55 protein-coding genes (1 of these 55 cut by a window edge) are annotated in these 57671 nt (G+C 39.0%); 39 read left to right on the top strand and 16 right to left on the bottom strand.

Annotation, left to right across the window (positions count from 1 at the left end; translation table 11 throughout):
- The 9 genes from rpoN to CBF29_RS01260 all read left to right on the top strand — a co-directional run.
- A protein-coding gene (gene rpoN, locus CBF29_RS01300; RefSeq protein WP_126806457.1) for an RNA polymerase factor sigma-54 crosses the window boundary here: on the top strand, positions 1-1070 show its 3' portion. It extends 262 nt beyond the left edge of the window; only the last 1070 of its 1332 coding nucleotides appear in the window; the start codon falls outside the window, past its left edge; the stop codon is at positions 1068-1070.
- Positions 1071-1496: 426 nt separating this feature from the next.
- Positions 1497-2534, top strand: coding sequence for a sugar-binding transcriptional regulator (locus tag CBF29_RS01295; protein WP_126806542.1), 1038 nt, complete (start codon positions 1497-1499; stop codon positions 2532-2534).
- A gap of 41 nt (positions 2535-2575) precedes the next feature.
- A complete protein-coding gene (gene gap, locus CBF29_RS01290) occupies positions 2576-3574 on the top strand; it encodes a type I glyceraldehyde-3-phosphate dehydrogenase (RefSeq protein WP_126806455.1) in 999 nt (332 codons plus the stop codon).
- A gap of 84 nt (positions 3575-3658) precedes the next feature.
- Complete coding sequence (locus CBF29_RS01285) at positions 3659-4849, top strand: phosphoglycerate kinase (protein ID WP_126806453.1); 1191 nt, start codon at positions 3659-3661, stop codon at positions 4847-4849.
- 61 nt (positions 4850-4910) lie between these two features.
- Positions 4911-5666: a triose-phosphate isomerase gene (gene tpiA, locus CBF29_RS01280; protein ID WP_126806450.1), complete on the top strand. Its 756-nt coding sequence runs from the start codon at positions 4911-4913 to the stop codon at positions 5664-5666.
- Positions 5666-7192 carry a 2,3-bisphosphoglycerate-independent phosphoglycerate mutase gene (gpmI, locus tag CBF29_RS01275; RefSeq protein WP_126806448.1) on the top strand — a complete coding sequence of 509 codons (1527 nt, stop codon included), beginning with the start codon at positions 5666-5668 and terminating at the stop codon, positions 7190-7192. The genes tpiA and gpmI overlap by 1 nt, the downstream gene beginning before the upstream one ends.
- Positions 7193-7386: 194 nt before the next feature.
- Positions 7387-8685, top strand: coding sequence for a phosphopyruvate hydratase (eno, locus tag CBF29_RS01270; RefSeq protein WP_126806446.1), 1299 nt, complete (start codon positions 7387-7389; stop codon positions 8683-8685).
- 401 nt (positions 8686-9086) lie between these two features.
- Complete coding sequence (locus tag CBF29_RS01265; RefSeq protein ID WP_126806443.1) at positions 9087-11018, top strand: AAA family ATPase; 1932 nt, start codon at positions 9087-9089, stop codon at positions 11016-11018.
- A 16-nt stretch (positions 11019-11034) separates the two neighbouring features.
- On the top strand, positions 11035-11511 hold the full coding sequence (locus CBF29_RS01260; RefSeq protein WP_126806441.1) for a hypothetical protein: 477 nt from the start codon (positions 11035-11037) through the stop codon (positions 11509-11511).
- A 344-nt stretch (positions 11512-11855) separates the two neighbouring features.
- Here the strand turns inward: CBF29_RS01260 and CBF29_RS01255 are convergent, their stop codons facing one another.
- Positions 11856-12164, bottom strand: coding sequence for an MTH1187 family thiamine-binding protein (locus CBF29_RS01255; protein WP_126806438.1), 309 nt, complete (start codon positions 12162-12164; stop codon positions 11856-11858).
- A 209-nt stretch (positions 12165-12373) separates the two neighbouring features.
- Here CBF29_RS01255 and CBF29_RS01250 point away from each other — a divergent pair, with 209 nt between their 5' ends.
- The 9 genes from CBF29_RS01250 (at position 12374) to CBF29_RS01215 (ending at position 22203) form a co-directional block, all read left to right on the top strand.
- On the top strand, positions 12374-14185 hold the full coding sequence (locus CBF29_RS01250) for a sigma-54-dependent Fis family transcriptional regulator (RefSeq protein WP_126806436.1): 1812 nt from the start codon (positions 12374-12376) through the stop codon (positions 14183-14185).
- Positions 14186-14390: 205 nt separating this feature from the next.
- Positions 14391-15728 carry a dihydrolipoyl dehydrogenase gene (gene lpdA, locus CBF29_RS13830; protein WP_211334225.1) on the top strand — a complete coding sequence of 446 codons (1338 nt, stop codon included), beginning with the start codon at positions 14391-14393 and terminating at the stop codon, positions 15726-15728.
- A gap of 12 nt (positions 15729-15740) precedes the next feature.
- Complete coding sequence (locus tag CBF29_RS13825; protein ID WP_211334224.1) at positions 15741-16706, top strand: thiamine pyrophosphate-dependent dehydrogenase E1 component subunit alpha; 966 nt, start codon at positions 15741-15743, stop codon at positions 16704-16706.
- A 28-nt stretch (positions 16707-16734) separates the two neighbouring features.
- Positions 16735-17757 (top strand): alpha-ketoacid dehydrogenase subunit beta, encoded by a 1023-nt coding sequence (locus tag CBF29_RS01240; protein WP_126806434.1) that lies wholly within the window; start codon positions 16735-16737, stop codon positions 17755-17757.
- Between the two features lie 16 nt (positions 17758-17773).
- Positions 17774-18994: a dihydrolipoamide acetyltransferase family protein gene (locus CBF29_RS01235; protein WP_126806431.1), complete on the top strand. Its 1221-nt coding sequence runs from the start codon at positions 17774-17776 to the stop codon at positions 18992-18994.
- 265 nt (positions 18995-19259) lie between these two features.
- The gene (locus CBF29_RS01230; protein WP_126806429.1) at positions 19260-19784 is read left to right on the top strand and encodes a GNAT family N-acetyltransferase; all 525 of its coding nucleotides are present in this window, start codon (positions 19260-19262) and stop codon (positions 19782-19784) included.
- Between the two features lie 64 nt (positions 19785-19848).
- Entirely contained in the window at positions 19849-20199 is a 351-nt protein-coding gene (locus tag CBF29_RS01225) for a DUF2200 domain-containing protein (RefSeq protein ID WP_126806427.1), read from the top strand.
- Between the two features lie 220 nt (positions 20200-20419).
- The gene (locus tag CBF29_RS01220; RefSeq protein ID WP_126806424.1) at positions 20420-20950 is read left to right on the top strand and encodes a GNAT family N-acetyltransferase; all 531 of its coding nucleotides are present in this window, start codon (positions 20420-20422) and stop codon (positions 20948-20950) included.
- Positions 20951-21084: 134 nt separating this feature from the next.
- The gene (locus CBF29_RS01215; RefSeq protein ID WP_126806422.1) at positions 21085-22203 is read left to right on the top strand and encodes an RtcB family protein; all 1119 of its coding nucleotides are present in this window, start codon (positions 21085-21087) and stop codon (positions 22201-22203) included.
- On the opposite strand, the gene CBF29_RS01210 is transcribed toward CBF29_RS01215, so the two are convergent.
- Positions 22171-22368 (bottom strand): hypothetical protein, encoded by a 198-nt coding sequence (locus CBF29_RS01210; RefSeq protein WP_126806420.1) that lies wholly within the window; start codon positions 22366-22368, stop codon positions 22171-22173. The two genes, CBF29_RS01215 and CBF29_RS01210, sit on opposite strands and share 33 nt — an antisense overlap.
- Before the next feature lie 260 nt (positions 22369-22628).
- On the opposite strand from CBF29_RS01210, the gene acnA reads away from it, so the two are divergent.
- The 8 genes from acnA to CBF29_RS01170 all read left to right on the top strand — a co-directional run bounded on the left by acnA (position 22629) and on the right by CBF29_RS01170 (position 32114).
- Positions 22629-25328 carry an aconitate hydratase AcnA gene (gene acnA, locus CBF29_RS01205; protein ID WP_126806417.1) on the top strand — a complete coding sequence of 900 codons (2700 nt, stop codon included), beginning with the start codon at positions 22629-22631 and terminating at the stop codon, positions 25326-25328.
- A gap of 30 nt (positions 25329-25358) precedes the next feature.
- Positions 25359-26504: a citrate synthase gene (locus CBF29_RS01200; RefSeq protein ID WP_126806415.1), complete on the top strand. Its 1146-nt coding sequence runs from the start codon at positions 25359-25361 to the stop codon at positions 26502-26504.
- A 3-nt stretch (positions 26505-26507) separates the two neighbouring features.
- Positions 26508-27779 carry an NADP-dependent isocitrate dehydrogenase gene (gene icd, locus CBF29_RS01195; protein ID WP_126806413.1) on the top strand — a complete coding sequence of 424 codons (1272 nt, stop codon included), beginning with the start codon at positions 26508-26510 and terminating at the stop codon, positions 27777-27779.
- Positions 27780-28040: 261 nt separating this feature from the next.
- Positions 28041-28961: a phosphate/phosphite/phosphonate ABC transporter substrate-binding protein gene (locus CBF29_RS01190; protein WP_126806410.1), complete on the top strand. Its 921-nt coding sequence runs from the start codon at positions 28041-28043 to the stop codon at positions 28959-28961.
- Between the two features lies 1 nt (position 28962).
- Positions 28963-29778 carry a phosphonate ABC transporter ATP-binding protein gene (phnC, locus tag CBF29_RS01185; protein ID WP_126806408.1) on the top strand — a complete coding sequence of 272 codons (816 nt, stop codon included), beginning with the start codon at positions 28963-28965 and terminating at the stop codon, positions 29776-29778.
- Positions 29771-30571 carry a phosphonate ABC transporter, permease protein PhnE gene (gene phnE / locus CBF29_RS01180; RefSeq protein WP_245987222.1) on the top strand — a complete coding sequence of 267 codons (801 nt, stop codon included), beginning with the start codon at positions 29771-29773 and terminating at the stop codon, positions 30569-30571. The genes phnC and phnE overlap by 8 nt, the downstream gene beginning before the upstream one ends.
- A gap of 12 nt (positions 30572-30583) precedes the next feature.
- Positions 30584-31369 (top strand): PhnE/PtxC family ABC transporter permease, encoded by a 786-nt coding sequence (locus tag CBF29_RS01175; protein ID WP_126806406.1) that lies wholly within the window; start codon positions 30584-30586, stop codon positions 31367-31369.
- A gap of 34 nt (positions 31370-31403) precedes the next feature.
- The gene (locus CBF29_RS01170) at positions 31404-32114 is read left to right on the top strand and encodes a tyrosine-protein phosphatase (protein WP_126806404.1); all 711 of its coding nucleotides are present in this window, start codon (positions 31404-31406) and stop codon (positions 32112-32114) included.
- Positions 32115-32190: 76 nt separating this feature from the next.
- On the opposite strand, the gene CBF29_RS01165 is transcribed toward CBF29_RS01170, so the two are convergent.
- Together CBF29_RS01165 and CBF29_RS01160 are read right to left on the bottom strand one after the other, a co-directional pair.
- Positions 32191-32370, bottom strand: a complete 180-nt coding sequence (locus CBF29_RS01165) for a DUF6440 family protein (RefSeq protein ID WP_126806402.1) — start codon at positions 32368-32370, stop codon at positions 32191-32193.
- Between the two features lie 6 nt (positions 32371-32376).
- Positions 32377-32697: a hypothetical protein gene (locus CBF29_RS01160; RefSeq protein WP_126806399.1), complete on the bottom strand. Its 321-nt coding sequence runs from the start codon at positions 32695-32697 to the stop codon at positions 32377-32379.
- Between the two features lie 311 nt (positions 32698-33008).
- On the opposite strand from CBF29_RS01160, the gene CBF29_RS01155 reads away from it, so the two are divergent.
- From CBF29_RS01155 to CBF29_RS01135, 5 genes are read left to right on the top strand one after another with little or no spacing between them, the layout of a single operon-like run.
- Entirely contained in the window at positions 33009-33890 is an 882-nt protein-coding gene (locus CBF29_RS01155) for a hypothetical protein (protein WP_126806397.1), read from the top strand.
- A complete protein-coding gene (locus tag CBF29_RS01150; RefSeq protein WP_126806395.1) occupies positions 33878-34756 on the top strand; it encodes a DUF3307 domain-containing protein in 879 nt (292 codons plus the stop codon). The genes CBF29_RS01155 and CBF29_RS01150 overlap by 13 nt, the downstream gene beginning before the upstream one ends.
- Before the next feature lie 39 nt (positions 34757-34795).
- A complete protein-coding gene (locus CBF29_RS01145; RefSeq protein ID WP_126806393.1) occupies positions 34796-35581 on the top strand; it encodes a helix-turn-helix transcriptional regulator in 786 nt (261 codons plus the stop codon).
- Positions 35582-35622: 41 nt separating this feature from the next.
- Entirely contained in the window at positions 35623-36018 is a 396-nt protein-coding gene (locus CBF29_RS01140; protein WP_126806391.1) for a VOC family protein, read from the top strand.
- A gap of 2 nt (positions 36019-36020) precedes the next feature.
- Positions 36021-36449, top strand: coding sequence for an MmcQ/YjbR family DNA-binding protein (locus CBF29_RS01135; protein ID WP_245987221.1), 429 nt, complete (start codon positions 36021-36023; stop codon positions 36447-36449).
- 127 nt (positions 36450-36576) lie between these two features.
- Here CBF29_RS01135 and CBF29_RS01130 read toward each other — a convergent pair whose 3' ends face one another.
- Positions 36577-37968, bottom strand: a complete 1392-nt coding sequence (locus tag CBF29_RS01130; RefSeq protein WP_126806388.1) for a glycoside hydrolase family 1 protein — start codon at positions 37966-37968, stop codon at positions 36577-36579.
- A gap of 160 nt (positions 37969-38128) precedes the next feature.
- On the opposite strand from CBF29_RS01130, the gene celB reads away from it, so the two are divergent.
- Positions 38129-39400: a PTS cellobiose transporter subunit IIC gene (gene celB, locus CBF29_RS01125; protein ID WP_126806386.1), complete on the top strand. Its 1272-nt coding sequence runs from the start codon at positions 38129-38131 to the stop codon at positions 39398-39400.
- Between the two features lie 105 nt (positions 39401-39505).
- Complete coding sequence (locus tag CBF29_RS01120; RefSeq protein WP_126806384.1) at positions 39506-40213, top strand: GntR family transcriptional regulator; 708 nt, start codon at positions 39506-39508, stop codon at positions 40211-40213.
- An 85-nt stretch (positions 40214-40298) separates the two neighbouring features.
- On the opposite strand, the gene CBF29_RS01115 is transcribed toward CBF29_RS01120, so the two are convergent.
- From CBF29_RS01115 to CBF29_RS01075, 9 genes are all read right to left on the bottom strand, one after another.
- The gene (locus tag CBF29_RS01115; RefSeq protein ID WP_126806382.1) at positions 40299-41609 is read right to left on the bottom strand and encodes an alcohol acetyltransferase; all 1311 of its coding nucleotides are present in this window, start codon (positions 41607-41609) and stop codon (positions 40299-40301) included.
- A 45-nt stretch (positions 41610-41654) separates the two neighbouring features.
- Positions 41655-42332 carry a DUF6320 domain-containing protein gene (locus tag CBF29_RS01110; RefSeq protein WP_126806380.1) on the bottom strand — a complete coding sequence of 226 codons (678 nt, stop codon included), beginning with the start codon at positions 42330-42332 and terminating at the stop codon, positions 41655-41657.
- Between the two features lie 280 nt (positions 42333-42612).
- A complete protein-coding gene (gene fni, locus CBF29_RS01105) occupies positions 42613-43677 on the bottom strand; it encodes a type 2 isopentenyl-diphosphate Delta-isomerase (protein WP_126806378.1) in 1065 nt (354 codons plus the stop codon).
- Positions 43678-43688: 11 nt separating this feature from the next.
- Positions 43689-44777, bottom strand: a complete 1089-nt coding sequence (locus CBF29_RS01100) for a phosphomevalonate kinase (protein WP_126806376.1) — start codon at positions 44775-44777, stop codon at positions 43689-43691.
- Positions 44774-45775: a diphosphomevalonate decarboxylase gene (gene mvaD / locus CBF29_RS01095; RefSeq protein ID WP_126806374.1), complete on the bottom strand. Its 1002-nt coding sequence runs from the start codon at positions 45773-45775 to the stop codon at positions 44774-44776. Before mvaD ends, CBF29_RS01100 begins: the two co-directional genes overlap by 4 nt.
- On the bottom strand, positions 45768-46709 hold the full coding sequence (mvk, locus tag CBF29_RS01090; RefSeq protein ID WP_126806372.1) for a mevalonate kinase: 942 nt from the start codon (positions 46707-46709) through the stop codon (positions 45768-45770). The genes mvaD and mvk overlap by 8 nt, the downstream gene beginning before the upstream one ends.
- A 209-nt stretch (positions 46710-46918) precedes the next feature.
- Positions 46919-48250 (bottom strand): hydroxymethylglutaryl-CoA reductase, degradative, encoded by a 1332-nt coding sequence (locus CBF29_RS01085; protein WP_245987220.1) that lies wholly within the window; start codon positions 48248-48250, stop codon positions 46919-46921.
- A 12-nt stretch (positions 48251-48262) separates the two neighbouring features.
- Positions 48263-49429 (bottom strand): hydroxymethylglutaryl-CoA synthase, encoded by a 1167-nt coding sequence (locus CBF29_RS01080; RefSeq protein ID WP_126806534.1) that lies wholly within the window; start codon positions 49427-49429, stop codon positions 48263-48265.
- A 168-nt stretch (positions 49430-49597) separates the two neighbouring features.
- Positions 49598-50362, bottom strand: a complete 765-nt coding sequence (locus CBF29_RS01075; RefSeq protein ID WP_126806370.1) for a peptidylprolyl isomerase — start codon at positions 50360-50362, stop codon at positions 49598-49600.
- Positions 50363-50529: 167 nt separating this feature from the next.
- On the opposite strand from CBF29_RS01075, the gene CBF29_RS01070 reads away from it, so the two are divergent.
- On the top strand, positions 50530-51627 hold the full coding sequence (locus tag CBF29_RS01070) for a DUF871 domain-containing protein (RefSeq protein ID WP_126806368.1): 1098 nt from the start codon (positions 50530-50532) through the stop codon (positions 51625-51627).
- Positions 51628-51679: 52 nt separating this feature from the next.
- Here CBF29_RS01070 and CBF29_RS01065 read toward each other — a convergent pair whose 3' ends face one another.
- Positions 51680-52372, bottom strand: coding sequence for a hypothetical protein (locus CBF29_RS01065; RefSeq protein WP_126806366.1), 693 nt, complete (start codon positions 52370-52372; stop codon positions 51680-51682).
- Between the two features lie 148 nt (positions 52373-52520).
- Positions 52521-52973, bottom strand: coding sequence for a hypothetical protein (locus CBF29_RS01060; RefSeq protein WP_126806364.1), 453 nt, complete (start codon positions 52971-52973; stop codon positions 52521-52523).
- A 320-nt stretch (positions 52974-53293) separates the two neighbouring features.
- Here CBF29_RS01060 and obgE point away from each other — a divergent pair, with 320 nt between their 5' ends.
- The 5 genes from obgE (at position 53294) to CBF29_RS01035 (ending at position 57639) form a co-directional block, all read left to right on the top strand.
- Positions 53294-54604, top strand: a complete 1311-nt coding sequence (gene obgE, locus CBF29_RS01055) for a GTPase ObgE (protein WP_126806362.1) — start codon at positions 53294-53296, stop codon at positions 54602-54604.
- 75 nt (positions 54605-54679) lie between these two features.
- Entirely contained in the window at positions 54680-55624 is a 945-nt protein-coding gene (gene rnz / locus CBF29_RS01050) for a ribonuclease Z (RefSeq protein ID WP_126806360.1), read from the top strand.
- Positions 55621-56412 (top strand): SDR family NAD(P)-dependent oxidoreductase, encoded by a 792-nt coding sequence (locus tag CBF29_RS01045; protein ID WP_126806358.1) that lies wholly within the window; start codon positions 55621-55623, stop codon positions 56410-56412. The genes rnz and CBF29_RS01045 overlap by 4 nt, the downstream gene beginning before the upstream one ends.
- Positions 56413-56428: 16 nt before the next feature.
- Positions 56429-56836: a LapA family protein gene (locus tag CBF29_RS01040; protein WP_126806356.1), complete on the top strand. Its 408-nt coding sequence runs from the start codon at positions 56429-56431 to the stop codon at positions 56834-56836.
- Positions 56837-57342: 506 nt separating this feature from the next.
- Complete coding sequence (locus CBF29_RS01035) at positions 57343-57639, top strand: hypothetical protein (RefSeq protein WP_126806354.1); 297 nt, start codon at positions 57343-57345, stop codon at positions 57637-57639.
- Positions 57640-57671: the final 32 nt, after the last annotated feature.

The raw sequence follows: 57671 nt of genomic DNA, 5'->3' as shown, positions 1-57671 counted from the left end.
AAATATCATTATTTGAATATTTGATTGACCAGATTCATTTGAATTATCGCGACACTTATTTGCGTCAGCTGATTATTTTTTTAGTAGAATTTATTGATGTGAATGGTTATCTGTCAATTGACCTAGAAGATGCAGCGGCAAAGACCGGTGCAGATTTTATTCAAATGTTAGATGCTCTGACACTTTTGCAGCAGCTTGATCCTGCAGGTGTGGGCGCGAGAAATTTACAAGAGTGTTTGATGTTGCAGACGGAAAGAGACGAACGGGCACCAGAGTTAGCTTATATTGTTCTGGAAGAATGTTTTGAGCCTTTTGCTGACAGAAAGTGGAAAAAAATTGCTGACAAGTATGAGATTTCTCTATCTGAAGTTCAGGCAATTTACGATTACGTCCAAACACTGTCTCCTAATCCGGGTGCTGGCTATGGCGAATCTTTTGAACAACATATTTACCCTGATATCATTGTCAAAAGACAGCATGATGAGCTGGAAGTTTTATCTACTAGACGAGGGCAGCCGACCATTCGTTTTCAAGAGGAATATTTTAACCGGATGTCACAAACGGATGATCCGGAAGTAAAAAAATATTTAAAGGAAAAAAAAGGCGAGTTTAATTGGCTTCAGAAAAGTGTGCAGCAGCGCGGCAATACCATCTTGAGAATTGGAATAGAGATCGTCAAAAGACAAAGAGAATTCTTTTTTGATACGTCCCGTCCCTTAAAGCCAATGAAGTTAAAAGAGTTGGCCGAAACCTTAGATGTTCATGAGTCAACAGTCAGCAGAGCTGTGAATGGTAAGTATTTGGAGACGGATTTTGGTGTTTTCGAGTTAAGGTCTTTTTTCACTAATGCTGTCAATCCTGACGAAGGCGAAGATTCTATGTCTGCCAGTGATGTTCAGCAAAAAATAAAAAAGATTATCGCTAATGAAAATAAAAACAAACCGTTGTCTGACCAAAAAATCTTAGATTTGCTTAAAGAGGAAGGAATTGAAATTTCCCGCCGAACCGTAGCAAAATATCGTGATGTTTTGGGAATTCCTTCATCATCCAATCGTAAACGCTATGATTGATTTTTAATTGAGGAAAGAAAAAATTCCATTTCTTCCATAATAATACAAATTTTCCCAGCAATTCCATAAACTATGGAGTTGCTTTATTTTTTTAGGATAATTTTAATAATTGAGAACGTTTTTTATCTATCAGAAAAATAGTCCTAGTTAGTAATGAACACTTATTGATTCAAGGTCCGATAATTTTCTTAACATAATTAAAATTAACAGGTGTGTTATATTTTAACTTTGAAAGCCCATACTCTTGTTTTTGTTGGCAAAAATGGGCGCTTCTCTTGATTTTGCAAGGTAGAAATGCTATACTATTTTTAGATTTGGTAGTTAAATATTTAAATATATCGACTACCAAATTTTTTTAGTGATGATGGGTCGATAAACGACTGACTTGGACGTTTAAAGTCCAGCGAAGGAGAAGTGACAAAACGAGTGGATAATCAATTACGTTTGCTAGAAGCGATTGTTCCTGATGTTTTGGAGATTGTTCAAGAAAGATTTGATATCTTGAGACATATCCGATGGATGTCACCGATTGGTCGCAGGGCTTTATCTCAAAAACTAAATATTACGGAACGGGTTTTACGAACTGAAACAGATGTATTACGTAATTTAGGTTTAATCGAAACGTCTAAAAGCGGCATGACTTTGACTGAAGAGGGTATTCGGATTTTAGACAGCCTTGAACACATGATGTCTCAGTTGTCAGGAATGCAGCAGAAGGAAAAGAAATTAGCTGACTTCTTTGAAATTGAACGATGTATCATTGTTTCAGGAAACAGTGATGAAGATCCGAAAGTTTTGGTGGAATTCGGTGAGACTGTGACAGATGCTTTGAATACGTTGCTGCCTAAAGGTGAAAATATTATTGCAGTCATGGGCGGAACGACAATGGCGGGTGTGGCTGATAACATGCACTCATGGGCTTCCGAACAGCAAAACAATATTTTTGTACCGGCTCGTGGCGGTTTAGGAGAAGCGATGAACATTCAAGCTGATTCAGTTAGCGGCATGATGGCCGCACGAACAGGAGGACGGTCCCGTCCATTATATGTTCCTGAACGAGTCAGCAAGGAGACCTATGCATCTTTGCTTCAAGAACCTTCAGTTCAAGAAGTTTTAGCACTCATTGATCGGGCAACATGTGTGATTCATAGTATTGGCAGAGCCATGTACATGGCAGAGCGTCGTGGCATGTCTGAAGAAGAACTAGATATGTTAGCAGCAAATGGTGCTGTTGGCGAGTCCTTTGGTTATTTTTTTGATGCAGATGGGGAAATTGTCTATAAGATTCCTCGGATCGGATTGCAGTTGAAGGATCTGAAGAAGGTCCCGTTCGTCCTTGCAGTTACCGGAGGGAAAAGTAAAAGCCAAGCTATTCAATCGTATATGAAACATGCACCATGTCAGACGTGGTTAATCACTGACGAGGGTGCAGCAGAAGAGATTTTAAAAGGTAAAAACCTTTAAAATAAAAAATTTTTTTGATTTTCTAAAGGAGGAAATCCAGCATGACAGTAAAAGTAGGTATTAACGGATTTGGACGTATCGGACGTTTGGCATTTCGCCGCATTCAAGATGTAGAAGGTATCGAAGTTGTAGCAATTAACGACTTGACAGATGCAGCTACTCTTGCACATTTGTTAAAATATGATACAACACAAGGACGTTTTAACGGTGATGTTGAAGTTCATGATGGTTACTTTGATGTGAACGGCAAAAAAGTAACAGTTATGGCTAACAGAAACCCTGAAGAACTACCTTGGGGAGACTTAGGTGTAGAAATCGTTTTAGAATGTACTGGTTTCTTTACTTCCAAAGAAGGTGCTGAAAAACACTTGAAGGGCGGAGCAAAACGTGTCGTTATTTCTGCACCAGGCGGAAACGACGTGCCTACAGTTGTTTACAACACTAACCATGATATCTTGACTGGTAAGGAAACTGTTATCTCAGGTGCTTCATGTACTACAAACTGTTTAGCTCCAATGGCTAAAACTTTGCAAGACAAATTTGGTATTGTAGAAGGCTTGATGACAACTATCCACGCTTATACTGGAGACCAAAATACATTAGATGCACCGCATAAAGACTTGCGTCGTGCGCGTGCTGCAGCTGCTAACATTGTTCCAAACACAACTGGTGCTGCTAAAGCAATCGGTCTAGTTATTCCTGAATTAAACGGAAAATTAGATGGAGCTGCTCAACGTGTGCCTGTACCAACTGGTTCATTGACAGAGTTAATAACTGTTTTAGAAAAAGCTGTAACTGTTGACGAAGTAAACGCAGCAATGAAAGCTGACGCTAACGAGTCTTATGGTTATACAGAAGACCCAATCGTTTCTTCTGATATTGTCGGAATGGTTTACGGTTCATTGTTTGATGCAACTCAAACAAAAGTAATGACTGTTGGCGACAAACAATTAGTTAAGACAGTTGCTTGGTATGACAACGAAATGTCTTACACTGCACAATTAGTAAGAACTTTAGAATACTTTGCAAAATTAGGTTAATATGCTTAATAAAAAGCGGGGGAGCAGCGCGCTTCCTCGCTTTTCTCTATATGAAAGATGAATTAAGGGAGGCTATCAATTAAAATGGCTAAAAAGACTGTGAAAGATCTTGATTTAAAAGATAAAAAAGTTTTGATACGTGTTGATTTCAATGTGCCTTTGAAAGACGGCGTCATTACAGATGATAATCGTATTGTTGCGGCTCTGCCGACAATCAAATATGTCATTGAACAAGGTGGAAAAGCAATTTTGTTTTCTCACCTAGGACGCGTGAAAACAGAAGAAGATAAAGAAGGAAAATCTTTACGTCCAGTAGTAGACCGTTTAGCTGAATTGCTTGGAAAAGAAGTTGCTTTCATTCCAGAAACTCGTGGAGAAAAGTTAGAAGCAGCAATCAATGCTATGAAAGACGGCGAAATTCTTGTAGTAGAAAATACACGTTTCGAAGATATTGATGGCAAAAAAGAAAGCAAGAACGATCCTGAATTAGGTAAATATTGGGCTTCTTTAGGAGACGTTTTTGTGAATGATGCTTTCGGTACAGCTCACCGTGCTCATGCCTCTAACGTCGGCATTTCTTCTCACCTTGAATCAGCAGCCGGTTTCTTGATGGAAAAAGAAATCAAATTTATCGGTGGTGCTGTAGACGAACCAAAACGTCCGTTCGTGGCAATTTTGGGTGGGGCAAAAGTTTCAGATAAAATTGGAGTCATTGAGAATTTATTAGACAAAGCTGACAAAGTATTAGTCGGCGGCGGAATGACTTATACATTTTACGCAGCTAAAGGTATTGAAATCGGTAATTCTCTTGTAGAAGCTGACAAAATAGATTTAGCAAAATCACTAATCGAAAAAGCAGGTGACAAGTTGGTCTTACCTGTGGATTCAGTGTGTGCTAAAGAGTTCAGCAATGATGTGGAAACATTTATTTCCGACGGCAGAACAATCCCTGAAGGCTCAATGGGATTGGATATTGGACCTGCAACGATTGAATTATTCACTAATGAACTTGCCGGTGCAAAAACGGTGGTTTGGAACGGACCAATGGGTGTGTTTGAAATGAGTAATTTTGCTAAAGGAACAATCGGTGTGTGCGAAGCAATCGCTAATTTAGAGGATGCCACAACGATTATCGGCGGTGGAGATTCTGCAGCAGCAGCGATTCAACTTGGATTTGCTGATAAATTCACACACATTTCTACTGGGGGCGGCGCTTCTCTAGAATATCTAGAAGGAAAAGCCTTGCCAGGTGTAGAAGCAATTTCAGAAAAATAGACAGATGTCACTTTCAGCATAATATCTGAATGACTATCATAATTATTAAGGAGTTACTAAAATGCGTAAACCTATCATTGCAGGAAACTGGAAAATGAATAAAACAGTTGGCGAAGCGTTAGCTTTTGCAGAAGCTGTAAAAACAAAGATACCTAGTAAAGATGCTGTGGACTCTGTCATTGGTTCCCCTGCATTATTTTTACATGGATTAAAAGAAGTAGTCAAAGGAACAGATGTGCAGCTATCAGCGCAAAACTGCTACTTTGAAAATGCCGGAGCTTTCACAGGTGAAAACTCACCAGCAGCGATCGCTGACTTAGGTGTAGAATATGTTATCATCGGACATTCCGAGCGTCGTGAATACTTCCACGAAACAGATGAAGATATCAACAAAAAAGCAAAGGCAATCATTGCTAACGGCATGACACCTATTTTCTGTTGTGGCGAATCTCTTGAAACCTACGAAGCTGGTAAAACGGCTGAATGGATTGAGGGACAAATCACAGCAGGTTTGGTTGATTTAACTGCTGAACAAGTAAGCGAAATGGTTATTGCTTATGAACCTATTTGGGCAATCGGGACTGGCAAATCTGCCGATGCTGCTATTGCTGATGAAATTTGCGGAGTGGTACGGGCAACAGTTGAAAAGCTGTATGGCAAATCAGTTGCTGACAAAGTTCGTATCCAATATGGCGGATCTGTGAAGCCAGAAAATATTGCTGAATATATGGCAAAAGAAAACGTTGATGGTGCTCTTGTTGGCGGTGCAAGCCTTGATGCTGAATCCTTCCTTGCTTTGTTGGAGGCTGTTAAATAATGAGTAAGTCACCAGTTGCGATTATTATTCTGGACGGTTTTGGTTTGCGTAATGAAACCGTTGGAAATGCTGTAGCACAAGCAAATAAACCAAATTACGATAAGTATTGGGAGGAATATCCTCATAGTACATTGAAAGCATCTGGTTTAGATGTTGGCCTACCTGAAGGTCAGATGGGAAATTCTGAAGTTGGTCATACAAACATTGGTGCCGGCCGTATCGTTTATCAAAGTTTGACTAGAATCGATAAAGCTATCTCTGATGGAGAATTTCAAACTAATGAAGGTATTTTATCTGCTATCGATCATGCGGTTGCTAAAGGCACAGCTCTACATTTGTTTGGACTGCTATCTGACGGTGGTGTACACAGTCACCAAAATCATTTATACGCCTTATTGGCACTAGCAAAAGATAAAGGAGTCAAGCAGACTTACGTTCATGCTTTTCTAGATGGACGAGACGTCCCTCCAACTTCTGGAGCCGACTTTATGAAACAATTAGTTGCAAAAATGGATGAGCTGAACTACGGTGAAGTAGCGACAGTTTCTGGTCGTTTTTATGCGATGGATCGGGACAGACGCTGGGAGCGTGTAGAAAAAGCTTATAATGCTCTAGTTAATGGGAAAGGTGTGAAGGCATCTGATCCGGTACAAGCGATTGAAGATTCATATGCTCAAGGGGTCAACGATGAGTTTGTGGTACCTGTTGTTATTGAGAAAGACGGCAAACCAGTTGCGACGGTTAAAGAAGACGATGCAGTCATTTTCTTCAATTTCCGTCCAGACCGTGCGATTCAACTATCCAATGCCTTTACTGATGAAGAGTGGGAACATTTTGACCGCACGAATCATCCACACGTTAAATTTGTGACGATGACATTGTATAATCCAAGTATCGTTGCACAGGTTGCTTATCCTCCAATCGAGTTGAAAAATGTTTTGGGAGAAGTATTGTCAAATGCTGACTTAAAGCAGTTGCGAATAGCTGAAACTGAAAAGTATCCCCATGTCACATTTTTCATGAACGGCGGACGCAATGAAGAGTTTCCTGGTGAAAGTCGTATTTTGATTGACTCGCCAAAAGTTGAGACGTATGATTTAAAACCAGAAATGAGTGCCTATGAAGTTACAGATGCTTTGGTGGCAGATATTGAAGCTGGTAAAAATGATGCTATCATCTTGAATTTTGCTAATCCAGACATGGTTGGACACTCCGGTATGCTGGAACCAACGATTAAAGCGATTGAAGCGGTAGATGAAAATCTTGGTCGTGTCGTAGATGCCATATTAGCCAAAGACGGGTATGCCGTTATTTTTGCAGATCACGGCAATTCAGAAACTATGTCTACACCTGAAGGCAATCCTCATACTGCCCATACGACTGTTCCTGTTCCGGTCATTGTGACTAAAAAGAATGTGGAGCTGCGTAACGATGGACGTCTAGCTGATATAGCTCCAACGATGCTTGACTTATTAGAAATCGAAAAACCTGCTGAAATGACAGGAGAATCTTTAATTAAAAAGTAATCTCTGTTTTTTAGTGGTATTCGTTGCAACTGGCAGTGAAACGAATTAGAATGTAATTATAGGGCTTTTAATCGGTAGCAATGACGAAAATTTTGATATTATTTTCTGAGATCGAGGCTCTATGCTGAATAAAAGAAATAACTATGGTAGAAATACCTAGCTATAAACACAACCTCAAAGGAGAGAATTTAATCATGTCAATTATTACAGATGTTTATGCTCGCGAAGTTCTTGACTCTCGTGGAAATCCAACAATTGAAGTAGAAGTTTACACAGAAAGCGGTGCTTTTGGTCGCGGAATGGTTCCTTCTGGCGCTTCAACTGGTGAATACGAAGCAGTTGAATTACGCGATGGAGACAAAGGTCGTTACCTAGGTAAAGGCGTGCAAAAAGCTGTTGATAATGTCAACAATATTATCGCAGAAGCTATCATTGGTTTTGACGTAAGAGATCAAATGGGCATTGACAAAGCGATGATTGAATTAGATGGTACACCAAATAAAGGAAAATTAGGTGCCAATGCAATTTTAGGTGTTTCTATTGCAGCAGCTCGTGCAGCAGCAGACTTCTTAGAAATTCCTTTATACCACTATTTGGGCGGGTTCAATACAAAAGTATTGCCAACACCAATGATGAACATCATCAATGGCGGATCTCACTCAGATGCACCAATCGCATTCCAAGAGTTCATGATCTTACCAGTAGGAGCACCAACATTTAAAGAAGCATTGCGTTGGGGAGCAGAAGTGTTCCATGCTTTGGCAAAAATCTTAAAAGGTCGCGGATTAGAAACTTCTGTAGGGGACGAAGGTGGCTTTGCTCCTCGTTTTGAAGGAACAGAAGATGGTGTTGAAACAATCCTTGAAGCTATCAAAGCAGCTGGACTAGAGCCAGGCAAAGATGTATTCTTAGGATTTGACTGTGCAGCTTCTGAGTTTTATGAAGACGGTGTTTACGACTATGCTAAATTTGAAGGCGAAGGCGCAGCAAAACGTTCTTCTTCTGAACAAGTAGATTACTTGGAAGAATTAGTCAACAAATACCCAATCATTACTATTGAAGATGGTATGGACGAAGATGACTGGGATGGCTGGAAAGAATTGACTGAGCGTCTTGGTACTAAAGTACAGTTAGTTGGGGACGACTTGCTTGTAACTAACACTGAAAAACTTTCTAAAGCGATTGATATGGGTGTAAGTAACTCTATCCTAATCAAAGTGAACCAAATCGGTACATTAACAGAAACATTTGAAGCAATCGAAATGGCTAAAGAAGCTGGCTATACAGCTGTTGTTTCTCACCGTTCTGGTGAAACAGAAGATTCAACTATTGCTGACATCGCAGTTGCTACAAATGCTGGCCAAATCAAGACAGGTTCTCTGTCAAGAACTGACCGCGTAGCTAAATACAACCAATTGTTGAGAATTGAAGACCAATTGGGTGAAGTAGCAGTTTACAAAGGCTTGCAAGCTTTCTATAACCTGAAGAAATAGGCTTTTGACAGTTAAAAACTGAGGATGTTTGTTTGAAGTTCAGTTAACTTAAATGTCTTTGCGTTTTATTAATGCCTTTCTGATATCATTTTTGATATCAGAAAGGCATTTTTGTAGTTCAATTATCTAAGATAGTTATTTTATAAAAATAGAAGAGCATTAAAAAAATACTGGAAATTAGACTGCGTCTTACCCAAAACTAGTTGACTGTTATCGATGGAAAACAAAAGAAAAAATAATAGTTGACAGATTTTTAAATATGATAAACATTTTCAGGTATCTTGAATAATAAATGACAGTATATATTCATATGTTTATAAATAACACTAGACTAATCTAGCTAGATAGTGTAATTTAATTAAAGAGGGTTATATTTTTAGTTGGAAAGAGGAGAGTATGATATGGCGGTTTATTTGGTGGGACCTGATGATAAAACAATATTTAGACGAAGGTCAACATGGGATTTAATGCCGGCTTTGGAAGCAGCCAACGATGGGGATATCATCGAGATTCAAGAAGGATTCTGTTTTACACCAGATTCGGGTGATGATGTCATTACAATAGAAAAAAACTTAACTATCCAAGGTAAGACACTTAATACAGAAAATGGTCTAGTTTTACCAACTATTGAAGCAGGTATATTTGTAAAAAATGAGGTCGAAGTTACCTTGAAAAATCTTTGTCTAAGGAGAACTCTTGATAAAAGAAATTGTTTGAACGTACAAAATCAAGCAACAGTTAATGGGAAAAACCTTGTGATAGAAAATACCGCAACAGATGGGGAAAATTATCCAATTGTTTATGTGGCTAAACAGTCAAATTTATCCTTCGATAATGTGAGAGTTGAAGAAAGTGCGATTAAAGATGGAGATCATAAAGTTTACATAGAAAATTCCAATTTTAAGGTAAATAATTCAGAAATAAATGCTCGAGTTTATGTGCACCACTCCCAAATCAACTGCAACAATACAATGGTAACCTATTTTGATAGTAATGCTTTATTCCTAAGAGAAAATTCATTTGCAAATATTAAATCATCAGAATTTATCGGAGGGAAAGTTACTAAAAAAACCAGCTATTCTTGTGTGATGTGCAGAAATTCTGAAATAACTCTAGACAATACTGTTATTTATCAGCCTAATTATAGTTCAGCATTGCATGGTATTGATTCAACCGTCAAAGTTTCTGAAGGAAAAATTGACTCAGCCAATTTTCTAGGGTGTGAAGTGACATCAGATAAAGGCGTGTTTGCTGAAAGTTTGTTTTTACAAAAAGAAACACAGTTTAAATCAAATACTTTCTCCATACTGGGGAAAAAAAATGGGAAAATTAATCTGTTTGCCGATGATAAATCCTCTGTTATTTCAGAGACAATCAATTTTGGCTTGTTAACGTCGCCGAATATCAAATTAGATCGGAACGTTGAATTTCAAGTGAAAAGGTTACATCAACTTGAATACGATCAAGGGCAAGAGAGTTTTGTTTTGGGAGAGGATGGCAATCCGATCATTGTATCCAGTGATTTAGAAATTGAATACTTTGGTGAAAAGTCTTCTTTTGAAAAATTGAATGATATGGTTGGGTTAAATAATGTGAAATCAGATGTCAAAGAGTTTATCGCTCTAGCTCAAATGAATAAAGCTCGTGAGAAGAAAGGGTTAGGAACCTCTGTATTAACATTGCATTCGTTATTTTTGGGTAACCCTGGGACTGGTAAAACAACAGTTGCTCGGATTATCGGCAATCTTTTGTATGAAAAAGGAATCATTTCTAAAAATTACTTTGCTGAAGTCTCACGATCAGATTTAGTTGGTCAATATATTGGACATACTGCAATAAAAACCCGTGAAGTTCTTGAGTCTGCTTTAGGCGGTGTCTTATTTATTGACGAAGCTTACACGCTGGCCAATGGCGGAGAAAAAGATTTTGGACTGGAAGCTATTAACGAAATACTTAAATTTATGGAGGATAATAGAGCAGACATTGTCATAATTTTTGCGGGATATACGGATAATATGAACAAGTTTCTTGAGATGAATGAAGGGTTGAAGAGCCGTATTCCGAATGTCTTTGATTTCCAGGATTACACGCCAGATGAACTCGTTATTATCGGATTAGCAGAACTTCATGAAAAAGAATATCAAGTAAATGAAGAGGACTATTCTGCCTTGGTTCAACATAATTTTGAATTGAGTAATGACTTTAGTAATGGTCGATGGGTCCGTAATCTTAACGAGCGTATTATTAGAAAGTTAGCTTTGAGACTTTTTGAAAATGAAAATGCCGATATGTCGGTCATAACTCAGGAAGATTTGTTAGCAGTGAAGTTATAAAAAAAGGAGAATGAAAATGTCAGAAGGAAAAAATTACGTGCAACCGCCTCATGAGGGAGGCTTTAATCCGATTAGTAAATTGAAAGAGATATATGCAAATTTACATCCAGATTACTGGAAAAGAAAACTGCCCCATTTATTGTTAGTCATCCCAGTTGTTTGGTTTATAGATAGTCTGATATTATTTGCGATGTTCCCTTATCAGGGTGGGGCCATGGGGCTGTTACTGATGCTATTATCATTGGGACTTCCTATTGTGAGTGCAATTTTCTATCCCTATTCTTTATATTGGTACAATGATAGTTTCATTGGCAGAATGTTAAATAATATGTTTCATTTAGGTGGTTTTTGGACAGTTGTACTTAGAATCATAATGACTGCGATTGGTGGGATTTTGATTGCTGGTATTTTTTCACCACTTATGGGCGTTTTGACATGGAAAAAATATAAAAAGAAAAATCTGATTATTGGAGAAGAAAAAGATTTTTTATAATTGTTGGTGTTTACTTGTTAAATTAAGCTGAATGATTCCTCTTTTTTGGAATATTGTTGATTGATAAGAGATAGGTTTACAGCTAAAATCAGTAATTTTAGAAAGATGTTAGAATTGTTGAAAAGTGAAGAAAAACAACTTTCAGTTCGAGTCATTATGTCTTCGAATAGAAAGTTGTTTTAGGTTGTAAAAAAATTATCGTTGGACTTCGCGCAATTTGATAATGATGGATAATAAAAGTATAACGTGCATCAAAACATTGGCATCAATAGAAGATGAGAAAATAATGCTTGCATTGTTTAGTTTTCTGAAGATAACCTGATTAGTTCGTCATTATAATAAACTTAATCTTCTTTTCCTTCCATCTTCTCCTGTAAACTTTTTATTTTTCTATCGATTAGATTTGTTTGTCCCGGTTTGATATCGGCTTTGAAAATAACTTCGGTTCGGATACCTTTTTCTGCAAGTTTAAATGTGGCTTCTTTTATCACTGCCATCACCTCATCCCAGTCTCCTTCAATTTCAGTAAACATCGAAGTCGTGCGATGGGGAAGACCTGAGTCCTCAATGACTTTGACTACTTCTGCTACATATTCTGACAGATGTTCTCCTTGTCCAAAGGGTGCAATAGCTACAGCAACGAGTGTATTCATAACAGTACCTCCTGATTGTATAAAAAAAAGCGACTTGTGTGCCTTTTCTTTTTGATTCCAATATAACATTGTCTGAAAAGAGTATCAATCCTGACAGTTGATTTATTATTAATAATAAAATCACTCTAATTAATGAGTTAATTTGTTTTTTTGTTTGTGAAATAATGGTATACTGAGATGAGAAATACAATGTAAAGGAGTGCAAAGGGATGCTGTCAGTCGAAAAAATGTGGGAAACGTACGTAAAATCAAGTGATACTGAGCAACTATCCTTACCGGAACTTATTTCTGAATCTTGGCAGTACTGTCTAAAAGAAAATGTAAACCCTTACCTTAATCGTGGTACCGAAGCTGTTTCACAAACTTCTTTGATAACACTTAAGAAAGACATGTCAATGTTGATTGATATTATAAAGTATGAATTAAGTCGGTTAAACGAATTTTTGCGTGTAAAAAAACCATTGTTCATTTTAACTGATAAAAATGGCGTAGTGATTTGGCGTGATGGGAACGATTCTACCCGCCACCAGGCTAATGACATTAATTTTACGGAAGGGAATGTCTGGACAGAAAAAGCAGTGGGAACGAATGCAATCGGCATTGCTTTGAGAACGATTGAAAGTGTGACAGTAGAAAAATTTGAACATTTCGCAAAAGCTTCTCATCCTTTTACTTGCAGTTCCACCCCAATTTTGGATCCCGAAGGTGAAGTTGTTGCCTGTTTAAATGTCTCCACGATGGAAGAAGTGTCTGATGCAAACTATACAATGTTAGCGATGCAAATGATTGCAAAAAATGTTCAGCAAACGCTGATGCTTAATTATTTTGAAAATAGAAAACAGGAATTACTTGATGCCATGAAAACCCCCTTTGTAAATGGTATCCTTTGCGATACTAAAATGAGAGTCGCTGGATTATCTAAAGATTTTGACAAAGAAGAAAGGCAATGGCTCGGGCAATCTGTAGATAGTCTGTTGGCGGAATGTCAGGGAGACTACAGGCAACGTTTGCTTATGAGAAATGAACAATTAATCGGGTACTATTTCCAATTTTCCCGTCAAAATAAACCAAATGACTATGTAACCTTTGGTATAGAATCTAAAAATCGTCAGTATCGAATTTTTTTAAACCAGTTAATCCGAGCTGCTGAGTCCGATTTACCAATTCATATTTACGGTGAAACAGGTAGCGGAAAGGAAGTCGCAGCAAAAACTGTTCACTTTAATAGTCGTCGGCGGAAAGGACAGTTGGTTTCTGTCAACTGTGGCTCATTGAGTGAGAGTTTATTAGAAAGTGAGCTTTTTGGTTATGTTGCTGGAGCCTTTACCGGAGCCCAGTCCAAGGGATACAAAGGAAAGATAGAGCAGGCGGATGGGGGGACTTTATTTTTAGATGAAGTGGACAGCATGTCTCCTCGGATGCAAGTAGCGCTGTTGAGAGCTTTGGAAGAGAAGAAAGTGACACCTTTAGGGAGTGAAAAAGAAATCCACTCAGATTTTAGGGTAGTCACAGCTAGCAATAGGGATTTGAAGCGGTTAGTTCAAGAAGGAAAATTCAGAGAAGATTTATTTTATCGTTTATATGTCGTTCCCTTGACTTTGCCCCCTCTTCGTAAGCGGCAAGAAGACCTTTATGAACTTGCAGAACATTTTTGTCTCGCTAAAAATTGGGAACCGGATTGGATGGATGAAGTAATTAATATAGCTAGAACCTACGAATGGGCCGGAAATATTCGGGAGTTTCAAAATTTTCTTGAAAGATTGTATGTTTTCTATCCTTTCAGTGCTCCACCCGAAAAAAAGGTGCATGAAATGATTCAAATTGGTACGGTGAAAAAGGAAATACCCGCAGAAGCATCTTCTGAGCCTTTGAACGAAAGGGACCGTATCACTCAGATGTTTAAAGAGACAAATTATCATTTGAGTCAAACAGCTGAACGCTTAGGTATGGCTAGGAGTACGCTATATAGAAAATTAGATAAATACCATATCGATGTAAATAAAAAAAGTGCTAGTTCCTAAGTAACAATTTAAAAATACACAGATGTAGGACATTTGGAGATTATTAATCTTCAAGTGTCCTATTTTTTTGTTTTGTTGCGACAAAATGAGACAAAATTGTCCCATGTCTTATTTTTAAAACAAAGAAAGCTGATAATGAAAGGGGTTTATTTTGGCACGTTAGTTGCTTATATATGATTGAAGAAAGATCAGGGAAGGTGATGATATGGGAAAATATGATTTGATTGTAATTGGTGCGGGTCCTGGCGGCTATGTTGCAGCAGTGGAAGCAGCAGAACTGGGGAAAAAGGTAGCAGTAATTGAACGTCAAAAAATAGGCGGCACTTGCTTGAATGTAGGATGCATTCCTTCAAAAGCCTACCTCAAACACGCAAGTTGGATGGAAGAATTAAAAGAAGCAAATCGGTTTGGTTTGGTGAACACATTAGATTTTGTAGATTACGGAAAACTTGTAGACCGCAAAAATCAAGTGGTTACACAATTGCAGCAAGGGATTCATTATTTGTTTAAACACCATAAGATAGATTATTTTGAAGGGGAAGCAAGTTTAAAAAGTCGTTACGAAGTACAAGTGAATGATAAGATTTTGACCACTGATTATATGTTGTTGGCAACTGGAAGCAGACCGTTCGTTCCACCAATCAAAGGACTTGAAACAACGGATTATTTGACGACAGAGACATTTTTCGATTTGCAGACTTTACCAAAAGAGTTAGTAATCATTGGCGGTGGGGTGATTGGTATTGAGTTAGCTTTTGCTATGGCACCTCTCGGCAGTCAAGTGACAGTCATTGAGGCGGCACCTAATATTTTGATGACCGAAGACAATCAGGCAAGAGATATTATCAAGAAACAGTTGAAAAAGATGGGCGTCATGATTTATGAAGGAGTAGAAATCAAAGAAGTCCAAGCTCATCAAGTAATCCTTGCACAAGAAAAAGTGAGCTTTGACAAACTTCTCGTGGTGACAGGTCGTCAGGCCAATCTAGAACTTGCAGGTCAATTAGGTTTAAGGCTAACGAATCAAAAAAAGTTTATTGACGTCAACGAGTATTATCAAACAAACAGTCCTAACGTGTACGCAGTTGGGGATATTATTGAAGGCTATATGCTGGCACATGCAGCAAGTAAGGAGGGAGTTAAAGCTGTTCGACATATGTTTGGCGACAAAGAATTGCCTCTAAGTAATGACGCTGTTCCTCGATGTGTCTATACTCATCCAGAAATCGCTAGTTTTGGGATGACTGCAGAGGAAGCGGAAATGTCTGGTCAAGAGGTGCTAATCGCTAGTGTCCCTTATAGTGCTAATGGTCGTGCCATTGCAGGGAACGAGACACTGGGATTCATTAAAATCATTGCGGATAAGAAATATCGGGAAATACTTGGAGCAGTCATCGTTGGTGCTAATGCGACTGAAATGATTCATACACTTTTAGCCATTAAGCAGGCGGAAGGGACAGTTTTTGAGTTGGAACAAATGACATTTGCTCACCCTACACTCTCAGAAATGATGGGTGAATTAGCGAATCAAATGATTGATTGAGGAGGAAAAAAAATGGAAACAATGACGAAGAAAAAAGCGGCATGGGTGTACAAGACGATGAATGACATTCGCAAGTTTGAAGACGAGGTTCATCGAATTTTCACTACTGGTGACATTCCGGGTTTTGTTCATTTATATGCAGGAGAAGAAGCTATTGCAACAGGTGTGTGTGCCCATTTGACAGATGAAGATTATATTACCAGTACTCACAGAGGACACGGACATTGTATTGCCAAAGGTTGTGACATAAATGGCATGATGGCTGAAATTTTTGGTCGTGAAACAGGTCTATGTAAAGGCAAGGGCGGTTCCATGCACATTGCAGATATCGATAAAGGTATGTTAGGTGCTAACGGCATGGTAGGCGGCGGTTTTGCTATCGCAGCAGGTGCTGGATTAAGAAACAAATACTTGAAGACAGATGATGTAGTCGTTTGTTTCTTCGGTGATGGTGCATCAAACGAAGGCAGTTTCCACGAAGGTATCAACTTAGCAGCCATTTGGAATTTACCTGTCGTTTTTGTTTGTGAAAACAATATGTTTGCTGAAGCTACCCCAATTTCGTATTCTTCTGGCTCAAAAACCATCGCTGATCGCAGTGTTGCTTATGGTATTCCAGGAGTACGGATAGACGGCAAAGATTTGATGGCTGTGTATGAAGAAGCAGGAAAAGCAATAGATAGAGCACGAAAAGGTGAAGGCCCGACTCTAATCGAATGCATGACTTACCGCAATTATGGACACTTTGAAGGAGACGAGCAAAAATATAAAGCAAAAGATGGCGAAGAAAAAAATTGGGCTGACTTAGATAATATTGTTTTATTTAGGGAAGAAGCTATCAAAAATAAATGGTTGACTGCGGAGCAAGCAGACGAAATCGAAGCAGAATCTGCTCGGGCTATTGAGGAAGCAGTGGTCTTTGCTAGAAATAGTCCATTGCCAAAACCAGAATCTTTAATGGAAGACGTTATGGTCTAGAAAAATAAAAAGATTAGGAGTGACTATGATGAGTAGAAAAATAACGTTTATGCAAGCGATTAATGAAGGATTAGATTTGTCAATGGCTAAAGACGACAAAGTTATTTTATTAGGCGAAGACATTGCAGGTGGTACGACTGTTGAACATTTAGAAGGAGAAAGCGCATGGGGCGGAGTGTTCGGTGTCACCAAAGGTTTAGTCGAAAAATATGGCTATGACAGAGTGATTGACACACCGATTTCTGAAATGGGCTATATGGGAGCTGCTGTAGGTGCAGCAGCAACAGGGCTTCGTCCAGTGCCAGAGTTGATGTTTAATGATTTTATCGGCTTTTGTTTTGATACTTTACTGGGTCAAGGTTCTAAAATGCGCTATATGTTTGGGGGCAAAGCGAAAATCCCGATGACTGTACGAACCAATCACGGTGCTGGTGCTTCAGCAGCCGCCCAACACTCAGGTTCTTATTATGGTATCTTCGGCTCAATCCCGGGAATAAAAGTAGTAGTTCCTTCGAATCCTTACGATGCTAAAGGATTGTTGATTTCTGCAATCGAAGATGATAACATTGTGGTTTTTTCCGAAGATAAAACTATTTATGGCATAAAGGATGAGGTACCAGAAGAATATTACAAGGTAGAAATAGGAAAAGCTAAAGTCAAACGTGAAGGGACAGACTTGACAATCGTGACTGTTGGCAAAATGCTCTATGTGGCATTAGATGTGGCAGAAGAGTTAGAAAAAAATGACATATCTGTAGAGGTAATCGATTTGATTACCGTAGCCCCTTGGGATCAGGAAACTATTTTAGAATCTGTCAAAAAAACCGGGCGTTTGATTGTGATTGATGAGGCGAACCCACACAATAATGCGGCGACAGATATCGCTTCTGTAATGGGAGATAGAGCTTTTGATTATTTAGACGGACCAATTAAATGTGTTTGTGCACCGAATACACCAGTGCCATTTGCCAGCAATTTAGAAGCGTTATATTTACCTAGCAAAGAACGAGTGTTAGAAGAAGCAAGTGAACTAATCGAAGATTTAAAATAGAAGGCGGTGAAATAATATGGCTGAAACATTGATTATGCCAACATTAGGATTAACAATGACAGAAGGAACAGTGGATCACTGGTATAAAAAAGTTGGAGACCCTGTTGAAAAAGGCGAAATGATTGTTTCCATTAGTTCGGAAAAATTAACACACGATGTGGAATCGCCGATAGATGGTGTACTGCTGGATATTGTAGCGCCAGAGGGTGAAGTGGTGCCGTGTAAAGAAGCAATTGGTTATGTAGGGGAGCCGGGGGAAAAAATCGAATCTGGTGCGAACGAAAAAGTGGTTGAGAAAGAGGCAGACACTCCTGTAGAGGTTGAAGATAAAACAGAGAAAAGTAGTCTGCCAAAAACTGAGATTGCCAAAAGAGATGCTGGTGAAAGAATTTTTGCTACCCCATTAGCCAGAAGAATTGCCTCTGAAAAAGGTTATGAGTTGTCAGAAATCATTGGAACGGGAGGAAATGGACGTATCACCCGTCGTGATGTGGAAAGACATGTACCGATTCCTAAGCATACGGCAGTCGGCAGTGAAGTCGTACAGACAGGTGAGGGACTGGAAGGCATGCGGAAGGTCATCGCTCAAAGGATGCACCAAAGTTTGAGACAAACCGCTCAATTAACCATACATGGCAAAGCAAATGTCTCTGAATTGCTGGCCTTCAGAAAAGAAATGAAAGTAAAAGTCGGCGAGACGTTAGACCGTCGCACGTTAAGTATCAATACATTATTGATTAAAGCTGTGACTTTAGCACTGAAAGATTATCCTGAAATGAATAGATGGTATGATGGGCAGAGTTTGGTTGAGCATCAAGAAGTTCACATGGGAGTGGCGGTGTCTGTGGCAGACGGTCTCATTGTTCCAGTGTTACGAGATACCCATCTGAAAGGTTTAGCGCAAATTGGCGAAACATTTTCTGACATCACCTCTCAGGCCTTGGATGGCTCATTATCAGGAGAGCTATATAGCGGATCGACCTTCACGATTACTAATCTAGGTAATACTCGTGTGGAGTATTTTACGCCAATCTTGAATACTCCAGAAGTTGGTATATTGGGAGTTGGGGCACTTCAAAGTAAATTAATATTTAATGAAGATAAAGAAGTAGTGGAAATAAAGGAATTACCTTTGAGTTTGACTTTCGATCATCAAGTGGTAGATGGTGCTCCAGCGGCCGAATTTTTAGACAAAATAATCGACTATCTGGAACAACCATATTTATTAGTTTTCTAGTTTATATTCAAACTCCTCTGGTCATCATCAGAGGAGTTTTTTATTTCTTCAAAAGTTATTTTCATTTTCAAAAGAGAAACAAATATAGAAGTTTTGAAATGACTTCTCCGCCTGTTTTTGCTAAAATCATCTTATGGCGAAAGGATTGGTGTGTCATGACAAAAGACATGAAGAAAATAAGACGAGAGGTTCTTGTTGGTCGATAGAGGGTATCGCTGTCTATAAACAAAACATTATCGACTAATAATTTTATTAGGAGATAGTAATGGAAATATTTTTTCGAAAAATGAACACTGTTGAGGAAGTCAACGATTTTTGGCAGAAAAAAAGACACTATGAACGAGAAGATATTTTCCCGAATTTAGAGGAAAAAGACGATGAACTGCAAGAAATAATAGCTTGGTTTCAATCGGAAGAATACTATGAAATCATCATGGACTTGCACCAACATGCACAAGCTGGTGGCCAAACATTGTCATTTGTCTTTATGTTTGATGAGCAAAACAATTATTTAGGGTTTACCATGTACAAAATTTATACAGAGGAAGATGGCAAAGCCTTTATTTTAGATTTTTGTATTGAAAAAGATTACCGTAATAAGGGAATAGGCAGTATAGTAGTTCGAGAGCTTGAAAAGTTTTTAAAGCGCGAGGGAGCCAGTTATATTGCATTAAATACTTCGAATAAAAAGAATTTAAATTTTTGGGAAAAGAACGGGTTTTCAAAATTTGCAACAGATGAATTTGGCAAAATGGTCTATACAAAGAAAATTTTGATAGATGGTAACTGAAATTTAACTTATTTATCATTTTTCACGATAAAACTTTAGATTTGAAGTCAGAAAGGAATGGAAGATGAAAAAGCCTAGAATTTTTACAATGACATTCGAGAGTGTCTATCCTCTTTATATTCAGAAAGCAGAGAAAAAAGGACGGACGAAAGCCGAAGTAGATGAAATCATCTTTTGGCTGACAGGTTATGACCAAGCAGGTTTACAGCATCAGTTGGATGAAAAAGTTGATATTGAAACATTTTTTAATCAGTCCCCCAAATTCAATACCAATGCTTCGTTGATCAAAGGTGTCATCTGCGGTTATCGGGTGGAGGCTATAGAGGATGAGCTTATGCAAAAAATACGTTATCTAGATAAATTGATTGATGAATTAGCAAAAGGAAAAGCGATGGAAAAAATTTTGAGAAAATAATCAACCAACTTAGTGGGAAGATTGGCAATGGTGGCTGAGGACCTAAAAAAGATTGACAGCCATCTTCAGTCCTTTTCTCATCGATAGGAGCAGAACCATTTGACAAATGAGAGGTTACAATCAGTTTTAAGTGCTGTGCCTGAACCAATGTTACCGGACTATTTAAGGAAGTTTGGTACAAAGTACTACGATTATATGAAGATAGTTGAAAGGGTTAAATATGTTTATTATCAGAAAAGCAGTTGAAGCAGATGTATCATCAATTGAAAAAGTCATTGCTTCTGCAGTTAGTTTCCTTAAATCACAAAAATTACCACAGTGGCAAGATGGAAACCATCCGTCAATCCCCACAGTATTTTGTGACATAAAAGCTGGCGAAGGCTATGTCTTAACAGATGGGGCAACGGGTAAAGTTTTAGCCTACGGAGTCTTAGCCGAAGGTCCTGAAAGTACCTATGAAACGCTGCTTTCAGGGTCATGGTTGGAGGAAACCAATGATTATAGGGTCATTCACCGTATAGCTGTAGACGGTAATTATCGAAAACAAGGATTGGCAAAACGTTTGTTGATTGGGTTGATACGAGAGGGTAACAAGGTTGGAAATTTTGATACCCGAATAGATACTCATCCTAATAATAAGATTATGCAGCGTTTGGTGACAGAGTTAGGCTTTAGTTATTGTGGAGAAATAAACTTGCCGATAAAAAATGGCGAGCGGATAGTTTATCAAATGATTAATACTTATTTTTAAAGTATCGGAGCGGAGAAATCTGCTCTTTTTTGATTTCCAACTATGATATTGGTATACTTGAAGAAAAGGCTTTATTTAGTGTCAAAAAATTTGCAATAGCAAAAAAGAAGTCTATGGATGAATGGGGGAGCAGGATGCTGACATTAAAAGGACGGTATGCGGAAGCAAAAGTTTTCACAGATACTGTGGACGAATTAACTCTACAACAAATTCAGTCCATGATTGACCACGATATCACTGAAAATACCCAAGTTAGAATCATGCCGGACTGCCATCTGGGGAAAGGTTCCACCGTTGGGACAACGATAAAATTTGATGGAGAGATTGATAAAGTAGTCCCTAATATCGTGGGTGTTGATATCGGTTGTGGTATTTTGATGCACAAACTGGACTATGGGACGGAGATTGATTTCAAATTATTAGACCGGAAAATAAATAAATTGATTCCTTCCGGTTTTGAAAAACATGATTTCACATCTAATAGTTTTGATGATGAGTTAGGAAAACTTTTATTGCCTCTTAGTAAAGATACAATAAGGATGGCACGTCAGTCCATCGGCACACTGGGTGGCGGGAATCATTATATTGAAGTCGCCGAGGATGAACAGGGAAGCAGATGGCTCTCTGTTCACTCAGGCTCAAGAAATTTAGGGCATCAAATTGCCACTTACTATCAGAAACTTGCGGTTGAAGAAATGAGTCAGAAGCTTGGAGCAACCCATCAGAGAGAGCTGGTACCGCTAAAAGGTAAAAATCTGACTGATTATTTGAATGATATGCAGATTGCCCAAAAATTTGCTGCACTCAACCGTAAGACCATGTTGGAAAGGATTACTAGAGAGATGAATTGGAAGATAGTCGATTGTTTTGACTCCATTCATAATTTTATTGATCTCGAACATAAGATTATCAGAAAAGGGGCAACCTCAGCTCAAAAAGCCGAGCGTTTAGTCATTCCTTTAAATATGCGGGACGGTTCTTTGATTTGTGAAGGACTGGGAAATGAAGATTGGAATTATTCAGCTCCTCATGGGGCAGGGCGTGAATTATCTCGTTCACAAGCTAAGAAGAGACTAGATTTTAAGCTTTATCAGGAACAAATGAAGAATGTTTACACAAGTTCTGTTGTCCGGGGGACTTTAGATGAAGCACCAGACGCTTACAAGCCAGTAGAACAAATTATTGGGAATATTTCTGATACTGTTGTGATTACTCATCGGCTAAAACCGTTGTATAACTTTAAAGCACACTAAAAAAAGATTCTCCGACTCGGAGAATCTTTTTTTGTGTTTTACTTTGCGTGAATATTTTGTTTTTCCGTGACTGCCTGTGCCGCGATGTAGTTTTGCTTGAACGTCTCCCGGATTTTGGTCAATCTGTCTTGTTTTTGGCTTGACAGTTATTTTTCTTTTAGTCACATCAGGTCCTCCTTTAATCTATCTTTTGTTTAGACAGGTGCTGATATTGAGTCTGTCTACCATCATTGTGCCAATAAACATTTATTTTGTAAAGGCTGCAGTCTTTAAATTTTTCAACTATTTGAGGATTAATTCACATTGAAAGTTCATGATTCGTTATTTTTTGTAAATTATAAGGAAAATTACATAAAGATTAATTTACAATTAGAAAAAAATCATGTATACTAATCAAAATATAATCATTGTCGAGAGGTGAGAAGATGTCCTCGTTTAAGGAGAATAGTCGCAGGCAATTATTGCATGACGACCAAGAATATTATTATTATGATTTAGAAAGTGCCGCCCGCCAATCTCAAGCAGATTTGCAAAGATTACCCTATACGATTCGTATTTTGCTGGAATCATTGATTCGGCAGGAAGATGGTTTGGATATTACTGAAAAACATATTGAGCAGCTGATGCATTGGGAGCCTCATAATGTTTCAGGAGAAATCCCTTTTAAACCAGCCCGTGTTATTTTACAGGATTTTACAGGTGTCCCTGCTGTTGTAGATTTGGCATCGATGCGAGAAGCTATCGTAAAATTGGGAGGAAAAGCTGATCAAATCAATCCGGAAGTCCCTGTTGATTTGGTGATTGATCACTCCGTGCAAGTGGATGCATTTGGCAACGAGAAAGCACTGCAAAAAAACAGCCGCTTTGAATTTTTACGCAACAAAGAGCGCTATGAATTTTTGAAATGGGCACAGCAAGCTTTTAGCAACTATCGTGTGGTGCCGCCAGCGACTGGAATTGTCCATCAAGTAAATCTAGAGTATTTGGCGGATGTCGTAAAAACTGGGAAAGAGAATGACTCAGACGTGCTTTATCCTGACACTGTTTTTGGCACAGATTCCCATACCCCGATGGTGAATGGCTTAGGTGTATTAGGATGGGGCGTAGGAGGCATCGAAGCCGAAGCGTGTATGTTGGGAGAACCATCGTATTTCCCTACACCTGAAGTCATCGGTGTTAAATTCACCGGAACATTGGCCCCTGCGGCAACGGCAACAGACTTGGCGCTGAAAGTAACACAAGTTTTACGTGAAAAAAATGTGGTAGGAAAATTTGTGGAATATTTTGGTGAAGGAATCCAGTCACTGACTTTAGCAGACCGAGCAACAATTGCCAATATGTCTCCAGAAAATGGCGCAACTTGCGGATTTTTCCCTGTGGACGAAGAAACTTTAAATTATCTGCGTTTGACAGGCAGAAAAGAGGAGCATATCAAACGGGTCGCTGCTTATTTAAAAACGAATCATTTGTTTTATGAAGAAGGAGCTGCCATTGAATACAGTGATGTGGTAGAAATAGATTTGTCCACGATACAATCTAATTTAGCAGGTCCTAAGCGCCCTCAAGATTTAATTCCTTTGACGGAAATGAAAGAGTCTTTTGAAAAAGCAGTCACAGCTCCAGAGGGAAATCAAGGCTTTGGTTTACCTGAAACGGAACTGAACAAAAAAGCTTTGTTAGAATTAAAGGGAGAAAATTACGAGCTGACAACGGGGAGCGTGGTGATCGCAGCGATTACCAGCTGTACGAACACTTCCAATCCCTATGTAATGCTGGCAGCCGGTTTAGTAGCTAAGAAAGCTGTAGACAAAGGTTTAAAAGTGGCACCGTTTGTAAAAACATCTCTGTCGCCAGGTTCTCAAGTGGTGACAGGTTATCTTGAAGATTCGGGATTATTGCCCTATTTGGAAGCGCTAGGATTTTATTTGGTTGGCTACGGTTGTACCACGTGTATTGGAAATTCCGGACCATTGGATGAAGAAGTGGAAGAGACAATCAAAGCACAGGATCTGCTAGTGACTTCTGTTTTAAGCGGCAATCGAAATTTCGAAGGGCGGATTCACCCACTGACTAAAGCAAATTATCTAGCGTCGCCTCCATTGGTTGTGGCTTATGCTTTAGCCGGAAATGTCAATAAAAATTTGGCTGAAGATCCATTAGGTTTTGACACAGAGGGACAGCCGGTTTACTTGAAAGATATTTGGCCCACGCCTGAGGAAATTAATGAACTGATAGTCGAATACGTGACACCAGAAATCTTCCAAAAATATTATGCTGATGTTTTCGCTGCGAATCAGGATTGGAATGACATCAAAACCAGTGAAGGGGCAACTTATCAATGGGATGATGCTTCGACCTATATTGCTAATCCGCCGTTTTTTGAAGATCTTTCACTTACTTTGGACAAAAAAGCTGATCTACATAATCTTCGGGTGTTGGCAAAATTTGGTGATTCAGTCACAACAGATCATATTTCGCCAGCAGGAGCGATAAGCTCAGATTCTCCAGCAGGAAAATATTTGTTGTCCCATGACGTCTCGGCTCGAAACTTCAACTCTTTTGGTTCACGTCGGGGACATCATGAAGTCATGATGCGCGGAACGTTTGGCAACATCAGAATTCGTAATCAGATTGCTGACGGGATTGAAGGGGGTTATACGACCTATTGGCCGACAGGAGAGATCATGTCGATTTATGATGCAGCTATGAAAAATCAGAAAGACGAGGTCGGCTCTGTAATCTTAGCGGGAGCGGATTACGGCATGGGTTCTTCACGGGATTGGGCAGCTAAAGGCTCAAAACTGTTGGGAGTCAAGGCAGTCATTGCTAAAAGTTTTGAAAGAATCCACCGTTCTAATTTGGTGATGATGGGGATTTTACCTTTACAATTTATTGAAGGAGAAGACGCACACTCACTTGGATTGACAGGTTCTGAAACCTTTACAATCTCATTACCTAAAGAACCGGGAATTCATGAAAAAGTCAAAGTAGAAGCTACAGATGCCAGCGGAAATGTGAAAGAGTTTATGACGATTGCCCGCTTTGATGCGCAAGCAGATATTCGCTATTACCAGCATCAAGGGATTCTGCCGATGGTTATCAGAAAAAAGTTGGGAAAAGAATAAGAATAGAAAAAAGAAAGGCGGATGCTCAGGATGGCGGTCGAATTTGGATTAAGAGGGACCTTTGCCTGTGAAACACGAATCAGCTCAATTATTGATGAACAGTTAGCCTATGCTGGCTATACGATTGAGGAATTGGTGGATCATCAGATAAGTTTCGAAGAGACGATTTATTTGTTGTGGTATCTAAAATTGCCAAGTGTGAGTGAACTGAAAGTATTAACAGATGATTTGAAAGCCCATATGGAGATTTCAGATGTGATCGAAGCAGCGTTGCGGATTCAATGTCGCGAAAACCTGCATCCCATGAGTGTTCTGCGCAGTACCATTTCACTGCTGGGAGTATTCGACCGTGATGCAGAAAAGACTGATCCGGAAGCCACTTATCTTCAAGCTATCAACATTCAAGCAAAAATGCCAACAATCATTGCGGCTTTTTCCCGCTTGCGTCGGGGGCTTGATCCAATTCCACCCCGTCAGGACCTGTCTTTTGCCGGAAATTTTATTTATATGCTGGAAGGAAAAGAGCCGACAAAGGTTCAAGAGGAGTCCCTCAATGAGGGGTTGGTGCTTCATGCTGATCATGAGCTGAATGCCTCCACCTTTGCTGCACGCTCTTGTGCCTCAACGTTATCAGATATGTATTCCTGTATCACCACAGGCATCGCTACCTTAAAAGGTTCCTTGCATGGAGGAGCAAATGAGCGGGTGTTTGAAATGTTGCGAGCCATTGATGCTTGCGGCGACACCGAAACGTATTTGCAGGAAAAATTGGATTCGAAAGAAAAAGTCATGGGCTTTGGCCATCGTGTCTATCAAACGGTGGACCCTCGACAAAAATATTTGAAGAAAAAGGCTCGGGAATTGACTGTAGGCACTGAGGATGAAAAATGGTATCATCTCTCAATCGAAGTAGAGCATTTTATGCGTGAAAAAAAGGGAATCATCCCTAATGTAGATTTTTATTCGGCCACAGTCTACCATAGTTTAGGTATCGAAAGTGATTTGTTTACGTTGATTTTTGCTATGAGCCGGACAGCAGGATGGGTTGCCCATGTGTTCGAACAGAAAAGCGAAAATACTTTGATTCGTCCACGTTCTAAATATGTCGGACCAATGAATTTGAAATTTGTTCCACTGGAATTACGGGAAAATGTTTCAGCGATACAGGAGGGGTAAAGGTTGTCAGAAGGAAAAAAAATTACAAAAGAAACGCATGGGTTAAGGGTGAATGATTATCCTATCATTCCATTTATTGAAGGAGACGGCACTGGACCAGAAATATGGCAGGCGGCTCAAAGTGTTTTTGACGCTGCAGTGTCCAAGGTATCTGGCGGTTGTCGACAGGTTATCTGGAAAGAGCTGTTAGCAGGTGAAAAAGCATTTAAACAAACAGGGGAGTGGCTTCCTGAGCAGACATTGACCGCCATCAAAGAGTACTTGGTGGCAATCAAAGGTCCCTTAATGACTCCTATCGGCGGAGGTTTTCGTTCGTTGAATGTGACGATGCGTCAAGTGTTGGATTTGTATGTTTGCTTACGACCGGTACGCTATTTTCAAGGAGTACCTTCACCGTTAAAACATCCTGAGCGGACAGATATGGTAATTTTCAGGGAAAATACAGAAGATATTTATGCCGGGATCGAGTTTGCTAATGGCACACCAGAAGTTCAGAAGTTATTGGATTTTTTAAAAGACGAACTAGATGTAACCAAAATCCGTTTCCCTGAAAGCAGCAGTTTAGCAATAAAACCTGTGTCACAGGAAGGGACTCATCGTTTAGTTAAAGCTGCTATTGATTATGCTTTGCTGGAAAAGAAACCAAGTGTGACGCTGGTACACAAGGGCAATATTATGAAATATACTGAAGGCGGTTTTAAAAACTGGGGTTACGATATTGCGGAAAAAGACTATGGCAATCAGGTCTTCACATGGCGACAGTATGAAGCGATCAAGTCTGACAAGGGAGTAGATGCAGCGGAAGCGGCTTTGAAAGAGGCTGAACAAACAGGCCGTCTGATTATCAACGATGTGATTGCGGACAACTTTTTGCAGCAAATCCTTTTGCGGCCAGAGAACTTTTCTGTTGTGGCAACGTTGAATCTAAATGGAGATTATATTTCTGATGCGTTGGCAGCACAGGTGGGAGGCATCGGCATCGCACCGGGAGCGAATATTAACTATGACACAGGGCATGCCATTTTTGAAGCAACTCATGGAACAGCTCCGGATATCGCAGGCTTGAACAAAGCCAATCCTTCGTCAGTTATTTTGTCAGGAGCGATGATGTTTGATTATCTGGGGTGGCAGGATGTGTCGCAGCTGATTGTCGAGGCATTGGAGCAGACGATTCAAGATAAAACGGTCACCAGTGATTTTGCAACGCAAATGGCAGAGGCAAAAGAGGTCAGTACGACAGAATTTGCTAAGTGTGTCATTGCTAATATGTCTTAAAATTTTTCGTTTTATCTAAAAAATGTATCATCAATAAGTCTTGCAGAACTTAGAATTGAATAAAAAAATCTAACCAGTGAAGAATTTTTCTTCGCTGTTTTTTTGTTGGCTTAAATTAGAAACTATTGTCAATTAGTTGAGAGATATGTCAGCAAATAAATATTTACATGAAATTTACAAACTTTATGATTCTATTTTACATAGACAATTTATAGTGAGTAATGAACCAATCTAAAATATTTTATCAAACGGAGGAAAAAAATGGGTCGAATGAAAATAAAATGGTTTTTAAGTCTGGTATCTCTAGTGCTGTTGGTGTCGGCATGTGCTGACTCAAATGCAACTGATGACAAAGGGAATGGCTGGCCTGAAAAACTGGTAATTGTTACTATGCCTGATGAAAACAATCCTGAAGCAGGCGGGAAAAACAAAAAATTTGAACAAGATATGAGTGATTATCTTGGAATTGAAGTAGAACAGATGGAAGGAGCAGACTACGCCGTAGGAATCGAGGCAATGAAAAGCCAACAGTTGGATATTTTATTGGTCAGTCCTATGAGTCTCCATCAAGCGACTAAGAGGGTGGAAAAGGGTGTTGAACCAGTAGCTACTACTAAATCGGGAGATGCGGAAGAATATAAAACGGTGTTTGTAGCCAAGTCGGATAATGATGAAATCAATGACCTTAAAGATTTAGAAGGGAAAAATTTTGCTTTTGTTGACCCGGCATCATCTTCGGGCTATTTATATCCAAAATACACCTTAGTCAAAGAGTTGGGGCTTGAGCCTAATCAGATGGAAGAATCAAATTATTTCTTTAAAACTGTCGCTTATTCCGGGAAACATGACACAAGTTTGATGGGTGTGGCAAAAGGAGATTATGATGCAGCAGCTGTGGCTAAACAAATCATCTCAATGATGACGGACTCTGGATTAGTCAAGGAGGACGATTTTAAAATAATCGGGGAAACCTCTGTGATACCTAATGCTTTGTACATCATGCGTTCAGATTTGCCGGATGACTTAAAAGAAAAGATTAAGGAATTTTATTTGCAGTACGAAGATGAAGAGTATTTTGAAACTTTCTACAAAGATAAAACCACCCGTTTCACAGAAGTGGATTTGGCTGATTATTCTGAAACCAATGATATGTTGAAAACCTTGAATGTGGAGGAGGACTGAAATGAAAGGACCTTTACTTAAAATAACGAACCTTAGCAAACGTTATGATGGGAACAAGATCGCATTGAAAAATATCACTCTTGAAATTCAACCTAAAGAATTCGTGGTGATTATCGGCCCTTCTGGTGCAGGGAAATCAACATTGATTCGCTGTTTAAATCAGCTGGTAAAACCATCAGAAGGAGAAATTATTTTTGATGGAGAAGATATTTCAAAAGCAAAAGGAAAGAAGTTAAGACAGCTGCGGGGAAAAATAGGCATGATTTTCCAACACTATAATTTGATTTCCCGTACCAATGTTTTAAAAAACGTGTTGAATGGCAAACTTGGAAGTGTGCCATTTTGGGTCAGCACCTTTGGCTTATACAGTCAGGAGGATCGTCTGCAAGCCTATAATCTGCTGAAAACTGTCGGTTTACAGGATAGTCTCTATCAACAGGCAAAGGATTTATCCGGCGGGCAAATGCAGCGTGTCGGCATCTGTCGTGCGCTTATGCAGGAACCGTCACTTATTTTGGCAGATGAACCTATTGCTTCACTAGATCCGAAATCTTCTGAAGTGGTAATGGATTATTTAAAAAAGGTAACAGAAGAACGAGACTTGACTTGTATCGTCAATCTCCATCAGGTGGAAGTGGCAAAAAAATATGCCACGAGAATTATTGGTGTTCGTGAAGGCGAGATCGTATTTGATGGGACGAGCGAAGAATTAAGTGAGGATATCATCAAAAATATTTACCATCTACCAGAAAAGAAACAGGAAGTCATATTGCCAGTGCCTGGCTTTGTTGCAGAAGGAGAAGCTGTTTATGAATAGTAGCGGCCACAATCCATCAGTTCCTTTACAGCAGATGTCAGTGATTAAGCGAAGACTCACCTATATGATGGTTTTAGTTTTTATCACTTTTCCCTTTATTTATTTAAAAGTCAATCCTTTGGAGATTTTGACTGCCTATCCGTCTATCGTCAGCTTCTTTGGAGAAAACTTTTTCCCGCCGGATTTTTCCGGTTTTAAAAATTATGTCCCTTTGATTATTGAGACGCTTTTGTTTGCAGTCGTGGGAACTTATATTTCCGCAATTCTGGCATTCATCTTGGGGTTGGCCATGTCGGAAAACATTAATCCGATTGCCCTTGTCCGCTGGCTTGTCCGTACGTTTTCATCGTTAGTACGAAATATTCCGGTACTGGTCTGGGCGTCCCTCCTTGTGTATATTTTTGGCATAGGGAGTATGGTGGGGCTTTTAGCCTTGATATTAGCGACTCTAGGGTTTTTGACTCGGTCATATGCTGAGACTATTGACGACATCGCAGACACGAAGCTGGAGGCCTTAAAAGCGAACGGTGCCTCTCCTATACAGGTCATCGTGAATGGTTTGATGCCTGAATTTATTCCCTCTTGGGTCAACTGGACACTTTTTTCTTTTGAAATTAACATAAGAGCTTCCGCAATTTTGGGAATGGTGGGAGCCGGGGGGATAGGTATTATGATACAAACCAATATCCGCTTGTTTAAATATCAGGAGGCTCTGGCGCTTATTATTACTTTAGTCATCCTCATTCTTTTGACGGAATTTGCAGTCACAAAAATCAGAAAAGCGATTTTGTAAGAGGAGAGGGATATGGAAAGAAAAATTCAATTAACTGACAGCAAATCTTTGCTGAGAAAAATTTTGATGGGCGCAGGTTCCTTAGTGCTTTTTAGCGCCAGTGTGCTTCTTTTGAATCTGGACTTAGCTACTTTTGTGAGTAGAGCGAAGGAGGCGGGCAGTGTTCTGCAGCATTTTCTTCAGTTGGATCTGACAGATTTGGCTGAAATAATGTCAGAATTATTTCTATCTGTCACTATCGCTTTTGCAGCCTTGATTGGCGGGACGTTATTTTCCCTTATTTTTGCGGTTTTTGGGGCAGAAAATATCACCCCTCATCGTTACCTCTCTTATTTTATCAAAGGCTTCATTTCAATTATTCGGGCGATTCCATCTTTAGTCTGGATATTGATGATCGTTGCCAGTATGGGATTTGGCACTATATCCGGCTTGATCGGTTTAATTTTTCCTACCGTGGGTTACTTAGGAAAATCTTTTATCAGCAGTATCGAAGAAGTTCCGGAAGATGTGATTGAAGCGATGAAAGCAACTGGTGCTTCCAAAATACAGATTATCACGGAAGGGGTCTTTCCTTGTGTGAGCAATATGTTTTTGAGTTGGATTGCGATCAGGGTGGAAAGTAATGTGGCCGAGTCCATCTCACTAGGGATTGTCGGGGCTGGCGGCATCGGAACACTGTTGACTCGCGCCATCGGCAGTTATGATTATCCTAAAATATCAACGATTATCCTGATGATTTTTGTCACCATGTTGGCATTGGAAATCGTTGTTAATCGGATTAAAACTGTTACTAAATAAAATATATCAAGGTTATAGAAAAGGAGAAAAAGTAATGTCTTTTGTACGACTACCATTAGAAACAACGTTCAACACCCGTGATTTAGGAGGAATTCCCACTAGAAATGGCAACTTTACCAAGTGGGCTCAACTGATTAGAAGTGACGATGTGTCAAAAGTCACCCCTCATGATGTTGACTGGCTTAAAAAATACGGCGTAAAAACAATCATTGATTTAAGATCCAATCAGGAAAGAGAAGAGACGGGTTATAATTTTAATCCTCATGATTTTTCCTTAGTCCATTTACCTTTGATGTCTTCAGAGGGGGTTGATGATGTGACGAAATATGATGTGGATAATGTTTCTATGGGAGATTTATACATTCAGTTTCTCAAAGAAGGCGGAGAAAAATTTCGTCAGCTGATTGAAATTACTGCCGATGACAATAACGGAGGGGTCTTGTTCCACTGTGCTGCTGGTAAAGACAGGACAGGGGTCCTCGCCGCTTTATTATTAAGTGTATTAGGGGCAGGCAAAGGTGATATTTTAGCCAATTACGAAACGACTTACACCTATTTAAGTCAAAATCCCTTGTTTAAAAGTCGTTCAGACTACGGTGAACTCCTTCAGAGCCGTCGGGAATGGATGGAACAAGTGTTGGATTTCTTGGATAGTGAATACCAAGGTTCCGAAAATTATTTGAAATATTATGGGGCCAAAAAAGAAACAATGGAGATGCTGCGATACAAGTGTTTAAGTTTTTAATTTGTCTGAATAAAAAAATTTCATGGGACTGAGGAGTCAATCTGATTCTTTAGTCCCATGATTTTTTGGCTGATTTTCAAGGATTTCTAGGAGCAAGCTGCGGTTTGCCTTCAGCATCGATCAATGGTGTGAGGGCTGTTCCAGATCCGCTAGCAACGACTAAGTATTGAACACCAGTGAGAGTGTCAGTAATCACCCGGACATCCACCATTAATCCAAGTCCTTTTTGTATATCAATTTCAAAACGTTCTAACATAGTGACTCACTTCCTTCCATTTTTTCCGGTACTTCTTAATCTATAACATCTGTTGATAATCAAAAGTACAAAGCTGACCAGTGCAATCACAAAAAAAACCGTCAGTTGCAAGGTATGATTTTTATATTGGAAATAAATGGCGGTGTATGGATAGTCAAGATAAAACAACCACCAAATCGTATCCAGAAGATAACAAATACCCGTGATGAGAAGCAGGATTTTATCTGAAAGTAGCCATTTCGCTTGTCGTGTCAAAAATAGAAATAGAACTATCAAAACCAACGTAACAGCAATAACAGCCAAGCCTTCAGACATATGATAGTCCATACTGCCAACTCCTTTTTTATTCCAATCATACTTAGTCCAAGCTTAAAAGATATCTGTTGTTAAAGCAAACCATAGCTGTCAGAACAATGAAAAATAATCTGATATTTTTGATATAGCGTTGCAGCAATAACTATCATAACAGTGACAAAAAGCAGTTTCTCGGAAAAAAACTCTCTCATAAACTCCTGCTGCGTTTAATTAATAATGACGAATTCATCTATATGATATATAATATAGACGTAAACATCTATATGGGTAGTGGTATAGTCGTTTTCGTCTATATTTATTTTAGTTAGCAAGGAGGAACAGCCATGAGGAATAAATTATTTTCCATATTTATTATGGATGTGACAGATTCCAGTAAATTTGAAAACTATCAACAGCTATCTCAATACTTATCCTTTTGGGAACAGACCCTGAATGATTTTTCTTCAAATATTCAGATAAAGGCAAAGTATCGGATGGGGGATGAGATTATTTGCGTGGCCGAACATTATTTCAGTGCCTATCTTTTGGCTAACCATCTGTTGAGCCAATGGAAATTTAGAGAAGCCATGCCGTATTTTGGGATAGCTTTGGGAGAATTTGAAAAAGACATTGGCGAAATCGGCGAACTGGAATCTTGGAACCATCCGTCCATCAAAATAGCACGGGAAAAAACAGAGGCAATCAAGACAGGGGACAGACAAAGTTATTTTGCTATGTCCATGTCTGATTTTTCAATGCTATCAAAAACAAGCATGAATACAGAGATGGAATTTTTATTTCATCTGCAATCCTTGTTGATTAATGAGCAGTCTAACAGTCAACGGGAGGTTTATTCCCTTTATAGTTTATTAGATAAACAGCAGTTAGTGGCAGAGGAATTAAATAAAACTCAAGCCACTGTCTCTGCCGGTTACAATCGTGGAAAATCAGATTTGTTAGCAGAAACTTCTAATTTATTACTTGAAAAACTCGAAACACTGGAAGCCTATCAGCAACTTGCTCTCTTGCATCGGCCGTCCGCTGATGTTTCAGACAAGCAAATACTTTCCCGGCAGTTTCTGCACGAGCCTGAAAAAACAGAAGAAACTATTTTTGAAAACCGGCAGAAAATTCATTCCACTAGAGAAAATTGGGAAATCAACTTTAAGCACCATCTTTTTCAACGTTTCAAAAAATATCCGGAGGTGCGCCCATGGGAAATTTAACACTGGTATTGATCATCGGGCATTTATTGGCAGATTTTCCTTTGCAGCAGCAGGGTATGAAAGAAACTAAAAAAGGCATACGCACCCATGTGATGACACATATTATCGTCAGCGGCCTATTGTCAGTGATTTTTTTATTTTTCTTTTCGAAGGTGAATTTTGCGTTGATCTATCGTATATTGCTTACAATTGTTTTGATCAGTCTTTTTCATTTTCTGGTTGATTCGGCAAAAGAAGGACTAAAAAAACATATCGACCAGTTTATCAGTACCCCTCATATCAGGATGGCTGTGCAAACAGGTCTATATGTACTAGATCAGCTTATCCATTTGACAATAATTGTATTGGTAGTCACATGGATATTTGGCATCAAATTTAATTTTTATCATTTTTTTGATGCGTTTATTCAGAAGGAAATACAGCTTCCTTTTAGTACCCAGATTTTATTGACAATCATCGTGATATTATTGAGCGTGTTTTTTGTGGGCTATTTGATTGCCAGTGTGCTAAGTTATTTTAAACCTGACAATGAAATCAGAGAAAAAATAAAAATGGAAGAATGCCGTCAGCAAGATGAGCGGCCGCATATCATTGAGAAAGTTACCATCAAGAAGGCCACCTATGTCACTGATTCCCCGGAAAAAGCCGGCATGTGGATAGGTATCCTGGAGCGACTGCTGATTTTGATCCTCTGTTTAGCCGACAGCATTACAGGTATCTCTTTCATTATCGCCATGAAGGCACTGACACGTTTTAAACAATTCGATGATAAAAGCTTTGCAGAATATTATTTAATCGGCAGTATGCTAAGTATTATGTTTTCTTTGATGCTCGGTTATTTCTTGCGATTTGTTTGGATGGTGTGAGGAAAATTGCTGCCTTATGATTATGAAAGGAGCTGTAAGATGTATCAACCAGTTATTTTATCCCATCATGGCTCCGAATATTTCGAACTTCCTCCACATCCTGCGTTAAAGGAGTTGATTCAAACCTTTTGGGTCAGTCCGGTGGGAGATTCTCATCATCGGGTGCTGCCTGATTTTTGCGGAGATATTATTTTGGTATTTTCACAAAATCTAAGACTTGAAAAACTATTCTTTTCAACGCCTCAAACAGATTATTTTATTTTTGAGGGGAATGAAGACGATATAATTGTCGGCATCAGGTTTTACTTGCAAGGTTTTCCTTTGATTTTGGAATATCCTTTAGCTGGCCAAAAAAATGATTCTTTGTCAAATTCAGAATACTTTGCAGATTTTTCTGCGTTTATCAAAAGGTATGAGAAATTTCCCAGCCTTTCCAGTTTGCTCAACCAATTAGATACTTATTTTTTAAATAAATTGTCAGAGAGAAAATCGTTGGGTTCAGAAATATTTTTAAACAACTTTATCAAAAATGCTTCCAGCAATTTAACTTACAAAGAAGTGATTCGCAAAGAAGTGATTTCTGAACGCAGTATTCAGCGGAAATTTAAAGAAGAAATAGCGTTATCTCCTTATGAATTGTACGATACGATACGCTTTCAGAATGTCTTACAGGAAATCCAGAAGGGTCAAAAATCATTTATTGATGTGACTTATGCTTATCATTTTCATGATCAGGCACATTTTTCCAAAACCGTTAAGAAGTATAGCGGGTTATCTCCGAGACAGATTTTATTTGCGTGTCGTAATTATACAAGCAACACTTAGAAAATTTTATTACAATAGGCTTAAGAGAAAGGGGAGATAATATGAAGCTGGATATGATTGGCATCATTGTAGAGGATATGGCCAAAGCGATTGATTTTTACCAGATATTAGGTTTTGAAGTAAAAGGGGAGAAGTCTGACGACTACACAGAGTTAGTTAGTCCTGCTATTAGGATTTCTCTGAATTCCAAGAAAATGATTACTGGAATTTACGGTTTTGAGCCAGCACTGACGGGAGAAAGACTGGAACTGGCTTTTTTATGTGATACGCCACTATTATTGGAGCAAAAAGTTGAACAGGTAAGACGAGCCGGATTTAATATTTTTAAAGATCCTTGGAATGCCTTTTGGGGTCAGTATTATGCCATCCTACAAGATCCCGATGGAAATTACCTTAGCTTATTTTGCGAAACACTCAAAGAGGGGAGCATGGATTAAATTTGGAACCTGATGAAAAAAAGATGAAACACAAGGAAAAGGATAGTTGTGCCATCTTAGAGGACCTTAAAGAAAGTCTATCTGAATGGCCGGGGGCGAATGTCTATTATCGTAAAGACTGGGAATGCGACTATTTCAATGTTACCGGGAAATTTTTTTGTCTCTCTATGGATAATCCTCTCCATGGACCTATTGTGACAATTAAAGGGTTGCCGGCAGATAACGAGCTTCTTCGTGAGCAGTATGAATTTGTGATTCCCGGGTATCATGTGAATAAAACTCACTGGAATTCGATTAAACTCTCAGAGTCAACCTTTAGTCTTGAAGAATTACGTGCTTTGCTGAAACACTCCTATGAGTTAGTGGTGGCGGGGTTGTCTAAAAAAGTTCGACAAGAGTTGAGTGATCGAGAGGTTGGAAGAGAAAAATAATAAAATTTTTCTATTAAAAGTCAAAAGATTGAAAATTTAACGATTTATTACAAAGGAATCTACTGTAAAGTTAAAAATCATAACCACTCTATACAAGGGTGGTTATGATTTTTTCTAAATTTTCTAATTAAAATCCATTATTATCGGAAACTTTTTTAAACCAGCGTCCGCTGTTCTTGATGCTGCGTTTGTAATCCTTATCTAATTCTACAGAGATAAAGCCGTAGCGGTTTTTGTAAGCATTTAACCATGACCAGTTATCCATACATGTCCACATATGATAGCCAAGGCAATTGGCACCTTCCTCAATGGCTTGGTGAACGTATTTTAAATGTTCGCTGACAAATTCGATTCGGTAATCATCCTCGATGACACCCTCAGCATTTCTGAATTTTTCTTCACCTTCCACGCCCATACCGTTTTCGGAGATATAGCATGGAATGTTGCCGTAGTTGTCACGCACATTGATAAGAATATCATAGATACCTTTTTCATAAATTTCCCAGCCGCGATGAGGGTTCATTTTTCTTCCCGGCATTTCATAGTTATCAAAAAAGTCATCAGGCATTGGACCGTGTTCATGGTCAACAGGTGTTTCTTTTGCTTTAACACGTCTAGGCTGATAGTAATTGATACCTAACAAGTCGATGGTATTTTCTTTAATAATTTTTAAATCATCTTCTTGGATTTCCGGCATCATGTCAAGTTCTTTAACGATTTCTACTAATTCGCTAGGAAACTCTCCTTTAATGGAAGGGTCTAAAAATGAGCGGTTGAACATAGCATCGGCAATCACAGAAGCTTTAACGTCTTCAGGATTATTTTCATCTCTAGGATAGCTAGGCGTCAAATTTAAAATAATGCCGATTTGACCATCCTGATTCATTTCACGGTACACTTTGATTGCTTTGGCACTGGAAAGCATTTCATGATAACCAACCTGAATCGCGTGAGCCATATTGATTTCAGCAGGGTAGTGGAACTGATATAAATAACCTGCTTCTACGGGAACGATTGGTTCGTTATGTGTAAACCATTTTTTAACTTTGCTTCCAAATAATTCGAAACATGTTTTTGCAAAATGGACATAGGCATCAACGGTTTCACGATTCATCCAGCCTCCTTTTTCCTGTAAAGCCATAGGCATATCAAAGTGATAGAGATTCATGAATGGTTCGATGTCATTTGCAATCAATTCATCAATCAAGTTATGGTAGTATGCTACTGCGACTTGATTGACTTCCCCAGTACCTTCAGGAAACAGTCTGCTCCATTGGATAGAGTGGCGATAGGTATTGTGTCCAGTTTCTTTCATCAATTGGATATCTTCTTTATACGTATGATAAACTTGAGAAGTGTCAGCTGGACCTACTTGATTAAAAAATTTTTCCGGTGCTTCTTTAAACCAATAATCCCATATGTTTTCACCTTTACCGTCACCATCAAAAGTTCCTTCTGTCTGTGGCCCGCTAGCGGCAGATCCCCACCAAAAATCTTTTGGAAATTTATATTCTACCATGTTGCTCCTCCTTCAAATATTTGTTCACTCCCATTATAAGGCAAAACATTAAAAAATAAAAGCCTAGACATTTATAAATATAAGTGCTATCATTCTGGTGGAATCGATTTCGAATACGTATTGCTTTAATTTGTTTAATTTTAATTTAGGAGATGACATTATGAATTTATCATTCATGGATAAGTTGGCTGAAAAAATCATGCCTCTTGCCAACAAGTTAGGGAGTAACCGCTATTTAACAGTTTTACGTGATGCATTTATGTTATCATTCCCATTAACGATGTTTGGTTCAATCGTTGTGGTGATTAACAATTTACCTTTTTTTAGTGATCAAACTAAGGGACAGCTGGGAACACTATTTGGTAATGGACAAAACGCAACAATGAGTATTATGACAATCTTTGTTACCTTTGGTATAGGTTATTACTTATCAAAATCTTATGAGTTGGAAGGTATCTTTGGTGGTGCAGTTTCTTTGGCTTCCTATTTGATTCTGACTCCTTTTGTAATGTTGACTGAAAGCGGGGAAGAGATTTCTGGCGTTTTGTCATTAGACAGACTTGGTGCTAAAGGAATGTTCATCGGGATGATTGCAGCATTTGTTGCAGCAGAAATATTTAGCCGGGTGACCAAAAAAGGTTGGATGATAAAAATGCCGGTAGGCGTACCACCAGCAGTTTCCCGTTCATTTGCTGCACTTATCCCTGCTACAGTAACTTTATTTGCCTTTTTAATCATAAACGCTGTTGTAGTTGGAGTCTTTACAACTAATTTGCACGACGTGGTGTACGAATTGATTCAAAAACCTCTAGTCGGGTTGGGAAGTAGTTTGCCAGCCACATTGCTTGCTTTGTTTTTAGTTCAATTTTTATGGTTTTTTGGATTACATGGACAAATCATTGTCAATTCCGTGATGGATCCTATTTGGAACACACTGATGCTCGATAATTTGGAAGCTTATAAAAATGGTTTGGAACTGCCACACATTATTTCAAAAGCTTTTATGGAAACTTTTACAGTTGGATTGGGCGGTTCCGGTATGACATTGGCTGTGGTTATCTTGCTAGTCTTTGTCATGAAATCTAAGCAATCAAAAGACATTGGAAAACTTGCACTGGCACCAGGACTTTTCAATGTAAATGAGCCTGTGATCTTTGGATTGCCTATTGTGATGAATGTTACTATTTTTATTCCTTGGATTTTGGCTCCACTTGTTGTGACGTTATTCAACTATTTAGTCATGGCAATTGGTCTTTTCCCTACACCTACAGGAGTTTCTGTACCGTGGACGGTACCCATTGTGTTTAGCGGAATTCTTGCGACTAATTCAGTTTTGGGAGGCGTACTGCAAATCATAGATTTTATTCTAGTAGCAATAATTTGGTATCCTTTTGTCAAAATCATGGACAAACAACAGCTTGCTATGGAATAATCCGGGAACTAATCACAAAAAGTTACTTGATAGTTTTTATCAGGTAACTTTTTTTATGGTTGAATGCTATAATATGGATGAACTAAGGACGAAAGGAAGAGAGAGTTGACAAAATATGAAAAAGTAGCTGGTATCATCAGGAAACGAATCTTGTCTGGTGAATATCCAGAAAATACTCTGATTCCCAATCAAACAGATTTTGTTGAAGAATTTAATGTCAGCCGGATGACTGTTAATAAAGCTATCAATATGCTGATGATGGAAGGTCTGGTGTATAGTCAGCGTGGTGTGGGCACCTATGTGTTGCGCAACAGCTCATTTAAACGTTCGCCGACTTTGGCAAATGATTATACAGGTCTGACAAAGGGATTGAAGGGAAGGAAGATCAGGAGCAAAGTTTTGTTGTTCAATGTAGACTTTCCTTCTGAAGAAATTCAAGAACAACTGAAAATCAGCAGTCACATTCCTGTATATGAAATCATCCGGCTGCGCTTTGTGGATGACGAACCTTTTGTAATCGAGCATACGTTTATGCCGACAGATTTGGTGCCAAACTTAACAACAGAGATTATCGAACAATCGATTTATACTTACTTAGATGAGTTAGGGATTGAGTTTGCCGGTGCTCATCGCTCCATACAAGCGGACAAGCCTTCCGAATTAGATCAGAAATATTTAGATTGTGCGGCGGATGACCCGGTATTAGAAGTGGAACAAGTCGTGTATTTAAAAAATTCCCGTCCCATCGAATATTCTAAAAGCAGAAACAGGTATGATAAAAAACGGTATACAGTGTTGGATGTTATCCAATAAGTTTAAGTGATGTCACAATTAGTAAGCAGAAAACAAGCTCAACTTTAGTGTTGTCCACAGAAGTTGAGCTTGTTTTCTATCTAATTTAATCACTTTCAGGTCGGGTAGTTTCTTTCTGCAGGTTTTCTTCAAATCTTTCTTCAATACCGTTACTGTAGACGAAAACATCAAGTGCTTCTTGAGAAGCTAAGTGGGAAAAAAAGTATTGGGGGACATCTGTATCCACAATATTTTTAATAAAGCTGATAGTTAGTTTATCTCCACAGGAAATCAACCCGCAGGCCATTGGGCTTTGTTGGGTAGGGTAGGCAAAAATTTCAGCATGTTCGATTAGTGCGAGCATCTCTTTCGGTAAATCCATCCGTCCCAAATTGGTCAAGGTAATCGTCTTTCGCCGTTCACTTAAATAGCCGAAGCCGATTCTTACAGCTAATTTTTTAACAAACAGCGGCACGAATTTTGAAGCCAAATTACGCTCGAAGTTCACATTATGATTGATGGCTGATTGCAAATTGCTTTTGCTGGTTTTTTGCAGCAACATTTCTTGAATTTGTGGAACTAAATCTTTCAGAGTGATTTCGTCATTCATATAAGCACCCACATTAACCACCGTAAAAAAATTTTTCAATGTTTTTGAACCAAACACTGGTCGCAAGTTCACCGGCACCGCAATAACGATGGGTTTTTTCTGAGCCTTCTCGGATTTTCTCGTCTGATAAATCGACATCAACAGTAATGAAGCCAGATAAGCAGTGATTGAGCCTCCATAGGATTTGGCCACTTGATTGAGTTGACTGCCACTGGTAACACCGCTGATGGTACTTGCATCTGAGTCCTCTAGGCGAACCCCTTTTAAATGATAAGAAGCCGGACTTGAAGTGCTCTCTGCGTAGATTGGCGTGTAATTGGCAGAAAAACTGTCTTCCAGCTCGTCGCGAGAAATCGCATCTTTGGCTAATAATATTTTATTTTCATGATCTAATTCGTAACCTTCAATCAGAAAGTAATAATAGACCAGAGTTTTTAATAATTCAATAGCGCCGCCTCCATCAGTCAATGCATGAAACATTTCAATGGAGATACGGTAACGGTGATATAAAATTCTTAAAGAATAGCCATCGTCCTGATTAGATATCGGTTCACAAGGAGGATTGATTTCTTTTTTTATCTTCAAAGGGTGCCGATTTTCGTCTAAGTAATTCCAAAAGATACCTTGTCTTAAACGGACAGTAAACATTGGAAACCTAGGCATCACAACGTTGACTGCTTTTTGCAGAGACACAGGATTAACCTTTTCTTTTAGGACGACTGCAAACCGAAAAACCGATGAATTGTTTCTTCCGGAAACAGAAGGGAAGACGATTGCGGCATTATCTAAACGATACCAATTGTGCATGGGAAACCTCCTATTTTTAAAGGTGAGACAGTTAAATTTTCTTAATCAAAAGTGAAATCTTTTTTGTAATTCATATAATAATCTTCTTCCCGAAAAAATGAAAATCCCCACAACGGTCATTACTCCATAAAGCAGAGAAGCAATACTTGGCCATAGGACATCCACAGCTTTCAGTAAAAATAAAATGAAAGGCAACACATTGACACCTAAAATCAATAAAATATAACCTATATCGTCTCGCCACATGGATTTATTTTTGACAGACCAGAGAGTCATAATAAAACCTGTAGCAATCCCGAGGAAGGGGATGACGAAATTTAATGACCATTTCCCATAACCTGTGACATTGTCAACGATCAGGAAAAAAACGGTTAATATGAGATAATTATTCCATAATGTTTTTGCAACGAGGTTGATATTAAATTTTTGATATAAATCCTGTCCTAAAAACCAGATATAAAAAACGGCAATAGAAAGAATCGGCGACCAGCCAATAGGTTTAACTTTCCAAGTCAAAGCATTGATGGCTAAAGAAAAGACGATGATCGAAATGGTGACGAACGTCCAAACCTTAACAAGAAGTTTTTTCCTTTTTGCAATTTGTGGATATTCCGGATAAGAGACGTGGGTATCCTTTATGCTTTCTCTTAGTTTAATCCCGCATAATGGGCAATTCAAATGATTGTCAGCAACATCGACTTGACAACGAATACACTTGGTCATAAAGAAAAAACTCCTTTTTATTTTTTCAAACCACCTTCAGTTTACCATGATTAGGCAGTAACTGAAAATACCGAATATTTATTTTATTTACTTTGACAGTGTAACACTATACTCGATATGAGACCATAATGAAGTTAGGGAGCGGGTAACGATGTCAGAACATCATCACACGTGACGTTATTTGCATCTCGAAATAGTTATAGGGTTCACACATGTACGACCGTTTCTAAGATAAAAACTATCAAAAAAACTTTCTTTCAGAATTTCTGAAAGAAAGTTTTTAAATATTTGAACGATTAGCGTAAGTGCGCCAGTTGATATGGCGAGCTTCACACCAAGTTTTTAATGGTTCATAAAGAATGATATCTGTTTGCTGCAATTCGGCAATCTCTGCCGCACCTAAAAGTGTCATCATTGTACGGATATTTTCTTTCCAACGTGTCACTTCCTCAATAGTTTTTTCTACACCTTCATTGACGACCAAGTGGAGAAATTGACCAGAAAGTCCAACGGCACGAGCGCCAAGAGCTAAAGATTTTACAATATCAAAAGGGGTGCGAATGCCGCCAGAAGCTAAAATTTCTAAAGGTTCAGGCTGACTGTTCGCCTCTAGTAAGGCAATCGGGGTCGACTGTCCCCAATTTTCAGCAAAAGAAAAATCTTTCTTCTTTCTTCTGGAGTTTTCTATCTGAATAAAGTTTGTGCCTCCTCGACCGCTGACATCTATCGTATGAACACCGGCCTGAACAAGTTGTCTGATGGTTTCCCGACTCATCCCAAAGCCGACTTCTTTAACAATCACTGGTACACCGACTTTTTCAACCGTCTGTTGGATATTAGCCAGCCAATGGGAAAATTTGCGCTCGCCTTCAGGCATCAGTAATTCTTGGGGAACATTCACATGAATCTGCAAAGCATCCGCTTGAAGCAAATCCACTGCTTTCAAATAATTCTCTAAAGGGTGTTCAGGTCCCATATTGGCAAAAATTTTCCCCTGAGGATTTGTTTTTCGAATGATAGAATAGCTTTCACTTGTCTCGGGGTGTTTGATTCCAGCACTCACAGAGCCGGAAGCCATTGCCAGACCAGTTTCTCTAGCAACGGTAGCCAAATCAAGATTGATTTGCTGCGTTTTTTTACTTCCTCCAGTCATTCCGTTGATGAAGAAAGGGAAGGGGAACTCTAATCCAGCAAAAGAAGTATTCATTTTAACATCTTCAAAGTCTGTCTCAGGAAATGAATGATGGATAAAACGAATGCTGTCAAAATCGCCTGAAACAGTTGACTGATAAAATTGTTCAGCTAAGGCCACATGCTCATCTTTGCGATTTTTATGGATACTCATGGTATCCCTCCTTATTTTATAGAAACAGGTAGTTTTTCGTGATGAACTGCTAGAGGGAGGTGTGTGATTCCAGCATTTTTCCATTCTTTAAACAATTCAAAATGATCTTTTGTCTTGTTTATCAGAACGATGCCGCAATCTCCTCCGCCAGCACCAGATGATTTTGCCGCTCCCATATAGTCTTCGGCAATTTCACACAACTCAAAAAGAGCCGATGTTTCGATATGGACACGACTTGAGGAACCCAATTTTTGCAGCAATGCACGATTTTCTCGAATACCGTGCTGAATCGCTGAAAGATTTTGTTCCTGAAAGGCTGTGATAATCTGAGACACGATTTGTTTGCTTTTCTTCAGAAATACTTGATAGGTTTCTTTGATTTCAGCTTTTTCATCATTCAGCAAATCTACCAGATGAGTAGTGGAAGCAGGGGAGCCGGTCCAACCGATCAAAAGTTCTAAATCTTCGGGAGCTTCTAATGGCTGAATGGACAAAAGAGGCCACTCCATCTCTAATATTTCTAATAAACTGTGCTTAGTTAACTCCTTGGCTAACCAGTCACGATCAAAACAAGAATAAGCAATCCATCCGCCATAAGTACTGGCAGCCAAATCACCAAAAGAACCGTTACTATTAATAGCAAGATGGGTGATTGCCGCTAATTTATAAACTGTTTCGTGAGTAAAAGCGACACGGTAAAACTTTAACAAGGCTTTGATTGTTGCAACGGTGACGGCACCGCTGGAACCAAGACCATACTTGCGACCGTCTTTATTGTCTAGGTCGCTATCTATTTCTATATTAAAAAATGTTAATTTTTTTCCAAGTTCTTGAATATACTTTTCAGTCGTGGTCACAGCTTCTGCCACATAAGCAAAAGGATTTTCTCGTTGGTCGATAAAAAATTTTCCTTGTTTACGTGTCCAAAGAATCGGAAAGTTATTGGTCAGACTGGAACGAATGGTTCCCAAGTTATTTGTTTCTTTCAGACGGACAGTGATATATTGTTCCAGAGCCACCAAAATAGCTGGGTGTCCCGGCTCAAGTACGGCATATTCACCCGCAATATATAATTTTCCCGGTGCACTTGCTTGAATCATTCGTTTCTTCCTTTCTCAATGTCTGTCAGCAGATAAGCTCCCTGACCCACTCCTGAAAAAATACTAAGGTTTTCAGGAAAAGTATCATCCAAAATTTGTTTTATTTCTGCCGCCTGTGACTTTCTGCAAAGAACCTTCACGTTTGGCCCAGCGTCCATTGTATAGTAACATGGCAGACCTTGTCCACGTATTTCTGTGACTTTTTGTAAAACTTTGACCGTCAATGGTTCCCAATAAGAAAAGGGAGGAATTGCCCCCAACATCGTACCATGCATTTTCATACCGTTTGCTTCAGTTATTTCACCTAAACGTATAAAATCTTTTGCTGCAATGGCTTCTTTAATCATGTGAAGGTCTTTTCCAGCTTGTGCTACCCAAGCTGGATAGAAAGCTGATGTTTCGACCGTTAATTTCATGCCTTCCCGGCTTGAGAGTTTCTTTTTATCGGTGCTGACAGGAATGGTCAGCATGGCGATGTCCCAAGAGGCATCATCGATTTGTTTCGCACAACTGTCGAAACTGTTTGTCCCCATGTCCCATTCTACAAAACCGCCGAAAATACTGCGCGTGGCACTCCCAGACCCCTGGCGTACAAAAGTGGACAAAGTGGTTTTATCCATTTTCATCCCTGTCAACTCATTTAAAGAGGTGCCAAGAGCAGCGAATGCCGAGGCGGAGGAGGCTAGTCCGGCAGCAGTAGGCACATGATTGGTGCTTTCTACTTTGATTTTAGTTGAGATACCGGCAGCCTCACGAAACAAATCTATAAAAGCTGAAATTTTTTCCTGTTCTTTTTTTTCTTGCGTTACACCATTTAATATAAAGATATCTTCCTGACTTTCAGGTAAGAAAGAGGTTGTCGTATCAGTATAAAAAGCATCTAAAGTTAAAGAAAGGGAGCTGTTCATCGGTAAAAATAATTTTTCGTCTCTTTTTCCCCAATATTTTATCAGGGCAATATTCGTGTGAGCTCTAGCAGTTATTCTTTTTTCAGTCAATGATGCTCCCTCCGTTCATCTCAAAAATCCAAGTTTCAGCAGCGCCAGCGTTTGCCAAGCTTTGAGCGATGTCAATGCCGTGTTTTTTATCTTTTCCTAAAGCAATCATACAGCCGCCGCGGCCGCCGCCTGTTAATTTTGCACCTAAAGCACCGGCTGACAGGGCAGCAGTAATCAGCTGTTCAAGTTCTTTACTTGATACGCCTAAGTCTCTTAAAAGTTTATGGACGGCTGACATATGTTTTCCCAGTTCCTCAGGTAAATCATTTTCTAAGAAATAAAGGGATTCACGGGCTAATTGACCTAACGCCCGAATGTCAGCACCGTATGTTTCAGGAGAATGTTTAACTTTGTCTGCAACATCCTGAACTGCCTCTTTAGTTTTTCCTGTTATCCCTGTATCGCCAACCACTAGCACCCCATGTAAATTCAAATCAAAAGGGGAGAGCTCCTGATTTTTTATATAGTAATAGGGAACGTGACTGCTCGTCATCAAAGCATCCAAACCGCTGGGATTGCCATGAGCGATCTTTTCAGCCTCATTAACGATTTCAAGCAGTTGCTCATCAGTGAGAGAACAATCATAATAATCAAAAATGGCTCTTGTTACAGCCACGGCAACTGCGGCACTTGACCCCATGCCTCGTTCTGCAGGAATCGTACTTTCTATTTTTATCGTAAGCCAGTCATTTTTTTTGATTTTCTGCAAGGAAATATCAATCGCTTTGTGCAAACTTTCAAGCAGTTCAGGCATTTCATCTACTAGCCCCTTGTAAAACAAGCAGTCAATCGATGTTTTTCCTTGATTTTTTTCCACTGTTGCTTTGATCTTTACGGCAGGAAATGGGATAGCCACGGCTGGTTCTCCATAAACCACCGCATGCTCTCCCATTAAAATAATCTTTCCATGTGCATACCCAATCCCCTGAGTCATTCTCTACCTCCAAAATCATCTACTTTTTGACTACCAAATTTTTTTCTAACTATTTCCCATGATTACTTTATCAAGATAATTTTAACTGAAAAGAGAAATGAAAGGCTATTGAATCTGGTATTTTTAATCATTTCTTATGTTTTATAAGTAAACTTAAAGCAAAAATAAAAATGACTCATCAGTGGACGAATCATTCTATTTATTTGGTTTTATTGAGGAAGCTCGTTTGGTTTCTTAGCATCACGCAAAGCTTCCAAAAGTTGGTGAGCTGTCTCTAAAGTCATGTTATCTTTTTGTCTTAGTTGTTCAGCTACTTGATTGATTTCCTCCCCTGCGGCTCCGGCGTGTATCGCCAAAGCGTTGGCATGAAGGCTCATGTGTCCTTTTTGGATGCCCTCCGTTACTAAAGCTCTCAGTGCGGCAAAATTTTGTGCTAACCCAACAGACACGATGATATTCGCCATTTCTTTAGAGGATGAAGTTTTCATTAATTCCTGGGAAAGTTTTGCAATGGGCAGCACGCTCACAGCTCCGCCTAATGAGCCAATCAACATAGGCAGGGTGAGGGAGCCTTGCAAGTATTTGCCATCGTTACTTAACTGCCACTGACTCATTGCACGATAGCGTCCTGTTCGGCTGGCAAAAGCATGTGCAGCTGCTTCAACGGCACGGAAATCATTTCCGGTAGCGATGACGACAGAATCAATGCCGTTCATGATTCCTTTATTATGGGTCACGGCACGGTAAGTATCCAGTGAGGCATAGTCAGAAGCACGAATGATTTTTTCTGCTACTAGGCTTCCTGAGAGTGTGGTTGTTGCTAGGTCTGACACCTGAATTTCACAAGTGGCTGTTGTCAAAGTCTGATCATTATAATTACTTAAAATACTGAGCAAAGGTTTTGCTTTCAGCCAGTCAGCTAAGATTGGCTGAAGACCTTCTAAAATCGTGTTGACGATGTTTGCTCCCATGGCTTCTTGCACATCTATATGAAGATAGACCGTTAAGTATTGAGAGACACCTTGCTTATCTTTAATAATCTCGATGACTACTTCTTGCGTACCTCCGCCTCGCCTGACAATAGAAGGGTGAATCTGATCAGCTAATGCAATAATTTCAGCTTTATTTTCTTCTAAATAATTTTTTGCATAGTCAACGTCGGTCAAGTCATAAAAAATTAGTTGTCCAGTTTGTAATCGTTCGCCAGAAACAGCCTTGAACCCGCCAGTTTTTCGGACGTAGCGGGCGGCATTACTGCAAGCAGCTACAACAGAAGGTTCCTCTACCACCATAGGGACAACCACATCTTTTCCGTTGACAATAAAATTGAGGGCCACCCCTAAAGGCAGGGGAAACTGTCCCACTTGATTTTCTATCAGATGGTCGGCAATCTCGTCAGTCAGTAGATTGTTTTCTAGAAAGTACGCCATGGCTTCTTGCGTGAGAAAACGCTTGTCTCTTAAAAGAGATAAGCGTTCCTCTCTATTTTTTTTATAAAATTTAGATAAATTAGATGTTTCGTTCATTGCTGTTCCTTTCATAGCTCAGACTTTTCAGCGGAAAGCATAATGACGCTGATGGTCGCGAATTTCTACCAGCTGGATTGGAGCCGAGTCAAAGCGGTTAGACAATTTTAAAGAGGTCCCGTTTTCCGGCAAAGCTTCCATGAAAAGTTCTTCATATTCTGGAATAGTCAAGCGTTCTCTCTCATCTAATAATTGTTGATGTTCTTTTGTGGCAAGATGTTTTTTAAATCCTTGAACCAGTTCGCCAACGAAAAATTCTCCCACAGCTCCTGAGCCATAGCTGAACATGCCGATTTTATTTCCTGCACTGATTTCTTGGCTATTATCCAACAGAGAAGCTAGTCCAAGGTAAAGAGAGCCGGTATAGATATTGCCGATATTTTTTGTATAAAGAATACTTGCTTCGTAATGTGCTAATATACGATTTTTTGTTTCTTCTGATACTTTTTCTAATTCGTTTGCCATCGCTTTTTTCCCCATTTTTGAATAGGGAAGGTGGAAGCACAACGCTTCAAGCTCTTCCAAAGAAAAATCATAGCGTCTTTGATATTCATGGAGAACTGTTTCAAAAAATTGAATATACGCTTCATTTGAAAATTTACCGTCCACCATGGCAGTATCAGAATAATTCGGGCGCCAAAAATCAAAAATGTCTTTTGTGAATGGCAACGTCTCGTCACTGACTGTCATGATTCTTGGATCAGCACTGATCAGCATAGCTACGGCGCCTGCCCCTTGGGTGACTTCTCCAGCAGTATTCAAACCGTAGCGAGCCAAGTCAGAACCGACAACTAAAACTTTACGATCTGGGTGGGAAGCTATATAGTCTTTTGCCATCATGATTCCTGCGGTGGCACTGTAACACGCTTGTTTCATTTCTATAGCTCGGGCGAAAGGATTTATATTCAGCAGGCGATGAATGGACACCGCTCCTGATTTAGAATAGTCTGTGCCGGATTCAGTTGCGAAAATCACCATATCTATTTTGGACTTGTCCGCTTCTGAAACAATCGGTAAAGCGGCGTTTGCACCCATGGAAACCGCATCTTGAGTAATTGGGTTGATTCCCATTTTTTCCTGACCAATCCCAATGATGTATTTGTTTGGGTCTGTGTTGCGGGCTTTCGCTAAGTCAATCATATCAACGTAGAGAGAAGGGGTGAAAAAATTCAGCTGATCAATCCCGATGGGCAATTTAGCCATAGTCTACTACTCCTTGTCATTAATTATTTATTTTCATAGAGAGTTTAGCATAATTTGTCAAAAATCAGAAATCCAGCAGAACAATTTAGTGATTACTTAATAAATTTCACAAAAAAACATCATTCCTCCAGATAGCATTATTTGGGAATGATGTTAAGTTTATTTTGGTTCTTGCAGTATTTTAATTTCAATAATCTTGACGTCATTTTTTGGCTTTTCTCCGTCAACTTCCACCGCTGCAATTTTATCTACCACATCCATACCTTCGAAAACTTGTCCGAAGACGGTATGATTGCTGGCACTGCCTTCGTAAGTATAGTCTAGATAAGGGGCGCCGCCTTCTTTGTACTTCTCAATGATCGGCTCTGGAAACTCGTCTTTCAGAAGTCCGCTGCGAGTGGACACATCGTCTTTATTTTGAACAATAAAAAACTGACTGCCATTTGTATCCGGTCCGGAATTTGCCATGGAAAGGGCACCGCGGATATTGAACAATTCTCGATTTGATTCATCTTTGAAAGGTTCTCCCCAAATACTTTCTCCGCCCATTCCTGTGCCTTCAGGGTCTCCCCCTTGAATCATAAAATTATCGATGACTCGGTGAAAAATAACGCCATCATAATAGCCGTCTTTAGCATGGGTAACAAAATTTTCCACTGTTTTTGGAACGATGTCAGGAAATAATCTAAATTTAATCGATCCCATGGAAGTGACCATTTCTACCAGATATTCATTATCTGCGACGTCTGAATCTAATTGGGGAAGAGCGGCATTCGAAAAATCAACAGGTTCGGAAGATGTTTCGATCGTCTCTTTTGTTGCTTTTTTTCCATGATCATCAGTGGCATCTTTAGATGTTCCGCAAGCAGTTAAAAATAAAACAGATGCACCGATAGTTAAAATCCTTAGCACTCTTTTTTTCATTTGAATCCTCTCTCTCTAAAAAAATCTATGATGCCATAGTATCAAAAAACGCTAATGATTGAAAATTAAATGTGAAAAATTTTATGTAAACATAACTTTTTAAACACTCTTTTGAATAATTTGTTATAATGTTATTTTAACCAACTAAAATCGGGAGGAATGTAGGAATGGGAAAACTTGGAATTTCGATTTATCCGGAAAAGTCAACTTTTGAGAAAGACAAGGCATATTTGGATTTGGCGCACGAATACGGATTTAAACGAGTATTTACTAGTTTGCTTCAAATTAAAGATGACAAGGAAAAAGTGCTGAGTGAGTTTAAAGCTGTGGTCGATTATGCGAATTCTCTCGGGTTTGAGGTGATGGTCGACATTAATCCTGCTTTATTCGATCAATTAGGGGTGTCCTATAATGATTTGTCATTTTTCCATGAATTAGGAGCAGACGGCATTCGTTTGGATATCGGAATGACTGGTCAGGAAGAAGCACGAATGACCCGCAATCCTTATAACTTGAAGATTGAAATCAATATGAGTTCAGGGACCAGCTATGTGGATAATATTATGAGCTTTTCTCCTAATCAGAAAAATCTGCTGGGGTCGCACAATTTTTATCCTCACCGCTATTCTGGTTTAGACTACGATCATTTTGTTTTCTGTTCGGAAAAATTCAGAAAGCATAATTTGAATACGATGGCTTTTGTTAATTCTCGTGAAGCTGACTTCGGCCCGTGGCCTACACAGGACGGATTGTGTACACTAGAAGAACACCGTACACTTGAAATCAGTACGCAAGTCAAACATCTGATGTTGACTGGTTTGATTGATGATATCACTATCGGAAACGCCTATGCCTCCGAAGAAGAACTAAATGCCATGTCCAAAGCATTTTTTGCAGACTATCCTTCAATAAAAGTGGTGCCTCATAAAGATATCACAGAAGCAGAACGGGTATGCTTGTTTGATAATTTGCACAGCTACCGTGGGGATCGTTCCGCCTATATGCTGCGTTCGACTATGACCCGAATTTACTATAAAGATAAAGACTTTCCGCCACATCATACAGTGGACATGACTAGGGGAGACGTGCTGATAGATAACGAAGGTTATGGACAGTATAAAGGTGAAACCCAAATCGCTTTGAAAGAAATGAAAAATGACGGGCGGGTCAATGTGGTTGGAAGAATTTCTGACAGTGAAATGTTCCTATTGGATTTCTTGAAACCTTGGTCAAATTTCAAATTAATTGAAGATAAATCAAATTAAACAATGACACAAAAAAAGCATGGAAAAATCATTCCATGCTTTTAGTCTTCTTTTATTCCTCTTTTTCTGAAAAAGAAGGAGGAAAGGTTCGGAGCCTGAGTTCAACTGCTATCAAATCTATTAGCGCGTTCAGATAAAACTTGAATTCATTGAAGGCCTCTAGTTCAAACTTTTGATAGTGATGTTCAAAGTTTGAACCTTTCAGTTGAATCAAATCAGTTGAAGCAATATATTTCATTCTTGGCAAATAATCTTCGATACATTGATAAAGGGATTTATTTAAAAGTTCTTCTTTGGGTATGTTTAACATGACAGTAGCAAAATCTTTCACTAAAATTTCTAACGAAAATTTATACCCGATAGCAGCTAAAGTTAAATTATTCTCAGCTTCACTGCTGGAAGCCTGATGATAGACTTCGATGAAGCGAGGAGACAAATCAGTCAGCTGCTCACTAAAAATCCGCTTGCGAAGGGGTGGTGTGATACCTAAAAATCGGGCATTGACATCACTTAAATTACGTCGTGTGTGAAAAGTAACATAGTTGTCAAAGCATTGAGGACATTTCCACGAAAAAACTTGCAAATGGGTTTCCTTTGCATACTTAAACACGCCTGAACTATTGCGTATAGGCAGGATGGCATGGTGGCAGTTTGGACATTCTTTAGGCAACGTCACTTTTGCATAGTTAAGCCATCTCTCTGTATTGCTCCCTAAATTGATTGAAGTCATCTTGTCATCAGACATATCAAAACACCGCCGTTATATTTTATTTCTCTCTATCATCATATCATAAGACGAGAAGAGGATGTTTATTTGTGATGGGTCTGTCTATAAGGCAATGCAGCATTAAATTATACAAAAAGCATACCCCACAGGATATGCTTGATAATTTTTAATAATCTTTTTCTTTGATATTGCCATCTTTTTTAAATACTTCATAAAATCCAGCCGTTCCACTGCCGCCTTTTTCTTGTGCGCTTTTTGAGACTAGTTTGATTACATAAAAATCATCAGTTTCTCTCCATAGCATATAATAAATATCATCATCTTCTTCTAGAAAAGCAGTCAAAGTGTTGATCGCTTGTTCTTCACTTTTAATAAGATTATTTTCTGCAGAAGAAGTTTCCGTTGTTTTCTTTACAGAACTGCTGTTGTCAGTATTATCAGAGTAGTTGACTGAATCGGAAGTCTTTTCTGCGTTATTGCTTTTTATTTCTGTTGTGGTCGATGTCACCATATCACTTTGGGAAGAATATTGGGTATCTTTTCCATCATCAGCTTGTGTACAAGCGGTGAGTACGAAAGCCAATCCTAAAAGCAACATCAGCGTGCTGTTTTTTTTCATCATGACCCGCTCCCTTCTATATATAAAATTTTATCGCAATTTGTCGTCTTTAGCCAGAAAAATAAACGATTCTAATCATTTTAAGCTTTAATTCTTTTTAATCTTGGGATGGATGATAAATATAAGTTGAAAAGAATTTTAGAGATGCTAGATTGAAAAAATATTAGGTGAAAGACAAATAATCATCAATAAAATTTTTTAGAACCAAGTTTTTTTAGAGACTGGCTTTAAATATGTGAGAAAACAATAAATCATTGGACAAAAACCTATAATATCAGTAAAATAGAAAAGGATTTGATTAAGAGTAGGAGGACAAAAAAATGTCCATGTTTTTAGATCAGGTAACGATTGATGTCAAAGCCGGCGATGGCGGCGATGGAATGGTTGCCTTTAGAAGAGAAAAGTATGTGCCTGAGGGTGGTCCAGCCGGCGGTGATGGTGGTCGCGGGGGAGACGTTATTTTTGAAGTGGATGAAGGCTTGCGGACGTTGATGGATTTCCGTTTTAATAAACATTTCCGGGCAAAAACCGGAGAAAATGGAATGCGAAAAGGAATGCATGGGCGCGGAGCAGATGACTTAATTGTTGCTATTCCTCCAGGGACGACTATTCGTGAAAAAGAAAGCGGACGTCTGTTGGGAGATTTAACCACGCATGGGGAACGTTTAAGAATTGCTAAAGGCGGTCGCGGCGGTCGTGGGAATATCCGTTTTGCCACTCCTGCCAATCCGGCACCTGAAATTGCCGAAAATGGCGAGCCGGGAGAAGAATTCCGTTTGGATTTAGAATTGAAAATACTTGCTGATGTAGGTTTAGTAGGATTTCCTTCTGTTGGAAAGTCCACATTATTGTCTGTTGTCTCGAAAGCGAAGCCAAAGATTGGCGACTATCACTTTACAACATTGGCGCCCAACATTGGCATGGTTGCATTAAAAGACGGCCGAAGTTTTGCGATGGCAGATTTGCCGGGATTAATTGAAGGAGCCTCCCAAGGTGTTGGTTTAGGCACACAATTTTTACGTCATATTGAACGTACCAGAGTGCTGCTCCACGTAATTGATATGAGCGGCATGGAAGGGCGAGATCCGTTTGAAGATTATCTGATTATCAATCAAGAGTTGGAAGCCCATAATTTGCGCTTGCTTGAGCGGCCGCAAATCATTGTGGCTAATAAAATGGATATGCCGGATGCTAAAGACAACTTGCAAGAGTTTAAGTTGAAGCTGGCAGAACATTGGACTGGAAAAGAAGCACCAGTGATTTTCCCTGTGTCGGGCATTGCACATCAAGGGATAGACGAATTGCTGATGGCAACTGCTAATCTGATTGAAATCACGCCAGAGTTTCCGCTTTACGAAGAGGAACTTGCCGCAGATACCGATGTGCTTTATTCCTTTGAAGAAAGTCAGCGTGACTTCGAAATCACTCGTGATCCAGATGGAACGTGGGTGGTTTTCGGTGAAAAACTTGAGCGTTTATTTAAAATGACTAATTTAGAGCGTGACGAAAGCATCATGAGGTTTTCTAGACAGCTTAGAGGCATGGGAGTCGATGCCGAATTGCGTCAACGAGGGGCTAAAAATGGTGATTCCGTGCGAATCGAAGATTTTGTCTTTGAGTTTGTCGACTAATGCTTTAAAATAATAGCTGAGACGTGACGGTCTCAGCTATTTTTATCAATGAATGTTAGAAAGTTTAGGTGTCATATGGAAATAGAATTTTTAGGTACGGGAGCAGGCGTTCCTTCAAGACAACGTAACGTGACGGGGATTGCTTTGAAACTTTTAGATGAAAGAAATGCGGTTTGGCTTTTTGACTGTGGGGAAGGGACTCAGCAGCAAATTTTAAAAACCAGCATTCGACCGAGGAAAATAGAAAAAATATTTATTACTCATTTGCACGGGGACCATATTTTCGGATTGCCCGGTTTGTTGAGCAGCCGTTCTTTTCAAGGAGGGGAATCTCCTTTGACTATCATTGGCCCGACAGGTATTAAAGAATTTGTCGAAACCAGTTTAAAAATTTCTGATTCTCATTTAAAATATCCGATTATCTACACTGAAATCGATAATGGCGGTTTGGTTTTTAAAGATCATCAGTTTGAGGTTACAGCTTTACCACTCGATCATCGAATCAAGAGTTACGGATTTCGTGTTCGGGAAATGGATCACCCCGGGGAATTGCTGGTAGAAAAAGTGAAAGCACTTGGTATCCCATCAGGACCTGTCTATGGTAAAATCAAAAACAGGGAAAAAATAATTTTAGAGGACGGACGTGAAATTGACGGCAACGACTTTGTCGGACCAGAACAAAAGGGTCGTATCGTCACGATTTTAGGAGATACGAGACCTCACAAAAATATTGGGATTCTCGCCCAAGATGCGGATGTCCTTGTTCATGAAAGCACATTTTTATCTGATGAAAACAAGATGGCTAATGCCTATTTCCATTCAACTTCTAGTCAAGCAGCAAATGTTGCGAAGGAAAAAAATGTAAAACAATTATATTTAACTCATATCAGTGCCAGATATTTGGGCAACGACATGAAGCTGATGGAAAAAGAGGCAAGAAAAATTTTTCCAAAGACAAAAGTAGTCAGAGATTTTGACTGTTTTGAGATACCTTTTAATAAAGAGGAGCGGATGACATGAACAGACTGGATAATAAAGTAGTTCTAATCACTGGGGGTTCTTCGGGACTGGGAGAGCAGATTGCCTATGAGTCAGCTAGACAGGGGGCGACTGTCATCGTCTGTGCCCGGCGAGAGCATGAACTGATTTCAGTTTGCCGGAGATGTGAAGAGCTTTCGGGAAATCAGGCTTATTACTATGAATTAAATATCGCCCAACCCGAGAGGATCGAAGAAGTGTGCCAAGAAATTTTCATGGCTTTTCCAAAAGTTGATATCTTGGTAAATAATGCCGGCTTTGGTTTATTCCGTGATTTTCTTGAGTTTGATATGGCGACAGCTGAACAAATGTTTCGAGTCAACGTGCTTGGTTTAATGTATATGACGCAAAAAATCGCCTTGAAAATGGCTGAAGAGGGACAGGGACACATTATCAACATTGCGTCTCAGGCGGCTAAAATGGCGACGACAAAGAGCACTATTTATTCTGCAACAAAATTTGCTGTTTTGGGATTTTCCAATGCTTTGCGCTTAGAATTAAAGCCCTTGAATATTTATGTCACTACGGTAAACCCCGGTCCGATTGAAACGAATTTTTTCAATATTGCTGATGAATCAGGTAATTATTTGAAATCCGTGGACGCCTTTGTTTTAGATCCAGTCAAATTGAGCCGGAAAATTGTGAATTGCTTTAATCGGCCGAAAAGAGAAATCAATGCACCGGGTATCATGGAAGTTGCAAGTAAAATGTATACACTGTTCCCGCACATCGGAGACATTTTAGCAGCATCGATTTTTAATCGTAAATAATGAAAGAGGTGGCAAGATGAGAAAGCAGTGGAAAGTAGTTGTGAGTGCGGTTTTAGTTTTACTGGTAATTATTTTTGCTGTGATGAATACAGCTAAGGTCACACTTGATTTTGGAGTAGCCACTTTTTATGTGCCTTTAATTTATATTATTCTTGGGTCTGCTTTTGTCGGCGCAGTAGTCATCTTTCTCCTGTGGCTAACCTCTAATTTGCGACAAAAGAAAATCATCAAGCAATTAACAAGGGAGTATGAAGAACTGCAAGAAAACTTTGAAGAAAGGGTAGAGAAAGAAATCCATCACTACCAACATGATGTCGAAAATGAATTAGAGTTAAAAGACAGACGAATACGGGAATTGGAGCGAGAGTTTGCTGAATTGACCGGCAGTGCGTTTAATATCGAAACAAAAGAGAATGATGAGTGAGAGAAGGCGGAAGCCTTCTTTTTTACTTTAAACTTTCTCCAAAACAGGATAGTTGTAAAGGCTTGCAACAACGTAATCACGGCTGATATAATGGAAGAAAGTAAGGGGGAATTTATATGCAAAAAGTGATCAGTAAACCAAGAGTACTGTTTCTTGTCTCTATTTTATGTACGATTCCCTATTATTATCTTTCGCTTACAGACAATAATCGCTACCTTTTTTACATTTATGGATCGTTATCTAAAGGGGTATTTTACATTGATAATCTTTTGATCATTATAGTATCCATAATTTATTACAAAAAAGCGAAAAATATTTCATATATGGTTCCTATATTTTTTTCGATAATTCTCATGTTGATCCCCCTCTTAAATAATTTTTTGGTTCTCCTGGAGTATTTATTTTTGTTAATGTGAGTCTGCTGGTGCGTTTTGATACAATAGCTTCTTGGAAGAAAAAGTAATGTGCAAATGACCTGCGAATAAAAGGAGTTAGGAGGTATTTCTATGAAAAAAGTAATAACAATTCCTAGAGTACTGCTTGTTGTATCAATTTTACTTGCCATTCCATATTTTTATTTTTTATATACTGATCTTCTCTATCTTAGATACCTTTATCTGCCATTATCAAGAGGAATATTTTATATTGGAAATCTATTGGTTTTCACCTTTTCAATTATTAATTACAGGAAAACAAAAATTGGTTCGTATAAGCTGCCATTATATTTTTCACTAGTGATCATGTTGTTTCTTCCTGTGAGAGTTTTACTTTTTTTCTTAGCAATTTTATTTTACAGACCTTAGGAATATTGATAGTAGCTTAAAGGTTGCTATAC

The sequence above is a fragment of the Vagococcus elongatus genome (assembly GCF_003987645.1).
Classification (GTDB): domain Bacteria; phylum Bacillota; class Bacilli; order Lactobacillales; family Vagococcaceae; genus Vagococcus_A; species Vagococcus_A elongatus.
The sequence above is the reverse complement of the archived record's forward strand: the minus strand, read 5'-3'. Positions and strand labels throughout refer to the sequence as shown.

Excerpts from the sequence above, each read along its gene's own strand:
- CBF29_RS01190 (WP_126806410.1), top strand. The coding sequence starts at position 28,041 with ATGGGTCGAATGAAAATAAAATGGTTTTTAAGTCTGGTATCTCTAGTG.
- CBF29_RS01070 (WP_126806368.1), top strand. The coding sequence starts at position 50,530 with ATGGGAAAACTTGGAATTTCGATTTATCCGGAAAAGTCAACTTTTGAG.
- CBF29_RS01130 (WP_126806388.1), bottom strand. The coding sequence starts at position 37,968 with ATGGTAGAATATAAATTTCCAAAAGATTTTTGGTGGGGATCTGCCGCT.
- mvk (WP_126806372.1), bottom strand. The coding sequence starts at position 46,709 with ATGACTCAGGGGATTGGGTATGCACATGGAAAGATTATTTTAATGGGA.
- CBF29_RS01215 (WP_126806422.1), top strand. The coding sequence starts at position 21,085 with ATGCTGACATTAAAAGGACGGTATGCGGAAGCAAAAGTTTTCACAGAT.
- acnA (WP_126806417.1), top strand. The coding sequence starts at position 22,629 with ATGTCCTCGTTTAAGGAGAATAGTCGCAGGCAATTATTGCATGACGAC.
- CBF29_RS01175 (WP_126806406.1), top strand. The coding sequence starts at position 30,584 with ATGGAAAGAAAAATTCAATTAACTGACAGCAAATCTTTGCTGAGAAAA.
- CBF29_RS01150 (WP_126806395.1), top strand. The coding sequence starts at position 33,878 with ATGGGAAATTTAACACTGGTATTGATCATCGGGCATTTATTGGCAGAT.
- CBF29_RS01225 (WP_126806427.1), top strand. The coding sequence starts at position 19,849 with ATGAAAAAGCCTAGAATTTTTACAATGACATTCGAGAGTGTCTATCCT.
- CBF29_RS13825 (WP_211334224.1), top strand. The coding sequence starts at position 15,741 with ATGGAAACAATGACGAAGAAAAAAGCGGCATGGGTGTACAAGACGATG.
- CBF29_RS01065 (WP_126806366.1), bottom strand. The coding sequence starts at position 52,372 with ATGTCTGATGACAAGATGACTTCAATCAATTTAGGGAGCAATACAGAG.
- CBF29_RS01165 (WP_126806402.1), bottom strand. The coding sequence starts at position 32,370 with ATGTTAGAACGTTTTGAAATTGATATACAAAAAGGACTTGGATTAATG.
- CBF29_RS01100 (WP_126806376.1), bottom strand. The coding sequence starts at position 44,777 with ATGATTCAAGCAAGTGCACCGGGAAAATTATATATTGCGGGTGAATAT.
- CBF29_RS01115 (WP_126806382.1), bottom strand. The coding sequence starts at position 41,609 with ATGCACAATTGGTATCGTTTAGATAATGCCGCAATCGTCTTCCCTTCT.
- rnz (WP_126806360.1), top strand. The coding sequence starts at position 54,680 with ATGGAAATAGAATTTTTAGGTACGGGAGCAGGCGTTCCTTCAAGACAA.
- CBF29_RS01200 (WP_126806415.1), top strand. The coding sequence starts at position 25,359 with ATGGCGGTCGAATTTGGATTAAGAGGGACCTTTGCCTGTGAAACACGA.
- CBF29_RS01230 (WP_126806429.1), top strand. The coding sequence starts at position 19,260 with ATGGAAATATTTTTTCGAAAAATGAACACTGTTGAGGAAGTCAACGAT.
- CBF29_RS01075 (WP_126806370.1), bottom strand. The coding sequence starts at position 50,362 with ATGAAAAAAAGAGTGCTAAGGATTTTAACTATCGGTGCATCTGTTTTA.
- CBF29_RS01040 (WP_126806356.1), top strand. The coding sequence starts at position 56,429 with ATGAGAAAGCAGTGGAAAGTAGTTGTGAGTGCGGTTTTAGTTTTACTG.
- gpmI (WP_126806448.1), top strand. The coding sequence starts at position 5,666 with ATGAGTAAGTCACCAGTTGCGATTATTATTCTGGACGGTTTTGGTTTG.
- obgE (WP_126806362.1), top strand. The coding sequence starts at position 53,294 with ATGTCCATGTTTTTAGATCAGGTAACGATTGATGTCAAAGCCGGCGAT.
- fni (WP_126806378.1), bottom strand. The coding sequence starts at position 43,677 with ATGAGTATCCATAAAAATCGCAAAGATGAGCATGTGGCCTTAGCTGAA.
- CBF29_RS01170 (WP_126806404.1), top strand. The coding sequence starts at position 31,404 with ATGTCTTTTGTACGACTACCATTAGAAACAACGTTCAACACCCGTGAT.
- CBF29_RS01235 (WP_126806431.1), top strand. The coding sequence starts at position 17,774 with ATGGCTGAAACATTGATTATGCCAACATTAGGATTAACAATGACAGAA.
- celB (WP_126806386.1), top strand. The coding sequence starts at position 38,129 with ATGAATTTATCATTCATGGATAAGTTGGCTGAAAAAATCATGCCTCTT.
- CBF29_RS01085 (WP_245987220.1), bottom strand. The coding sequence starts at position 48,250 with ATGAAAGGAACAGCAATGAACGAAACATCTAATTTATCTAAATTTTAT.
- CBF29_RS01110 (WP_126806380.1), bottom strand. The coding sequence starts at position 42,332 with ATGACCAAGTGTATTCGTTGTCAAGTCGATGTTGCTGACAATCATTTG.
- CBF29_RS01285 (WP_126806453.1), top strand. The coding sequence starts at position 3,659 with ATGGCTAAAAAGACTGTGAAAGATCTTGATTTAAAAGATAAAAAAGTT.
- CBF29_RS01250 (WP_126806436.1), top strand. The coding sequence starts at position 12,374 with ATGCTGTCAGTCGAAAAAATGTGGGAAACGTACGTAAAATCAAGTGAT.
- CBF29_RS01140 (WP_126806391.1), top strand. The coding sequence starts at position 35,623 with ATGAAGCTGGATATGATTGGCATCATTGTAGAGGATATGGCCAAAGCG.
- CBF29_RS01255 (WP_126806438.1), bottom strand. The coding sequence starts at position 12,164 with ATGAATACACTCGTTGCTGTAGCTATTGCACCCTTTGGACAAGGAGAA.
- CBF29_RS01240 (WP_126806434.1), top strand. The coding sequence starts at position 16,735 with ATGAGTAGAAAAATAACGTTTATGCAAGCGATTAATGAAGGATTAGAT.
- gap (WP_126806455.1), top strand. The coding sequence starts at position 2,576 with ATGACAGTAAAAGTAGGTATTAACGGATTTGGACGTATCGGACGTTTG.
- phnC (WP_126806408.1), top strand. The coding sequence starts at position 28,963 with ATGAAAGGACCTTTACTTAAAATAACGAACCTTAGCAAACGTTATGAT.
- tpiA (WP_126806450.1), top strand. The coding sequence starts at position 4,911 with ATGCGTAAACCTATCATTGCAGGAAACTGGAAAATGAATAAAACAGTT.
- lpdA (WP_211334225.1), top strand. The coding sequence starts at position 14,391 with ATGGGAAAATATGATTTGATTGTAATTGGTGCGGGTCCTGGCGGCTAT.
- phnE (WP_245987222.1), top strand. The coding sequence starts at position 29,771 with ATGAATAGTAGCGGCCACAATCCATCAGTTCCTTTACAGCAGATGTCA.
- CBF29_RS01260 (WP_126806441.1), top strand. The coding sequence starts at position 11,035 with ATGTCAGAAGGAAAAAATTACGTGCAACCGCCTCATGAGGGAGGCTTT.
- CBF29_RS01060 (WP_126806364.1), bottom strand. The coding sequence starts at position 52,973 with ATGAAAAAAAACAGCACGCTGATGTTGCTTTTAGGATTGGCTTTCGTA.
- CBF29_RS01220 (WP_126806424.1), top strand. The coding sequence starts at position 20,420 with ATGTTTATTATCAGAAAAGCAGTTGAAGCAGATGTATCATCAATTGAA.
- CBF29_RS01145 (WP_126806393.1), top strand. The coding sequence starts at position 34,796 with ATGTATCAACCAGTTATTTTATCCCATCATGGCTCCGAATATTTCGAA.
- eno (WP_126806446.1), top strand. The coding sequence starts at position 7,387 with ATGTCAATTATTACAGATGTTTATGCTCGCGAAGTTCTTGACTCTCGT.
- CBF29_RS01045 (WP_126806358.1), top strand. The coding sequence starts at position 55,621 with ATGAACAGACTGGATAATAAAGTAGTTCTAATCACTGGGGGTTCTTCG.
- CBF29_RS01265 (WP_126806443.1), top strand. The coding sequence starts at position 9,087 with ATGGCGGTTTATTTGGTGGGACCTGATGATAAAACAATATTTAGACGA.
- CBF29_RS01035 (WP_126806354.1), top strand. The coding sequence starts at position 57,343 with ATGAAAAAAGTAATAACAATTCCTAGAGTACTGCTTGTTGTATCAATT.
- CBF29_RS01160 (WP_126806399.1), bottom strand. The coding sequence starts at position 32,697 with ATGGACTATCATATGTCTGAAGGCTTGGCTGTTATTGCTGTTACGTTG.
- CBF29_RS01155 (WP_126806397.1), top strand. The coding sequence starts at position 33,009 with ATGAGGAATAAATTATTTTCCATATTTATTATGGATGTGACAGATTCC.